Here is a 55,539-nt window from a genome sequence, read left to right on the forward strand (position 1 = left end):
GTCCGGATGTGCCATTGGCCGTCAACCGTCCGCATCTTGTTCGGGCGGCTGCACGCTGGTTCCTCGATTCTTTCGAGGGAGAAATTCTTTATGCCGTGAAGGCAAACCCTTCACCGTGGGTGCTGGAAGCCTTGTGGCGTGAAGGCGTACGTCATTTTGACGTCGCTTCGGTCAATGAGTGCAAGCTGGTGCGGGACATGTTCCCAACTGCGACCTTGGCATTCATGCATCCGGTCAAGAACCGCGCAGCGATTGCGCGGGCCTATCATGAGTTTGGCTGCCGCATCTTCGCGCTCGACAGCGTGGAAGAACTGCAAAAAATTCTCGATGAGACCGATGGCGCTAAGGACTTGACCTTTGTTGTGCGCCTGCGCGTCAGCAATGCGGACGCCAGTCTGAAGCTGGAAGCCAAATTTGGTGCCATTGGCGAAGAAGCTGTGTCGCTTCTGCGTCGGGCTCGGGCTGCAACCCAAGAAGATTTGGGTGTGTCGTTCCATGTTGGCAGCCAGTGCATGAATCCCAGCGCTTGGCGCGCCGCACTGCGTGAAGCCTCGCAATTGATCATTCAAGCGGGTGTCACCATCGATGTGGTGGATGTCGGCGGTGGCTTCCCATCCATCTATCCGGGCATGAACCCGCCACCGATGCAGCTTTTCGTGGATGAAATTCACCGCGTGTTCGATGCGATGCCGGTGACGATGAATTGCAAACTGTGGGCCGAACCCGGCCGCGCTTTGGTTGCTGAAGCCACTTCCATCGTGGTCAAAGTCGACCTTCGCAAGGGCGACGCGCTTTATATCAACGACGGCTCCTACGGAAATCTGTTTGACGCAACTCACGTCAATTGGGTTTATCCTGTTTCCTTGATCCGTCCTGACGGTGGCACACAGTCCAAATTGGCGGACTTCCGCTTCTATGGGCCAACATGCGACTCGATGGACGCCGCCAAAGGTCCGTTCCGTTTGCCAGCCGATATTGGCGAAGGTGATTGGATCGAGATTGGGATGTTGGGCGCCTATGGCGTCGCCATGGCCACCCGCTTTAATGGCTATGGTGAGAGTGTGGATGTCATCGCAGAAGATGCGCCGCACGCCTCGATGTTCCCGCTTCCAGAACTGTCCGTTGAGCGGCTCAACCGGTCGGCAAAAGCCTAATACAATCTGCACTTTCGTTTAAAAGAGGCAGGCCCTGTGACTGGGGCCTGCCTTTTGCTTGGCGGACTGTCGCTTTACTGCACTCCAGCGCCCAGAACCCTTTGCCGAAGCTTATGACTTGGACTATGTCACATCTACCGCAGTCGGTATGAGGATACGCGTCGCATGGTACAGCTTACACTTCCAGCCAATTCTCGGGTGACCAAGGGCAAGCATTATCCTGCCCCTGCCGGCGCTAAGAAAGTGCGGACGTTTAAGATTTATCGCTACGACCCGGAGACGGGCCAGAATCCGCGCTGGGACACCTATGACGTCGCCGTCGATCAATGCGGCCCGATGGTGCTGGACGCGCTGATCCATATCAAAAGCACGATGGATGCGACCTTGACCTTCCGCCGCTCGTGCCGCGAAGGTGTGTGCGGGTCGTGTGCGATGAACATTGGCGGGCGCAACACCTTGGCCTGCACCAAGGGCCATGACGAAATTCCAGGCGACACCTTGTCGGTCAGCCCGCTGCCACATATGCCGGTGATCAAGGACTTGGTGCCGGACCTTACCAATTTCTATGCTCAATATGCTTCCATCGAGCCATATATGCAGACGACGACGCCTGCGCCTGAGAAGGAATGGAAGCAAAGCCCAGAAGACCGTGAAAAGATGGACGGTCTGTACGAGTGCATCTTGTGCGCCTGTTGCTCCACCTCTTGCCCTTCCTATTGGTGGAATGGCGACCGCTATTTGGGCCCCGCGGTTTTGCTGCAAGCCTATCGTTGGCTGATCGACAGCCGCGACGAGGAAAAGGGCAAGCGTCTCGATAATCTGGAAGACCCATTCCGGCTCTATCGGTGCCATACGATCATGAACTGCGCCCAAGTCTGTCCAAAGGGCCTCAATCCCGCCAAGGCGATTGGCGAGATCAAGACCATGATGGTCGAGCGCGCGCTTTAAGCGCAAATTCCAAACCCAATCGGTTGAATGACGAGATCGGCGCTCATTATGGGCGTTGAACCCTTGCCTGCGTCAAGCGGACGCGCGGCACGCCGTCGCGCGGCAAAGTGACAAATCGAATTTGGCAGAGCAAAGGCTCATAAGTCTCAGCGTTCTCAAAGCCTAGTTTGAGGCAATTTTCCTGAGGGGACGCAGATGAAAAGACTTCTAGTAACCGCTATCGCCGCCATGGCTCTGACCGGCGGCACAGCCTTCGCGCAAGACGCTTTCCAAACCCCTAAAGCCGGCACCATCAAGCTAGACGTGCGCCTGACCGGCATTGTTCCGGATGAAAGCGGCGCGATCTTGACCGCTGCCGGCGCATCCACCGGCTTGAATGTGAAGGTCAATGACTCCTTTGTCCCGACCATTGGCATCGAATATTACGTCAACCCTGCCGTTTCGTTGGAGCTTATTGCTGGCTCTGGCAATCATAAAGTGAAGGCTGTTGGCGGTGCGACCAATGTTGAGGTCTCTGAGCTTTGGCATGTGCCGCCTACTTTGACGGCCAAATACCATTTTGCCCCAGAGGCGCGTGTCTCGCCATACATTGGTGCGGGCTTCACCTACATTTGGTTTGCTTCCCAAGACGGCAAGAATGGCTTCAATGTCGATCTGAAAGACGACTTTGGCTATGCCCTTCAGGTCGGGGCCGATATTGCGACGAAGGGACCTTGGTCGGTCAATGTAGACTTGAAGCACATTGCCTTTGAGACTGACGCCACCATCAATTTCGGAGCTTTGAAGTCCAAGGTGACGCTTGATCCTTGGGTGGCTTCGGTCGGGATCGGCTATAAATTCTAGCTTCCAAACGAAAAGGGCATCACGCTGAGTGATGCCCTTTATCGTGCGTTTTTATCAACGGGCTTAAAGCCGGATCGCGCTTTCGATCTTATGGGCCAAATGCGCATATTGAGGATAGTCTTCACATAGGATCTGCAGGAAGACGTCCCACGGTGGGATGTTGCTCATATAGACGGGGCCTTCGAGGCCCGCATAAGCGCCACCGCCAATTTCAGCAGAGAGGCCGCCACCTGGCCCCGTGTATAGGCCACCGCCTGGCCCGGTATAGAGACCGCCGCCGGGTTCCCGGCTAAGGCCGCCACCACGCCCGTTTGAAAGCCCGCCACCAGGACCTTTATAAAGGCCACCGCCTGGACCATCATAAAGCCCGCCGCCGGGTTCTTTAGAGCGACCGCCACCTGGACCCGTGTAGAGCCCGCCGCCGGGGGCTGTGCTGCGTCCGCCGCCTGCTCCGACAGATTGATTACGTGGCCACATCGTCTCTTCTCCAATCAATATTGATCGCAATATTAGCGCCGAATGTTTAACTTTGACTAACTTTGAAACAAAAAAATAAAGGCCGGAGGAGCTCCGGCCTTTGGTATGCTTATATTCTAGTTAAAGCCGACCTTTGGAACCGCACTCACCGTGCTGCGCTCATTCCGGTCCAGCTCAAAATAGGTCCGCTCTGGGAAGTTAAACATGCCCGCGACGATATTGCTGGGGAAGGACTGGATTGCGGTATTATAGGTGGCCACAGCCGCATTAAAGGCACGGCGTGAAGCACCGAGTTTGTCTTCAATATCGGCCAGTTCGCCTTGCAAGGTTTGGAAATTGGCGCTGGCTTTTAGGTCTGGATAATTCTCGGCGACGGCCATCAAATTCCCCAAAGCGCCAGATAGAACTTTTTCCGCTTTTTCCAATTGGTCGGGCGAATTGGCATCCAAAGCACCGGCACGTGCCGCGATAACGGCAGTCAGCGTACCGGATTCATGGGTGGCATAGCCTTTGACAGTCTCAACCAGATTTGGCACGAGGTCATGGCGCTGGCGCAGTGCGGCATCAATATCGGCCCAGCCTTGGTTGCAATTCTGGCGCGCGGCTACGAGATTATTATACATGCCGGCAACCAAAAAGATCAAAATGACCGGGATACCCACCCAGATAAACAATTCCATTGCCTCTACTCCCAACAGTCCGGCGCAAGCGCCTGTTACCACTCACATGAAGATTTTAGCGCCAAGCATGGCCCCACACACGTGCTTCCATGCCAGAGGAAAGCCTATAAATCGTTAAACTGGGCTCCGATCGGTTGAACTAACCCGAATTCTTGGTTGCTTTCTGTTTACTTGGCCGCGTTAGAACTAGGGCCCATGAGACATCAAGCCCTTTTTGACCACGTCATGTCCAACGGCCTGCGCGATTGGCTCGATAGCCAAGCCGCTGCACGCGAAGAGGCCAAGCGTCGCAACCTCCAGATTTTGATGGTCGGGATGGGTATTGCGGCGGCTGCGGCCATCGCCGTCATGTCGTTCATGCCGGATCAAGCCGAATACGGCTTTGTCGTCGGCGCCGTCATCGGTGCGATTGCTTGGTGGATTGCGAACTTGCCTGTGCAAGCCATGTCCAAACAAATCAAAGTGCGGGCGAATGAAGAATTGGGCGCAGCGCTGGGGCTTCGCTATCAGTTAGACGGGGTCCCCGGCGCCGATTTTGAACTTGCCACCCGCATGGGCCTTTTACCTTCCAGCCCCGATCAAGCCGACTATAGCGACTTTTGGGATGGCACGTTCGGCGCCTCAGAAGGCACGCTGCACGAAGCCCATCTGCAAGAATATCAAGGTGAGGGCAAGAACCGCCGCCTCGTTACCGTGTTTCAAGGCGTCATTATGGGCTACCAATTTGCGCGGCCCTTTACGTCGACGACTTTGGTGCGCCAAGATATGGGCCTGTTCAATGGCTTGGTTAACTTGGGCGCTCGCATGACAGGCCTGAAGCTAGAGCCTGTCAAAATGGTGCACCCTGATTTTGAACGCCGCTTTGAAGTGCTGTCCACCGATCAAGTCGAAGCGCGCTATCTCCTCCACCCCGCGTTTTGCGAGCGCCTGATGGAAATGGAAGCGGCTTTCAATGGCCACAACATGCGTCTGGCCTTTGCGCAGGGCCGGGTCGTGGTGGTGATCGAAACCCGTGATATGTTTGAAAGTGGCGGGATCGATGCCGAAGGCGATGACGCCCGCTTCTCCACCACAATCGACCAACTCGGTAGCCTTATCGACCTTACCCAAGCGCTAAATGAACGGGCGCGCTGAGGGGGCCTCATCCACAAAGACCCCGCGTCGCTTGGCGTGCATCCCCATAGGCATGCCCCGTTTCGACCGAGGTCGTGGCAACTTGAATGATCTCAGAATCTCGTTGCCACAAGCAGTGCCCAAGCAAAGGCTCTGATCACTCCCAACTTGCTGGGCAAATTTAAGTCAAGGTGAGCCTTTTGTTGAACCCTGTTACGGTCCAGTCCCGACAATTTTGGTGCGACCCAGTCTGACCATCTCCTTTGGTTGGAGGCGTGCGCCACGTGGGCACTTTATCACACGATCACGAAGCGCGTGAGAAAATTCTTTCTGAAACAAATATTTATAGCGGCATAAACCCTCTGCGGCTCGATATCGGAGGTTGAAGAGACCGATTACTGAAGTGAAAAATTAAGTCTTTATTAGAGTTAACAACGTATCGATCCGACACCTCGGAGGTTTTTCTATGCATAGAGTATTATTGGCTGCGTCTGCGGCAATCACCCTGTGTTTCAGTGCTGGCTCGGCCTTGGCGCAAGACGCGGGGGGGCTTTATGGCGGTGTCGTGATTGGCACGCATAATGATACGGACGTGACTGTTAACACGGTTGGCACGACCGCATTTCGTAATCTTGGACCAACGATTGTGCCCAACCAGCTCAAGCCAACGATCGACGGCGTCACTTACGGTGTCATTATGGGCAATAGTTTCCGAGGCGAAGGCCCTATTATGTGGGGCTGGGAAATTGATCTCGTCGGCGGCGGCGATAGCCAAACTGCGTCATTTTCCGGCGCACCGATTGCAGGCATTGCGCCAACTGGCCTCACCACCTCGGCGAGCAAGGAATATGGCATACGTGCCTCCTTGCGCGGCAGGCTTGGCGCATCGTTCAACGATCGTATCTTTGTCTATGGCACAGGTGGCCTGGCAATCGCGCAGGTGGAAACCAAAGCCTCGGTTGCCGTCAATGGCGCGCCGACATTGCTTTGGGCTGGAAGCAACAGCGAGAATCTGACGGGCTGGGCCATTGGTGTTGGCGCTGAATTGCGGATCTTGGAAGGGGCAACCTTGCGCGGCGAGTATATTTATACCGATCTCGGCAAGGGCACGGTAACAGCCGTTGGAAACGCCGCAGTTCGCCAAAACTTGGCGCTGACTGGCATCGATTATGCTGCCCGCACGGACTATAAGGGCGGGGAAGTGCGCGCCGGGCTTTTGTTCAATTACTAAGCCTCCTGTTTCGCGATCATCCGCCCCGACATGCTCGGGCCACAGCTTCAAGGCCCGCTCAGGCGGGCCGTGACCTTCTAGCTATTCAGTAAATTGCCAAGTTGGTTCAACTGCTCTGGCAAGGCGAGGGCAGAGCTTTCGAGCGCTTCTTCAAGCGCCTCAGCTGTCGGGTAACGTTCGTGGAAGCTCACTTGTGTGCTGTCCCCGAGTTCGCCAAAGGTCACGGTGGTTATCGCGCCTGCTTCGCCCTCATCATTGGTCCACACGATGCGCTGGTTCTCCACCACATCGAGATATTTGCCATAAAAGGCGAAGAGCTCACCGTCGCCCATCGCAAATTCTAGGCGATATTTCCCCCCTGTGTGCACCGCCATGTCGCACGCCACCAGACGGATGCCGTGGGAGGATTGGGGCACCCACCAGCGCTGGAAGACCGCTGGTTGGCTCCACGCTTGATAGACCGCTTGGAGCTTGGCATTGAACATCCGGCTGATCGTCAACTCTCGGTCGCCGCGACGTTCTACGCGCATGTAACCTTCGCCCGCAGCCTCGATTTCCTTGTCCATCGCACCCCCCTCGCATCTCTCCTGAGCGCTCATTCGCAAGGCTACAGCCGAACGAGGCGTAAAGATATATCCTTGCCTTGAAACCTGTCGCTAAGCAGGGTTAGAGTGGCCCATGACCTTGCCGACAGATTATCTGACTTATCCTAAGCGTGGCTATGGCCAAGACATTGACCGCTATAGCTGGCGGCAGGGCGATCAGCGGACGCCAATCAGCTGGCCCGGCGGCAAGACAGTGGCCGCCTTGATCGTGATCCCGCTGGAATTTTTCATGCTGAACCCCTCGGGCAAGCCGTTCAAGCATCCAGGTGCCATGGTGACGCCCTATCCAGACCTGCGCCACTATACCAGCCGCGACTATGGTAATCGGGTGGGCGTGTTCCGCTTGCTCAAGGCGCTAAAGGCGGCGAACCTGAAGGCCACCTTTGCCGTCAATGCCGTCCTTCTGGAGAAGAAAAGGCCCTTGATTGAGGCGATTTTGGCCGATGGACACGAGATTGCCGCCCATGGCTGGGATACAGACTCAATCCATTGGGGCGGGATCGAACCCGAAATTGAGGCCGCTTATGTCGCCCGCACGCGCGAGGCTTTTCAGGCGGCAGGCCTTGCCCCGCGCACCTGGCTATCGCCCGCCCGACAGCAAAGCGAGAAGACGCCGGATCTGATCAAGGCGGCAGGCTTTGACATTTGCCTCGATTGGGAAAGCGATAGCGTGCCGTGGCCGATGGCAACCGCGTCGGGGGCTTTAAACTGCGTGCCACTAGCGAACGAATTGGATGACCGCAAACTTTTGATCGACCAGCGCCAGAGCGAGGCCGAATGGCGCAACCAAATCTTGGCGGCTCGCGATCTATTGGTCGAGGAGGGTCCGCGTTATGGCGGCCAAGTCCTGTCCTTTACCTTGACGCCTTACGTCTCGGGCTTGCCATTCCGCCTGTGGGCAGTGCGCGAGATATTTGCCGCACTCGCATCCGATGATCAGCTGTGGAGTGCAACCGCGCAGGAGATTGCTGATGCCGCAGGCTGAGCCCTTCACGTGGGAGAGTATGCGGGCGCTGGCCCTCTCGCTCAACCTGCCCAATGTGGAAGATGCCGTCTCTTGGGGACAGCCTAATTTGAAGGCGCATGGCAAAATGTGGGTGTGGTGGAGCCCGCAGGAAAATGCGCCGGTATTCAAGACCACCTTTGAAGAGCGAGAGTTCCTGATCGAAGTTGATCCAGAAACCTTCTTCTTCACGCCCCATTACAAAAGCTGGCCCTTGATCCTCGCCCGCCCTGATAAGGTCGATCCCGATTGGGTTGTCGCCAACCTCAAGCGCGTCTGGCGCGAACAAGCCAAAAAGACCTTCCTCAAAAAATGGGATGCTGAACAAGCGGGAAGCCCCAAAACATGAACCGCCGTGACGTCCTTTTGACCGCCCTTGCCGCTGGAGCCAGCTTAGCCATGACCGATGCCACCGCCCAAACCTCGCCCACGCGCTACTCGGCCTTGGCGTTGCAAACCCGTTGCGATGCCGTCAATCAAGACAGCATCAAGGAAGCCGCCCGCGCCCGCATGAATGCGACCATGGCGCGTGTCTCCAGCCAGATTGGCGCGGCGAAGGGCTTTCTCAAAGGCTTTAATGGCTATGATCTGAAGCTGGTTGTCCTGCCCGAATACTGGCTGACAAGCTTCCCCTTGGGCGAAACGCGCGAGCAGTGGCAAGCCAAGGCCGCAATCGACATGCAAGGGGCAGAAGCAGACGCCATTGCCGCCATCGCTCAGAAGCACGGACTTTATCTGTGCTCCAACCATTATGAGAACGACCCCCATTTCCCCGATCTCTATTTTCAAGCCAATGTCGTGTATGGGCCGACGGGCCAAGTCGTGTTGCGCTATCGCCGGATGATTTCGCTCTATACGCCCAGCCCTTATGACGTCTGGGACAAATATCTCGACGCTTACGGCCTCGACGCGGTTTTCCCTGTAGCGGCGACCGAAATCGGCACCTTGGGCACGATAGCTTCGGAAGAAATCCTCTATCCCGAGATCGCGCGCATGGCGGTGTTTAAGGGCGCGGAAATCTTGCTCCACCCTACCAGTGAAGTCGGCAGCCCGAATTTGACGCCCAAGCACATTTCCAAAATGGCCCGAGCAGTGGAGAACATCGCCTATGTCGTCAGCGCCAATTCAGCCGGCATATACGGCACGCCGGTAGCAGCCAATTCCACCGATGGCATGTCGATTGTGCTCGATTGGTATGGGCGCACCTTGGCCGAAGCCGGCACGGGCGAGACTTTTAACGCCAATGCCGTCCTCGATATCGCGGCTTTGCGCGAGACGCGGAAGAAAACCGGCATGACCAACACGCTATCGCGCTTGCCGATGGATGCGTTTGAAAAGACCTATGCCGATACCCGCTTGGCCCCCGCCAATAAAACGCCAGACGGCAAGATGATTGAACGCGCTGAGGTTTTGGCCCGACAACGTGCCGTGATCGAAGACATGGCCGCCCGTGGGATTTTGCGCTGATCCAACACGCTGCAAGTTGCAGGTGTAAACAATGTATTTAACTCTGGAATTCTGCGCCCCACGCGCCCATACTCATGGGTAATAAAGTGGGAGTATACAGTCATGGGTAATATCCGCTCTGAGCGAGGACTTCACGAAATCATTGACCGCGCTCAACTCATCCTCACTAGTTGGCAAGCCTTTGTTGAGGAACACCCGGAAACACAGCTCCACCCGCTTTTGCTATCTATCTCCGACGAAGTGACTGATTTGATGGCCGCCTTTTATCTGGAGGCATCTGAGATGGCGGTAGATCACTCTCCAGTGTCTGGCCTTGCAACCGACATGAAAATGGTCAAAAAGGACCAACTGATGTGAAGACCTACGAGTTGAGCGAAATCTACGGCTCTACCCGGCTCCTTCCCATCCATGCGGGCGTAGTTCAGAGGTAGAACGTCAGCTTCCCAAGCTGAATGTCGTGGGTTCGATTCCCATCGCCCGCTCCAATTACTACAATAAAAACAGAATATTGTAGGTGTTCAGGCTCCGATCCCGTTTTCAGATAAATGGGGGCTCGGGGCACAGATTTCTGAAGCAGGGTTCAATTCTGATTCTCACCTTGGCAAGTGGGCCTGTGCCTCGGCCCTAGGACGTGCGAGGCGCAGGCTCAAGCGCTCACCTTGTCCTGTTTGTCATAAGACAGGGTCGGAACTTCCAGATGGCGGCCGGGGAAATGCCTCACGCCCGCCATTGGCGTAGTCATTCATGGCAATACCCGACGGAGTGGATCGCAAAACAAAACATTTCTGTGCGACCCACTGGAGGTCTTAGCGCAAGGAATAGCTAGTCAGTTTCACCGGACTAAGGTTGTAGCTGTTCACGACTAATTTTGCGTCTGGCGTGATGGCAATCCATCCCGGTGTTGGGGCCGTCCACACCGTTTGACGAGTACCTGTCAGATCAATCGCGTAAATGCCCGACGTCGTGCTGAGGAAGAGCAAATTCTCAGTTACAATAATGTTGCCGAAAAATTGCTGGCCCGCAGGTAAGGGCCAAGCCCAAAGTATTTTCCCTGTTGCTTCTTCAATTGCTGAAAGCTGCCCAAATTCATTACTCCAGGCATAGATAACACCCTTGGCTGCAGCTGGGTGGCCGTCGTATCTTTCGGTAGTCCGCCATCTGTGAACACCCGTTTGGATGTTAAAATTCACGAGTGGAAATGAGACATTGTAAGTACCTTGCCCATTGCCCGAAAACGCAATCACATTATTGTCCGAACTAATCATTGGCGTGCCGCCATAGGAATAGCCATTCCATGTCCAAAATGGATCAGGAATGCTTTTAACCAGCGCACCCGTCGTACGGTCAAAAACATCTAAGTTTCCAGAGTAATAATAGATGTATTTGCTATCAACGGCTGGCGTTTGACCGTCCCATGATTTCGCGCCTGAACCATTGACTTCAAACATGGTCTTGCCAGCTTTGAGGTCAAAGCCATAGACGACGTTTCCAAAGTAACCCGAGGCAATATAGGCGCTGTCACCGCTTGGAGTTGGTTGGGCAAAGGTAGACCATTGAGATGCAAATACAAAATTGCGCGCAAACTGCCCAGTTGATGCATTTAGGACGGTCATTTGGTTGTTGGTTGATGACGTCTGCATTGTGCTGAAAATCAGTTGATTGCCGACGATTGCCGGGCCGCTAGCACTGTGAATATTTCCAAAATTATAGCGCCAGAGCTGAGCCCCGCTATTGCCATTAAAGGCAAGAGAACTGGTTGAGCCGTCGTTGTTACGTACCGTCGTAAACACGCTACCGGCTTGCGCGGCTATCGGTTCAATTGAAACGGCGGTCGGCGAAATATATTCCCACGATTTTGAAAACTTAGTTGGGTCCAGAGTTAGGCGAACAAATCCATTGTGCGCCGCATTTCTTTGGCGCGTCGTCCAATTGGAAAGGCTAACCTCGATTGTATGCTCAAAACTCGTGGTTGATCCGGGATATACCGTGGTGCAGCCCGCTTCTTTGCAAAGCCTGAATTGCACTGTGGATTTGTGTTGTTTGACGGCCAAGCCGTCTTTTGTCTTAAGGGTCGCGCTAAACGTCTTTCCCGACTGGGTGATCGCGCCTTCAATTTGGAGAAGATTGTTATCAAGGGCTAATACTGGGACAATTGGATCCGTAGAGTCGCCCGTATAGGTCGCATCAATCTTAAATGTTCCGACAGTCGACTCCTCGGACACATTTAATGTGCTAGCACTGGGGACTAAAGTAACGCCCAAGGTTGGTATCGGAGGGGGTGCCGGTACAACCGGCACAGGAACTCCACCGCCACCGCCACCGCCACAACTAATAAGAAACAGGCATGACACGATAATAAATTTGGATCTCATAGTACTCGCCTCAACACATCTCGATAGACTTAAATTAAATGTTCTATTGGCAGTAGTCTTACTTTTGATAGGTGACTTGTCAATGCACCGATTGCGGACTTCTCTGCTACCGATCGTTGGGCCGCTTTGGCTCCTTTTTCCCACCAGAAACCTCAAGGTCTAATGGCGCGCTGCGCGCCCTAGGGCGCAGTCTTGAGAGACTGCAGCATCACTCAACCGCCAACGTTTAACACCAATATATCGGGTCAAGTGACCCAGCGTCGAAAGATTCCAAAGAACGCCGTGCGCAGATTGAGGTTGTTCTAAGTTAAATGGTTGAATGACAGCACAGCGTCGTGCTTTCTCTGTCGCGAGCGCTTACCACATTTGACTAAGTTCAACTGGATTTATTTTTCCAAATCGAAACCTTTATGTGTGCATACTTTTTTTGAAGTGTAGTGTGCCGTACTTGCGAGTTAACTCGTGTGCGCGCTTTAGGATTTGAAGGTGATTGCGTGCGCGATACAGACCAAGCGTCATCTAGTAGCCTCACCACGTCCGCATCCATGCCCCATCGCGTGTTGAATCGCCTGCTGGATCGGGCTGAACAGAGTAGCACGCCTAGTTTGCATGCGGTCTTGCTCTTCATTGTCGTCCTTAGTAGCTGTCTCGTTTCAATGGCCCTAGGGTTTTTATTCATCGGGCTCTTTGATGTTACGCGTCAAATTGGGATTATCGCGCTGATCGGGTTGGTGGGCACTGCCGTCCCGCTACTGGTTGGGTTTCCATCGATCCTGTTTGCCTCTGCCTTAATCGAAAAAACACGCGGCATGCGCTCGGCACTGAATGATGCCAAAATTGCAGCTGAGCTTGCAAACCAAGCAAAAACCGACTTTCTCGCGAATATCAGCCATGAAATTCGAACCCCGCTCAATGGTGTGGTTGGCATTGCAAAGGCCATGTCCATGCTCCCCATGCCTGATAAGCAACGGGAAATGACAAACCTCATTCACGCTTCTGGCGAGACTCTTCAAAGGCTGATCGATGATTTGCTGGATGTCTCCAAGATCGAGGCCGGAAAACTCGACGTACAACATTTGGCCTTCGACCTTGCGAGCGAAGTTGAGGCAGCGGCCTTTTTGATGCGGGAACGCGCCGACGAGAAAGGCCTCAGCTTTGATGTGACAATTGAAGACGGTGCGCGGGGAATCTATGTTGGGGATGCAATGCGTCTTCGCCAGATTGTCTCAAATCTTTGCTCAAACGCCGTTAAGTTCACCCATACAGGCAAAGTCTCCGTCAAGGTCATGCCGATTGCGGCATCTGGAGACTTGCCGAATATTCGCATTGAAGTGACAGACACCGGGATCGGGTTCGATCAATTGGCGCATGGGCGATTATTTGCCCGATTTGAGCAGGTGGATGGTTCGATCACCCGTCAGTTTGGTGGCACGGGTCTGGGCTTAGCCATTTGTCAGGCGTTGGCGCACATGATGGGCGGCACGATTGAGGCTCGTTCTGAGCCCGGGTGCGGTAGCACCTTCACGGTGGACCTTGCGATACCGCGCAGTGACCAGGCCGCTGGCGCGCCCGTTATCATGGGGACAGCTGCAAGCTCGACTCCTAATCTAAACCATCTGATTGGCGCATCCATTCTTGTCGCCGAAGACCATCCCGTTAACCGCCGCGTTGTGGCCATGCTGCTTGAGCCGCTACAGGCCCAGATCACCTTTGCCGAAAACGGGCTCGAAGCTGTTCGCGCGTTTGAGACCCAAGCCTTTGACGCCATTCTGATGGATGTTCATATGCCCGAAATGGACGGGCTTAGCGCAATACGCGCGATCCGCGCGCTGGAGCAAAAAACCCAAGCTCAAAAAACGCCGATTGCGGTGCTCAGCGCAAATGCCATGGCGCGAGATCTGCAGGCCTCCCTCGAAGCGGGCGCTGACCATCACATCGCAAAGCCCGTGACGCCAGACACATTGTTCAACGGCCTATCACGCATTCTCGCCCCGCAGGATCAGCCAGAAGGCGAACTGAAAAAGCGCGTGGGCTGAGGCGTACACGTGATTAATGCGCGTCGCACTTAGGGCTTTTTCTGTCAGGAATGCGCCAACTCCACTGCGATTGTTGCTAGCCGATTTCGCTTTAAGCCGTCTTTGCCGCAGGCGATGACTTTGCAAAAGGGCCGTTTGGGTTTGACGCCCCAGCTTGCCCGTGGTGCATTCCATTGATGAAATGCCCTCTTCCGGCGCGGAGCACTTTACTGATTTGGTGCAACTTGCCGTGAATCAACTTGAGGCTCCAAGTGAGTGCGTCTTATTCTACGGGCAGAATTGACTTTTCGAGTGCCGCGCTTCGTCATCGCTTCGAGTTGGTCTACAATTATTTGGGGGTGGCTTGAGGTTAGGAATCGGCCGCCTCCCTTCACATTTATGACTGTACTTTGCGGCAGAATTGTTGACCAATGCGCCTTAACATCTTCAAGGGAGTTATGATTGTCATCATCGCCTTGCATGATGACCCAATCGATTACTTCAATTTTTGGAAAGGCAAAGTCTCCTCGTGAGATAACGCCTTGTTCGTAAATCCCGCCAAGGAAATTGCCGGTCGAAAAAGGCCTAACAGCCCGAAATCTATCGTAGATGAATTGTGGGTTATCGCAAAGCGCTTCATCAACAGATGCACCCTTTACAATTGCACGGGTTAGCATTTCGACGCGCTCCAAACTTATCTGTGAGCATACAATTCGAAAGAACAGTTCGATTAGAGAATCAATTTGAAAGACATCCTTCATGGTGCCCATGATCCCCGTTCGCTTTCTGCTAACTTTGGTGGGGAGCGTCGGTGATACGAGAACCACCGCGCCAACGCGTTGAGGTGCGGAGGCTTTAAGTATCCGAACAAAATCACTGCCTGCGCGGGCGATAACCGCGAACTTTTCAATGCGCAGCTTATCCATTACGTGCAACGTATCTTGAACTGCTTGCTCAAAAGGGTTGTCAGGAGTTGAGCTACCGAGGCTCGTGGCTCCAAAGCCGGGGCGGTCGATCGAAATCGGCCTCCAACCGCGCTTTTGAAGGGCAACTAACAACTCACTTGGAACCGCCCGGCAAGACCAGTTGCTATGGACAACCAAGATCGGTTTAGCTGATGCGGGTCCATAATCGCTCCAGCCAATCAGTTCATTCGTACTTGGCCGAACCGCAAATCGAGCCGGCTCAATTGCGCGATCAAGAAAGCCAGGAGCACCATCTGTTGTTCGGGCAAATGCACGCAATGCCTGCACCTCAACCATAATGCGGGACAGTTCTGCAGCACTTTCGATCTGTAGATTTGTGTAAATCAATTCAAGCTCTTTTTTGACCAGTGGAACGCTAATGTTCATTGCAGACGCGGCTTCGTGCCTTGTCGCACCGCTAACCACCAGCAACGCAAGTTGAGCCTGACGTTGGGTAATTTGAAGCATTTCAGAAAAGAGTGTTGGACTCTTTGCATCGTCTGGGAAGACACCGAAGGATGCCTCCACAATTGTCCGGACTAACGCTGGTGTGTTGGGCTGCCCGAGACGCCGCGCGGCTTGGACTAGCGTAGCCCGAGCGGTTCCATAGGCGATGTTCAGACTTTCTGCTGCCGCTCTAATACTTCCGGTCGTAATTGTTGAAATCAAAACTCGCTGTTCCAAGTCGGAGAGCCCAAAGCCACTGGCGGTGTTTTTGAGTGGCCCTTCGTCTCGCGCTCCCCCAGCAATAATTACGACCCTTGCGACTGGGTTCGCTCGGATAAAGTCGCGAATAACTTGAGGGATATTCCAAGCCAAAGCATTTTCAGTGGGCGTCCAAAGCAAATGCATGAGCCGCGATCCGTCGAAGACGAAAGACTTAAGGCGTCCATCGTTACTTGATGCGATCGCACAAGCTTCGAGTTCGCTAAAGTGCGTCACATTTGGCACCCAAGGCGGTGCCGGCGACAAAAGCCGATTGTCGTCAAAATCGAAAAGCAAAAAAGCGAGCGCTTTGGCTTGAAACAGGGCTGCGTAGGAGGGTCTAGTGGGGTGCTCCTTTAGTGCTGTGCGCTCAAATGCTTCGGAATCCGAAAGAAGCTCAAAAGTCGCCCGCTCGGGCATTTCGACTAAACTTTGAAATAATTTTGTAAATTTAGGGGCCTTCATTTGATGTGACCATTCTAGAAGTTATAATGATATTATTTCTTACTTTTAAGTATGTGGCTATGGTTTGTGGACTCATTGACAAAACAGCACCCTACAAATGGCTATGGTGAAGCTTTATTTCCTATGTGTAAGATTTAGACAGGCCTGAATTGCCGGCCAACGAACAGTGCGTACTTGATTCAACAGGGGGTTTTATGAATTTCACAAATCTAGTCATTGCCGCACTCGCAATGTCGTTAGTTGCAGGAACCGCAAGTGCGGAGACGCTGAAAGAACGGATCGCAATTGGCGTCAACGGCGGGACAACAGGTGTCGGTGTCCAAGGCCAGTTTAAGCTCAATCCAAAGATCACACTTAGGGGGGGCTTTGATTCCCTTAAGTTTGACGCAGATGTGGATGGTGACGGAATCGTCTACACCGGCGAGCTTGATTTCTCGACGACTGGCTTATTTGCCGATTTCCATCCGCGGGAAGGTTCTTTCTTTCTGTCTGGCGGCGTCTATTTGGGTGCCAGAGAATTGAAGGTTTCCGGTCGGCCTGCAGCTGGAACAAGTGTCGAAGTTGGCGACGAGTTCTTCACGGCTGCCGAAATTGGCACTTTAAGTAGTAAGCTCGACTTTGGCAGCACAGCGCCATTCGTTGGCTTGGGTTGGGACACTACCTTCACCACTAAAGGCCGCTTCGGATTAAGGCTTCTCGCAGGTGCTGCATTTGGTTCTGGTGCAGATGCAACAGTGGTGCGAACGGGTGGAACGACTTTGACTGCGGCAACTCAAGCGAGGCTCGATCAAGAACTGCTCGATGAGGCAAAAGAGATTGAAGACACAGTCGACGGTTACAATGTCTTCCCAGTAATTCAACTTGGGCTCACGTATAAATTCTGACCGAAAAGAGCCATTTGTTGTGATCTATTTGAGGTGCCCGCGCTGTCCAATGTTGAAATGCGAGACATGCTTGTTGTGGCCGAGCACGGCGCGCCTCGCGCAGGGTGCACTCCATTAGGAGTGCACCAACGGCACCGGCCTTTCAAAACCTCGCGCCTTTAGCAGAGTGAGGGTGAGGCGAGGGTCCCTGGGAGTTGCCCCTTTCCTTCGGCGTTGCGCAGCATTCGCAACAGCGTGAGCCAATGCGCGACCAAAGCCTGTCCCAGAGTTCTTCCACCGAATTGAGTCTTAAGTCTCACGTGAGCCTTACCATGACCCAGACGCATGCTGCCTCTGTGTTTCACCGAGCGGCATAGCGCATTGCTAATTTGGCCTTTCTGCCTTTATGACTGACCTGAGCAGTTCGCCACAGAGTTCGACGTAAAGGACGCACCGATATGACCAAGCTGAACATCCTTAAAGGTCGGCCAGAGCCGTCGGTTCAAACGGTGTTTGCGGCGGATGTGATTGCGCCGCCTGCGGTCATGCTGGACGAAAGCCCACCTGAGGGGCTGAGCACCGACGATATTTCGATTGAGCGCTACTTCTCAAAAGATTGGCACAATCAAGAGATTGAGAAAGTTTGGCGCAAGACGTGGCAATTGGCCTGCCGCGTCGAGGAATTGCCCAATGTTGGCGACCATCTCGTCTATGAAATCGTGCATGATAGCCTGATTGTGGTGCGCACCGCGGCGAACGAAATCCGTGCCTATATCAATGCCTGTTTACATCGCGGCACCTTGCTGCGCACCACGGGTGGTTGTGTTCAGCAGTTTCGCTGCCCGTTCCACGGCTTTACCTGGGACTTGCAAGGCAAGCTGACGCATATCCCGCAGGACTGGGATTTTGAGCATGTAGACCGGTCAAAGATGACCCTGCCTGAAGCTAAAGTCGGCTTATGGGGTGGCTTTGTGTTCGTGAATTTCGACCCCGAGTGTGAGCCACTGGAAACCTATCTGGAAATTCTGCCTGAGCATTTCAAAGCCTTTGCGCTGGAGGATCGCTATAAAGCGACCCATGTCGCCAAAGTGCTGCCGTGTAATTGGAAACTGGGGATGGAAGCTTTTATCGAGAGCTATCATGTGCCCTACGCGCATCCCCAAGTGACCGCCTATTATGGCGACTCCAACACCCAATATGACATCTGGCCCGGCGTTCGCCATGTGAGCCGCATGTTGGCGGTTCAAGGCGTGCCAAGCCCCGACGCCCAAAACGTCACGCCACAAAAAACCGTCGATCACATTCGTCGCGATGTCCCTTTCTATGGCGGCAAGCCCATTGAATTGGAGGAGGGGGAGCCCGCTCGCGCCAAGCTGGCGCAGCGTGCGCGGGAGAAGATTGGCCGCGCATCGGGGCGCGACATGGCAAATCTATCGGATTCTGAAGCGCTCGATCTGATCGAATATTTGCTCTTCCCTAATATGGTGCCTTGGGGCGGACAGGCGCTGCCGATCTGCTATCGCTTCCGGCCCTATGGCGATGACCCAGAGCGCTGCATCATGGAGATCATGCTTTTGTTCTCCAAGGCCGAAGACGGTACCCACCCTCCGCCTGCACAAATCCAATGGCTCAGTGAAGACCAAAAATGGGCGGACGCTGAAGGCTTGGGCTCAGCCGCCATGGTGGCCGACCAAGACACCAATAATCTAATGCGGATTCAAAAGGGCCTTCGGACAACCCGCAAGCCCGGCATTACGCTTGCCCGCTATCAAGAAAGCCGCATCCGCCACTTTCATAATACGCTGGATGATTACATGTCGAAGTGAGCGGAGTTCGCATACAGAGCAGATCTCAGCGCTTACGTCCTGTTATGGGTGATATCTGCTGCCCCACTTCTAAGCGAATATCGACGGGCCCTTTTGAGACGTCCCCTGGGATCAAGGCTGCCGTTACTGATCTCTCATCGGGTCCAATCGTTAGCTCAAGACTATGGGTCCATAAGGGTAGCGTCAGGCTATTAACTCCCGTTTCACGAGGGAAGTCGAACCTCAAAATAGACTGAGAATTTTTGCCATTGTTTGCAATGAATTCCAGATCAATCGCATTCCGTTTGATCGCTCTAAGTTTGATGGAAACTTCAAAGGTCGGCGACACCGGGCTAGGGTCGGGAATGAGTTTCACACCGGAAGACTTCAGAAGCACTGTGGCCAAAAAATCGCGCATGTCCGCAGCAAAATCATAGCCGAATGTAGCTTGGACGATGATGGGTGCCTCAGCCGGCAAGCCCTCTGGCGGGAATGTTAGGCAATAAGCAGTATCTTGGCGTGTACCCCAAACAGTTTTGGCCATCTTGCCGCCACACCATGCAAAGGAGCGCGTGCGCGTCAACAAAGGACCGGGCTCAAAAAACTCCACGCGATAGAGCCGGGTTCCAGCAGGGGCGTCAATCGTCCCAGACTCCGCATTGCCTCGCAGCTCCCCGGATAAGACCCCGGTCTCCCACCAAGTTGCGGGGCCAGAGGCGATCATTTCCCCGCTTGCAATTTTGCCTGGGTTTGGGGTGAACTTGTCTGGATGAAGTTGCAGACCCTGAATAACGAAACGGCGCGGCCTCAGGGATTCAGGGATGTCTGACGCCGTTTCAGGCGCGCGCGATTCTATCCCTTTGTCGGCCTCTTGGGGTGCGAGGTCGGGTTCAAGGGTATCTACCGACACCACGCTGACCGTCTGCCCATCTGAGCGCAGTACAATTCTTGTTTGGCCAAAGTTGACTGCCCCCACGCCATCCTTGACGGGTATCATTTGCAAGCCAGGCTGAAACGAACGGCTAAACTTTCCTTGTGGGTTCTGCAGGCGCATTCCCAACATGATTGCGTCCGGCGGAAGGTTGTTGACGACAAAAACATAGGACAATTCGCTGTCCACGCGGGGAACAGGCTTTATCTCGGGACGGTCAAACACGAGGCTTGGGTCGGATTCTGGTGCCGAAGATCCCACAAATTGGGTTGGAAGAATGTTTCGTTCAGTAGACTCATAATCCCAGGGTTGATTGGGCCAAACGAACAGGGCGCGCCCGTCCCGGGTAAAGACGATACAGAGGCTTTCTTGAACAGGTGCAGGTTTCTTCGGATTGCGGTCACCCAGCCCACACCAGGCTTCAATTCGGTCCTGGCCTGAACGATTAGAAAACTGAAATCGATGAACGAGCGTCCCTGCGCGCATGCGTCCATCGGTGGTCTGAACTTGCGCCACCAAGCGCCCGGAACGGGCATAGCTTAAGGGGACGGATAACAGCGTGCCTTTCGATGCGATAGCACCGGATTCGGTCTTAACAGGACCACCGCTCATAACGCCAAATGCTGGATTTGTGCTTAGGAAAGTCTTTTCCGGCATGCCCTCCTGCGCCAATGCAGCTTGCGACATGCACGACATCAAAATCGCAGCAAGAATTTGAAAGAGAACCATAATATTTTGGCGCAAAATCTTTATCCTCAAATTTATCAGTTCATGCCACTCGATTCAGACTAATTTTGATGGAGTATTTTTGCAATCCCACATAGCTCCGAGCCCTTTAGCCGTGGCAAGGGTGCGTGATTGGACGCATTAGGGTATAAGCAGTCCCTGGGGACAATCATTCTAAGACGTGCTGCGCGACCGGCCATCTGCAGTTCAAATACGGCAGTCTTACGTACTCATATAACTAACGTGAGATTGATCAAAATTCTCACGGGTAATGATCTGGTGTCCTAAAATTTTGACCTAAATTCCGAATTAAAGCATTATAATAAGTACACGATTACCACTTAATCAGTAGTGTGGTTAATTATTCAATAATGGTTAACAACTTTTTGTGAAGATATCAGCATCTAAGAAATGAGGATGCTGTTGTGGATAACCTAACTCTTCGGGCCAAATTTTCGATCATGATTGCCGGTGCGGGTCTGTGTATTGCCGCCGTTTCTGCCGCATCCTTCTTTTCTCTTGAGAAGTACAAAGAGTCTCAAGATCAGGTTCAGCAGATTGGTGAGGCGGGGCGAATTTTTGCCGAAGCCGACATGATGCATGATGCGTTGAACTCGGACGTTCTGCGCGCCACTTTGATCGGGCGCGGTCTGCTGACAGGTACGCAGGACGAAATCAAAGCTGGAATTGCGGAACACGGTGATACGTTTAAGACCGCCATGGCAGACATTCAAAAGCTGAATGTACCTGAGAACGTTCGCACGCTCGTAAAACAAGCAGAGCCTGACCTCAATGCCTATATTTCGCTGGCAGGGACTGTCAGCGAACTGGCAACCCAAGACCCTGACGCCGCCGGCCCAAAAATGGCTGAGTTCACGGCCGCTTTCGAAAAGCTTGAAGATTCCAACGGTCAAGTCAGTGAAGCGATCGAAAAGAACGTGACGGCGCTTGATGATGCGGCGAAAGCAGAATTGACCTTCCAATTGATGTTGTTGGGCTTCGTGGCCTTGGGGACTTTGGGTGCGCTCGCTGCCTTGAGCTTCATGGTCCTCCGCACCATTGAGCGACCCTTGGACGAAGCGGCCAAGGCCATGGACCAGATTGGCCAAGGCGATTTGAATGTCGAGCTGGTCTCCAAGACGCAGGATTCTGTCGGCCGCATTTTGAGTGCGATCAATGATTATCGCCTCGTCGCCGGGGAAGCCAAAGCCTCGGAGCGGCAACGTGTGAGTGATGCGGCTCAAGCACAGGAAGATCGGCAAATTTCCTTGCATCAAGTTGCGGATTCTTTTGAGACGTCGGTAGCTGAAATGATTCAATTGGTCGTGGCTGCGGCCAGCCAGCTGCAACAATCGGCTTCCACATTGACGACGACGGCAAATGAAAATGCCGAGCATACAGGATCGGTATCGCGCACGACGTTTGACAGCGCCCAGAATATTCAGCGCGCTGCCGAGGCCGCCGAAGAATTGTCCACCAATGCGCAATTGATCTCTGAGCAGGTCATGGAAGCCCAAAGCGTGGCAGAGCAAGCCCAAACCCAAGCCATTTCAACCACTGAGTCCGTCTCGCAATTGCGTGAAGCAGCACAGCGCATTGGTGAGGTGATCCAATTAATCAACGACATCGCCAACCAAACCAATCTTCTCGCCTTGAATGCGACGATTGAGGCAGCGCGTGCAGGTGCGGCCGGTAAAGGCTTTGCCGTGGTGGCGTCTGAAGTGAAGTCGCTGGCGGAACAAACCTCGCGCGCTACCGATGAGATCGCCGCCCAGATTTCGGGCATTCAGCAGGCAACATCGGGTGCGGCGATCGCAATTGAAGCGGTGGCCAAAACCATTGGCAATGTAGCGGTTATGTCCAATTTGATCTCGCAATCGGTTGAAGCGCAGACCGAAGCGATTGATGAAATCCGCAATACCACAAGCCAAGTCGCAGTCGGTTCTGATAGCGTGGCGCATTCGATCTCGGCTTTGGCTGGGGGCACAGACACGACCCGCGCAGCAGCTGGCGACACCCATATGGCGGCTGACGAATTGCAGCGGCATGCAACGAAGCTGCAGGATGATGTGGCGCGCTTCCTGTCGACCCTACGGGCGGCATAAGCGCAACCTAGCCGCTATAGCAGGCACAAATTGAAACTCGCTCCCTGGCATGCCCAGAGAGCGGGTTTTGTTTTGGGGAAGTGCGGATCGCGTGTTAAGCCCGCTTGGCTGCCACCACGGCACCGAGGCCTTCCAACAGGCTTTGGCTCATCGCTTCTTGGGTTGGCTCTAGAGATGCTAGCAATTGAATGGTCTTGCCATGCACACTGATGGCTTCCCAGTCCCACTTCCCCGCACTCATGATCTCATGGACCTCGCACAGGGATTGAGCCGCGCGTGAGACCCAGTCGGCTTTGACAAAGCTGGCGCTAGAAATGATCTGGGATGAAATTTCATAAATGCCGCGAATGCTTGCGGGATCTTTGCCTTGCATCAGATCAGTGAGCTCTTCGATCTGGTTGCGCATCACCACCTCGAACTCATCCTTCATCAAGTCGATGTTGAATTGGCTACGGCCAGCCAGTTCATCGACAGGCAGTTTCCCGACCTTCGCCAATTTGCGTTTTAAGGAGTTGTGATTTGGTTTGGTCGTCATAGGAGGTTTACCCGAACTGGCTTCAGCATGTCGTCTATCTTACTTTGATCAAGATTCTGCCCGGCAATCTCACTGACTGTCGCATCAAGATCGGTCGCGCGGCGTCCTTTTTCGATGCCTGCCGGCAGGCCTGTTGCCCGCACCCGGCGATCCGGCCCGCGGAAGGTAGGCGTATTGACCAAGTCGCGCATATCCTTGGCGAGCCATAAAATGCGTTGCAGCAAGATGCCAGGGGCCACAGGCTTTGCCACCACAAAACTTGCCCCCGCATCGCGATATTGGCCGATCTGAACCTGACTGGCGTGACCGGCTACGGCGAGGATCGGTGTCTCGGACTTCTCGCCCTCAAACTCGGTCCGGAGCCGCCGCGTGATTGCGATGCCATCCATCTCAGCGGTCGAGCAGTCGAGGATGATCAAGTCGATTGGATTGCTCTTGTGGAGATCAAAGGCTTCCTCGAGCGTGCGTGCCTTATGGCGTTTGGCCATGCCAAAGCCTGAAGTCACCGCCGACAGCATGTCCATCGTATGGGGGCCATCGGTCAGCAAAAGCGCATTTAAGCCTGTTTGGGTTGGGGTTGAGGATTTGCTACTCACGCCATCACGCCCCTTCTTAGAATAATTCTGGGTCTACCAGCTTGATGGTCCGGTGGGCGAAACCTTCCGGATTGCCTGGCGGCATATCTGCTAGCCGATGGACCATTTGGGCCAAAGGTAGGGCTGCGACCGCTTGCTCGAACGAGGTTCCTTGCGACAGGTTCGCCAGCAAAGTCGTCAAGCCATCAAGCGATTGCAGAATATGGTCGAGCTTTTGAGCTTCCATCATGCCGGCCGGGCCGAGGCTGGCCGCACCGGCGCTGACTAAGTCCTCCAAGGAGGCGGTCTCAGCCCGAATGGTCGCCAGTTCCTGCGCCAGTTTCGACAAGATTGGGGCGGGCAGGGCTGTCATCAAAACAACTCCACATCGCCAATAGACGTTTCCAAGATCGGCTTTGGTGGTGGTGGCGGCGGCATGTCTTGGCTGACAAATTTCTGGAAGGCGCGGCCAGTGGTTGGCCAAAACTCTACTCGGCGTGCGCTTGTCCCCTCGGTGCTGCCACCCAGAACGGGTATGCCTTCATCCATGAGGAATTTCTTTGCAAAGGCAGCATTCGTGGCACCAACATCGCGCAGGCCTTGGAACATTTTCCCACCACCAAAAACCTTGGCTTCCAGTCGCGACTTGATTGCGCCTAAGGACATCAGATCATTGATCAAAAGCTCTGCCAGATAGGCCCCATAGCGGCCATGCGCTTGCACTGAATCAGGGTTTTCGGGCAAAAGGAAATGGTTCATGCCCCCTACTTTGGCGGCAGGGTCATATAGGCAAATGGCTACGCAACTGCCCAGAATAGCGGTCAGGCACACCTCTGGGTCACCGCTGGCGAAATGTTCGCCTTGGTTCACATGGATGCGCTTGGCAAATCTGGAAACGTCTGCGTTGAAGCTCATGTCAGCTTTCCAAAAACACTCTCAAGCTTCGCTTTGAGCTGGGCAGTGGTGAAGGGCTTCACCAGAAAATTGTTGACGCCAAATTGCACTGCGCGCTGAACCAGCTCCGCATCCGCACGGCCGGTCAGCATGATGAAGGCTGTATTGGCGACAGGCGGATGGGCGCGAATGGCGCGCAGGAAAGCCAAGCCATCAATCTTGGGCATGTTGTAATCGGAAATCACCAAATGGGCAGGCTTGCCAATGAGTTCCCGCAGACCCGCTTCGCCATCGGCGGCTTCGCGAATGTCCTTGACCCCAATTTGGTTCAGACACGTCTTGACTAAGATCCGCATGGACTGCTGGTCGTCGACAACCAAAACGTTCAGTGAGCTGGCGGCTGGCATGGTCGGGTTCCCTAGGTAAGATTTTTTTGGATGGAACAGGTTGATAGAATAGCTTCAGCGATCCGGCGCAGCGGAACTTGCCGCTCCACCGCACCAAGTTCGAACGCAGCTTTTGGCATGCCATACACGATGCAACTGGCTTCATCCTGCCCAATGGTTGCCGCGCCGGCTCGGCGCATAGCGAGCAAGCCCTCAGCGCCATCGCGCCCCATACCGGTAAGGATCACACCCGTTGTCGGTCGGTTCAGGGCCGCAACGGAGTGGAACAGGGCATCCACGGAAGGCTTGTGCCCGTTGATCAAATCGCCTTCCACCAGCCGGCAGCGCGGCATCAGAGAGTTGGTGACTTCCAAATGGAGATGACTGCCAGGAGCCAGATAGGCGTGCCCTGGCGTTAGCGGGGCACCGTCTTCAGCCTCGGTCACGCGGATCGCAGACGCTTTATCCAAACGTGCGGCAAACTTTGTGGTGAATCCTGCCGGCATATGCTGGGTGATCACGATGGGTGGCGCGGTTTCTGGCAGAAGCGGGATAATCGACAAAAGGGCTTCCACCCCGCCGGTGGACGAGCCGATTGCAATCACATGGCCGGACTTGGCGCGGAAGCTTGCGTCTGGCGTGGCCGTTTCACGCTGGGTCGGCGCACGCACATTGGCTTGCGCGGCCGCTTTCACTTTGCCGATCAAGTCGGGGAAGCCGGTGCTGAGGCTGATCGCCCCTGTCGGCTTGCCCACAACATCGACAGCACCCAGTTCCAACGCTGCCAAAGCGACTTCGGTGCCGGCTTGCGTCAGGGTTGAGACCATGACGACCGGCATGGGCCGCAGCCGCATGATTTTTTCTAGAAACTCCAGCCCATTCATATTGGGCATTTCGACATCCAGCGTGATCACATCCGGCGATAGCGCCTTGATCATCGCGCGCGCCTCATGGGGTTCTTCAGCGGCCCCTACGACTTCGATTTCAGGATCTGCGTTGAGAACCGCTGAAATCAATTGTCGCATGGTTGCGGAATCATCGACGACGAGAACTTTAATTGTCATGCGCGCCTCCGCCGGTAGGTGGTTAGGCCGGTCGCTTCAAAATAGCGTTCCGCAGGCCCGGACACGCGCTCAGAATGGCCAATAAACAAATGACCCCCTTCGTGCAGGCATTGCGCAAAGCGGGCCCAAATCCGCTCTTGCGTCGGTTCGTCAAAATAGATTGCCACATTGCGGCAGAAGATGGCGTCAAACTTGTGCTTCATCGGCCAAGCGCCCAACAGATTGAGCACGTTAAAGCGGGTCAGCTCACGTAAGGACGCGCGCGCTGCGAGATGGCCGTCATAGCTGGCCTCAAAGAAGCGCTGACGAGATTGGGGTGGAACTGGGTCCAAAAGCTCGCTGCGATAGGTACCATCGCGGCCTTCTGCGACCATGTTGGGGTCGATATCAGTCGCAAGGATGCGGACGTCAAAGCTGGCCGCATCGGGCATAGCCGTCAGCACCGTCATCGCCATCGAATAGGGCTCTTGTCCGTTTGAACAGGCAGCAGACCAAAGCCGCACCCGCTCCCCAGACCGAGCTTTTTGTGCGAGGTCTGACAGAAACAAATCGTGCAGGGTGTCGAAGTGATGGGGCTCGCGGTAGAAGCGGGTGACGTTCGTCGTCAAAGCCGCGAGCATAGCCTGCAACTCATCCGCTCCATCGGCACTGTCAATCATCGCGCAATATTCAGCAAAGCTGCTCAAGCCTAGGATGCGCAGGCGCTTTGCCAGCCGGGAATAGGCCAGCGCGACTTTCCCGTCGCTCAGCACGATACCCGACATCTCTTTCAAGGTTGCGGCGATTTGCGCGAAATCGTCCGCGGTCATGACATAGTCGCCGCTTACCAAGCTCCGTTTGGCTTGCCGGGCAGCGTTCATGCGGCTTCGACTTCAACTTCAGGAAGCACCAGATTGACGTCCAAAAGGCTCAACAGCCTTTGACCAACTGGAATGATCCCTATGATCAAGGCCTTCATTTCGTCCATCGCAACCGAAGGCGCTGGCTGGATCTCATTGGCTTTCACCATGATGATTTCCGATACTGAATCGACCAGAAGGCCGACTGAGCGATTGGCGATATGCACCACCATGATGACATTACGACCGCTCGGCTCGCACATGCCCAGCCCAAGGCGGGCAGACAGGTCCAAGATCGGCAAAATCGTGCCGCGCAAGTTGATCACGCCCTTCATATAACCCGGGGTTTTGGGCAGAGGGGTGGCCGCAGTCCAGCCGCGGATTTCGCGGATGGCCATAATGTCCACACAGAATTCCTGGCCGCCTGCCATGAAGGCCATCAATTCTTGTTGCGCATCTTCAGGGGTGTTGAGGGGGTCGGACATGTCGTTAACTCGCTATCTTGAATTCAGATTGGTTGGCTTGCTGGCGGCCAAGAACCACCAGCGCATCAATATCGAGAATGAGGGCGACCCGTCCGTCGCCAAGGATGGTGGCAGCAGAGATGCCGTCCACTTTCCGGTAGTTGGTCTCAAGGCTTTTGATCACGACTTGCCGCTGGCCTTGGATATCATCGACCCAGAGGGCTACTTGCGAGCCGCCTTCGTTTTCAACCACAATCGCAATGCCATCACGGCCCGTGATCTCAGGCGAATCGGGTTTGGAGAAGCCCAATACCCGTCCGGTATCGATCAAAGGCAAGAAGCGGTCGCGGAACCGGATCACCCAATCGCGCGCCCCAATCCGGTGTAGGTCACCTTCTTTCGGCGTGAAGCTCTCAATGATGGACGATAGCGGCGATAGCAGCGTCTGTCCGCCAGCGCGCACCACCATGCCGTCGAGCACGGCCAAAGTCAGCGGTAGGCTCATGGTGAAAACAGAACCCTTGCCTGGGGTGGACGCAATCGAAATCCGGCCACCCAATTGCTGGATCGAGCGACGAACCACATCCATACCGACACCGCGACCAGAAATATCCGACACGGTATCAGCCGTGGAAAAGCCCGGTAAAAAGATCAGATTGTCGGTCTCTTCATTGCTGAGATTGGCATCGGCAGCAATCAGGCCACGGTCGACAGCTATTTTGCGCACGCGCTCGCGATTGATGCCGCGGCCATCGTCGCTAACCTCAATGACGATCCGGCCGGAGCGATGCAACGCCGCGAGTCTGATGATGCCTTCTTTGGGCTTCCCAGCGGCAGCGCGCCCTTCCACATCTTCAAGGCCATGATCAATCGCATTGCGGATCATATGGGTGATGGGCTCGGCTAGGCGGTCCACAACGGTTTTATCAACCTCAGTCGACTCGCCTTCGGTGATGAGGCGGACGCTTTTGCCGGTCATGTCCGCGACTTCGCGCACGAGGCGGGGCATGCGCTGAAACACCGATTTCACAGGTTGGGCGCGGATCGCCATCACACTGTCTTGGATTTCGCGCGATAATTGCTCTAGGTCTTCGAGGCCGACTTTGACGGTCGAAGACGCGGCGATGCCACATTCGGCAACGCTTTGCGCCAGCATCGCTTGTTGGATCACCAATTCGCCGACGACGTTGATCAATTTGTCGATCCGGTCGAGATCAACCCGAATAGAGGCTTGGCCACCAGCAGCAGCAGTTGGAGCGTTGCCCGCTGGGGCGGCGGCTTTGGCCGAATTTGTAGCAGGAGCTGACGTTGCTGGGGCCGGTGCAGCAGCGACTGGCGCAGGCGCGATTGGGGCGGTAGCCATGGCCAGCAGCGCTTGAATATCGACTTCGTCAGCAGCGGGGGCGGCCGGCGCCGGGGCAGTGGCAGCCGCTAACAGCGCTGCGATATCCACCTCATCTGCCGAACTGTCCGTTACATCCGCCAAGGGATCCGATTTAGGCAGAATAACGAGGTCGCATTCGCCTTCAACAAATTCAAAAATCTCGGTGATGGCTTCCATCTCTACCGGCGCGTCAAGAACAATGCTCCAGCTCAGGCAAGCCGCAGGCTCAGCCAATTCCGCTAAGCTCGCCAGTTCGGAAGTGTCCAATGTAACCTGGCAAGGTCCAAGGCGGGCCAATTCGCGCAACAGCAAAGCGGGCTCATTGCCGGTCTCATAAAGTCTTTTATGGGGCTTGAAACTGATTACCCAAGCTTCGGGGGGCAGTGCTTCGGGCGCTTCAGCGTCATCGCCGAAGTCAAACATGACTGGCTTGAAGTCGAACTCGGCTTCAATTGGGTCTTCAACAGGATTGGGCTCGGGGGCGGTGGCTGCCACCACGGGTCCGCCGTCATCCATCAGTGCGCGAAGTTCATTGGCAACCGTTTGCGAGCGCTCTTCGTCCATCGACGGGATCAGGCCACGCGCATAGCTGACGTGATCGGCCAAAACGTCGGATGCATGCAACATGGCGCGAATGGCGATGTCGTCGCAGGTTTTCCGGCCCGAGCGCAGCTCATCCATATAGGTCTCGAACACATGGGCGAAGCGGACCAATTCCTCGAGACCAAAAGCGCCGGCGCCGCCTTTGATTGAGTGAATGGCTCTAAACGCGGCATTGATCGTTTCCCCATCGCCATCGCCAAAAGTCAGCGCGGTGACGCTGGCCTCAAGGTCCGTGAGCAATTCCTCGCACTCAAGGAAGAAGGTTTGCTTGATGGCTTCAAATGGATCGTCTGCAGACATGCTAGCTTATCCTGAAACGCGGCGAACAACATCCACCAGTTTAACGGGGTCAAACGGCTTCACGATCCAGCCAGTGGCACCGGCTTCTTTGGCGCGTGCCTTCTTTTCGGCAGAGCTTTCCGTCGTCAGCACTAAAACAGGCAGGCCGCGATGCGCCGGATTGGCGCGAACACCTTCGATGAAGCCAAAGCCATCCAGGCGCGGCATATTGATATCGGTGATGACGACATCGGCTCCTTCGCGTTCCAGCGTCTCCAGCCCATCAATGCCGTCCTCGGCTTGCACGACTTCATAGCCGGCATCGCTAAGCGCCAGCATCAGCATGTCACGCATGGTGCGGCTATCATCGACCGTCAGGATCTTCTTTGTCATTGCGGGTCTCCTTGCGGACTAAGCTGGTGGAGTGGTGCCCCAAATGCCGACCATTGGGCGGCGAAGGCATCACTTGGATTTTCGATAGCAAATGGGGTCTCGTGCTTGGCCCAAACCTCATGAGCGGCGAGCAGAATCTGGAGGCACTGACCGCCAAGGGATTCAACTTGGCTGCCATCAAGCGTCAGTGGTTGCCCGTCAAAGCCCATCAGAGCTTCGTGCAGAGCAGGGGCTGCGCGCGTATCCAAACTAGCGGGAAGCATGAAAGAGTTCATGTGATGTCACCCAATCTCAATCAAAACTCTTCCCAGTCCTCAGCTTCGGGTTGGGCAGCTGGCTTCGCCGCTGCGCCGCCGCGGCCCATAGGTTTAATGGCTGCGATGGTTCTGCGGGTGGCGGGCGAAACATGGCTGGACGCTTGTGGGCGAATTGGCTGCGCCGCGCGTGCGGTTCTGGCTGGCATGCCGAGGTTGAAGCTCGACAGCGAGGCTTCCAACGAATCCCCTTCACGGTTGAGGGCGTGGCAAGCTGCCGTGGTTTCTTCCACCATGGCCGCGTTTTGCTGGGTTACTTGATCCATATGGTTCACCGCCGAGTTCACTTGGCCAAGGGCGGTTGCTTGCTCTTGTGCCGAGGCTGCGATCTCTGAGATCAGCGCATCAATCTCACCGACGCGGGCCACGATACGGGTCAAGGATTCACCGCTGCGACCCACTAAGGTCACGCCTGAGCTAACTTGCGCAGAGCTGTAGGAGATCAGGGTTTTGATCTCTTTCGCAGCATCGGCAGAGCGTTGAGCCAGCGCGCGGACTTCAGAGGCCACGACGGCAAAGCCACGTCCTGCATCCCCAGCACGGGCTGCTTCCACCCCGGCATTCAGGGCCAAGAGGTTGGTTTGGAAGGCGATTTCATCGATCACGCCGATGATTTGGCTGATTTTCTGAGCGGATTCCTCAATCGCTGTCATGGCAGCGACGGCGTCGCTTACCACAGCACCTGTAACTTCGGCTTCACCGCGTGTGTCGCGAACAACGGTTGAGGCCTGACGCGCACCGGTTGCGGTTTTGTTGACTGTGGCCGTCACCTCATCAAGGGCAGCAGCGGTTTCTTCAAGGCTTGCGGCTTGTTGTTCGGTGCGGCGCGACAAATCATCAGCGGCATTGGCGATTTCAGTTGCGCCCCCGCGGATGGAGGTTGCGTTCGCTGCCACGAAAGTCAGGGCTTCCTGCAGCGTGCTGACGGCTTGGTTATAGTCTTCGCGAATTTGCTTGAATTCCTCTGGGAATTCTTCGCTGATTGTCGAGGTCAAATCGCCATCGCTCAAGCGGCCAAGTGCGCTACCCAAAGCGGCGACGATTTCGGCTTGTTGTTGGGCGCGCGCGCGGTTGACGTTTTCGTCACGCTGACGCAATTGCGCTGCGGCTTGTTGACGATTGGCCTCTTCCTCGGCTTCCGCCTTGGCCTTGTTCGCGAGCATGTCTTGCAATTCAACAACGGAGCCCGCGATTGCGCCAATTTCGTCCGCACGGTCGACTTCGGTCAGCTCGACATCGGATTTGCCCTTGGCGAGGTCTGACAAGGCGGACTGCAAAGACGCCAAAGGTACGATGATGCTTCTGACTGCAAACCAGATCAGGCCAGCAGAGAAGATCAAGCCAAGGACAAGAATTGCCATCATGATCGAGATGGCGACATTACCCGTCAGCGTGGACTTTTGCACGGCAGTGGCACTAAAGGCCGCAATTTCATCGCCGAGGCCTTCCATTTTTTCTTCAACGACCGAGAATTGGTCGCTAAACTGCTTCAACAGCTCAGGGGAGGGCCGCTCGCCAGTCGCTGTGATTTTCTGGATCGCCTGTGCACGTTCGGCATAGGTTACAAGCTCGGGTTCAAGCACGGTGACCAGTTCAATCAGTTTGGGGTCTGGCGACAGCGCTTTGGATTGTTCAATCGACTCCGAGAAGGATTTGGTGTGTTCGGCGAGATCAGCTTCAGCCACTTTGGGGTCAATCCCGTAAGTGGGGTCGGCAGCCAGCATCGAGTTCAGGACATCGCCGCGAATGGCGTCATGCATCATATCGGCCTGCATGTGCATCTTGGACATTTTGGAGGCTTGATCCACCAATTTCTTAGAACTGATGAGTGCATTGGCGGACCAGATGCCCGCGCCGGCACAGACGACGATCATCAAGGAAACGGCGGCACCGCCCGCCCAGACCTTTTGCTTAATCGTTTTCATATCACTCTACTCCTGATTTTGACTTGTGCGGCCGGAACCGAGTTCATTTTCAATGGCTTATCTCTAGAAAGCGACGGAGAGGCGAACACTGGAGACCACTGCGTCTTCCGCTGCTCTTATCCCGCCGGGGTTAGGGGCGTAGTGGAGGCTGCCTTGCAGCGTGACCGCAGAGCCCAATTGGTCCGCGAGAGCGACTTCGACGCCAGATTCTGCATCCAATGGGTCATCGCCAGCTAAGCGTGCCGTGTCTTTGAATAGGTCAGAAACATAGGCCCGACGAACGCCCAATGAGAATTGGCTGTTGGGGCGGCCAGAAATGATTTGGTCGACTAAAATCCCTGCTGTGACCGAACCTTGGAAGTCTGAAGTCTCACCGTCGGAATAACCGGCGCGCACAAAGCCCGTGACTGCCCGACCGGAGTCTGTCTCCATCAAGGGCTGCTCTACCAGGCCATAAATGCCCCAAGGATGGATCGAACCGGCGGGTCCGCTGGACTTATAGGCAGGGGCCTTGTCGGTATAGCGCCAAGCACCGACAGCCAGCAGACCTTTGCTGGTCAGACCTGCTTCGGCAATGGTGAGCGCACCCTCATTGAAATTGTTTGGCGAGCCGGGATCGCCCCAATTATGGGCGCGCGCACCAAACACACCCAAACGCAAATAGCTCTCGTCGGTCGGATTGATTGTGCCGACCACGGCTAAGGCGGTTGATGGGAAGATAGCAGGTCCATTACTACCCGTTGCCGCGAGTTCCGTGCCAATCCCGTATGGAGGGCCGACCAAGAGGCCGGACGCGTCGGTGGCATAAAAATGTGCATTGAGATCGATATAGCCAAAAGAGACGGCACCCTTGTCGCCAAACTTCTTTTCAAAGGCAAATTCATAGACTTTGAAGCGGCCATCGGCGACTTCGAGGTTGGAAACCCCTTCCAAGGTGCCGATGGCATCATTCGGGCGGTCACCCGAATTGCCCAACACATTCATATAAAAAGTGGTTCCGCTCAGGCCGAAGGCCTTCTCGAGATCCCAGGTCAGCATCACATTGACGTTGTCGAGATAATAGGACTTGCCGTCTGCAGCACCCTTGTGGGCGGTGATCATTTCGCCGGTATATTCTGCCTCGATTGACAAACCGCTGGGCTCTAAAGCGCCACGCAAACTATCAAGAGGTTTCTTGCCTTCGGCAAACACCGGGGTTCCGATTTGAAGCAAAGCCATTAGACTCCCGATGGCCACTGCTTTTGTCTGTAGCGTCATTGTCTTCTTCCCCGCTTCTCTGGCGACTAATTGGTCTTCGAGAGGTTCCACTTTGTTTCTTGTTTTTGGACGGTTTGGTGGATTGGTTGGCATCACTGTCGGAAGGCGATTGGATGCTAGCTCGAAGGCGCTCTTTTTGTTCTCAAACTTCCTAAAAGTGCCCCGTTAAGAGCGTTCAGTATCTGCCCTTAGGGTAACCGTAAAATGCTTAATAAATGGATATTACTCACAAGTGCTTGCTAATACTGGCCTAGTTATCAAAGTCTGTCGCATACCTAGAAATCACAAAATCTATCCAATTCAACGTGATGATCGCTGCAGCAAAACTGCAAATTGACCTGTGGTTACCTGAAGAATATGCACCTCGTGCAGGGGAGTTGATTCGTCACTTTAGAGCGGGGCAGCATCAGCTGAGAAATTTTATATAGATTGAATTTATTGAATTTATTTCTTCAATCAATTTGTCTTTCTCAAAACCAGCTCTATATCGCCCTCGTGCTGTTCAATCAGTCGAACAGCCACGGAGAAAATAATAATGTTAACTGTTGGCGATACCCTCCCTGAATTCACCGTGACCGGCGTGAAGCCTGGTTTCAAAGCTCATGAAGAAAATGGCGAAAGCGCTTTCTTCGAAATCACTCAGAACAGCTTCGAAGGTAAGTGGAAGCTGATCTATTTTTACCCAAAGGACTTCACCTTTGTTTGCCCAACTGAAATCGTTGGCTTTGACAAATTGGTGGGCGAATTTGCGGACCGCGATTGCGTTGTCTTGGGCGGTTCGACCGACAATGAGTTCTGCAAGTTGGCATGGCGCCGTGAGCACCCAGATTTGGGCAATATGAAGCAATATGCTTTTGCCGATACCAAGGGTGACTTGGTGGATGGCTTGGGCGTGCGCGAGAAGGGTGCAGGCGTTGCCCTGCGCGCGACCTTCTTGGTTGACCCAAACAATGTGATCCAGCACGCATCGGTCAATAATTTGAACGTCGGCCGCAACCCAGACGAAATTCTGCGCTTGCTCGACGGTTTCCAAACCGACGAATTGTGCCCATGCAACCGCCCAGCCGGCGGCGCCGTGCTTTAAACCAGATTTGGCGTGCGTCGGATGATGGGACGAGCCCGTTGTTCCGACGCACCCTATTTCTCTACCTCCCCAAGGATTTCCCCATGACGCTTGAACAATTGCGCGAACTCATTCCCGATTATGCGAAAGACATCCGCTTGAATCTTGGCTCGCTGGCCAATGAAACGACCCTAACTGACCAGCAAAAATGGGGTGCCTTCTTGGCCTCCGCTGTTGCAATCGGTCAGCCCCAAGTCGTCAAAGCCTTTGAAACAGAAGCCGCTGCGCGCTTGACGCCACAGGCCATCGACGCGGCGCACGCTGCGGCTGCCATCATGGCGATGAACAATGTCTATTATCGCTCGCTGCACCTTCTCAGCAATCACGAGTATCAAACCTTGCGGGCTGGCTTGCGCATGAATGTGCTGGCCAACCCAGGCGTTGAGAAAGTTGACTTTGAATTGTGGAGCTTGGCAGTCTCGGCAATCAATGGCTGCGGCATGTGCCTCGACAGCCACGAAGTTGAGTTGAAGAAGCACGCGGTTCCCGCCCTCAACATCCAAGCTGCACTGCGCATTGCTTCGGTTGTTGCAGCAGCCAGTGCGGTTCTGCGCTCCATTCCCTAAGTGCTATCATCCCATCTCCGCATATAAGGGCGCGCGAGCAGTTGGCTCGCGCGCTTTTCTATTAAAAATCAAAGCTGATCTGTTGGTTTGGCTTCTCGGCCTTTTTGCGCGCATGTACCTTAGCCTCAGTAACTTGCTTGATCCCCGACTTTCGACTGCCATGCTGTTCTTGGATGATATGGGCCAAGTCCCTGTGCCCATCGCCCTTGCGGACGCGGTGAATCTCAGCCCGCGCAAAGGCACCTGCCGCCACATGATCGACTAACGGGGCGGGATAGGACGGGGTCACATCCTGTGCGCTGGTCTTCCAAGGTTCATGGATCAAGGCCGTCGGTAGATGGGCCAATTCTGGTACCCAGCGCCGGATGAATGTGCCAACAGGGTCCTGATCAAGTGATTGTTTGACCGGATTATAGATGCGTGGCGTGTTGATCCCTGTGGTGCCGGATTGCATCTGCGCTTGGCTATAATGAATGCCCGGCTCAAAATCCGTGAACTGACGAGCGAGCAAGGTCGCAGGCAAGCGCCAGTCAAGCCAAAGGTGGTAGCTCGCAAAGCTCATCACCATGGCGCGCATGCGGAAGTTCAACCAGCCAGTTGCATCCAACGATCGCATGCAGGCATCGACAAAGGGAAAGCCCGTCCGCCCTGCAATCCAAGCTTTCGCCAAGGCCACGTCTTCGGGGCGCGCTGGCCGCAGGCCATCATAGGCCCGGTGCATGTTTTGGATTTGGATTTCAGGCTCATCCTCCAGCTTCTGAATGAAGTGGCAGTGCCAGTGTAAGCGCGCCAAAAAGGATGAAATAGACGCGGCATAAACCTTATCATCGGCTGCAAGATGACGTGCTTGGGCACGGCTAGCTGCTTGATAGGCCTCCCGCATCGAGATTGTCCCGAACGCCAAATGCGGAGAGAGGCGCGAACAAGCTTCAGCGCCTTCAGCAGGGTTCGACATGGCCTTTCGGTAGTTTCGGCCGCGCACGGCTAGAAAGCTTTTGAGGAGGTCGACTGCCTCACGGCGTCCGCCCTTTTGTCGATCCGGGCAGGGGTCAGGGGAGATGCCAAGCGCCTGCGCCTCTGGCAAAAAGATACTGGGCAAATTGGCAAAGCGGATGGTTTCAGGTGCCTCAATGGGTGGGCTCGCCATCATCTGATCCCAGCGCTTAGACCAGCCATTGCGGCTAGTAGGGCCACGCCAGACGGCATGCTGGCGATACTCAATAATAGGAATACCCGTGCGCTTGGCCCAAGCGCGCACGGCCTTGTCGCGCTGATAGGTCCAGAGGAGGCCCGTCTCTTCATGCGCGTGGATCGCAGAAATGCCGTGGCTAGCGTGAAGGCGGGCCAGCACGTCGCAGGCCTCCCCCATTTCCACTGCCAGACCAGCCCCGCGGCCTTTCAGCGCGTCATCTAAATCCGACAGGCACTCTGTGAGAAAATCAAAGTGGCGGCCAGACAATTCAGGCTGAGCCCACAATTCTGGCTCTAAGATATAAAGCGGCAGGACAGAATTGCCGCTCTGATGGGCGGCTAGCAAAGGCGCATGGTCATGCACCCGCAGGTCACGCTTGAACCAGACGACCTCGATCATGCGCGGTCCAAATCACGCACCAGATTAGGCAATTTCTCTTTTAGCTTAAAGAAGCCGCCGGTGGCTAAGGGCCAAGTCCGGCTGTCCCAAGATCGACGTACTTGGACGAGCCGGATTCCCTGATCCGCCAAAGCTCGCTTAAGGTCTGTCACATGCCAAGCAATGGGGCCAACGGGCGCATAGGGTGTCGCAATCTCTTTCACGTCCAAACCCACAGCCCAATTCAGCACCTCATCTAACGACGCCATTAAAGGGGCTTCCACACCAAAGGCTTGTTCGAGGCGGTTACAGGCATCTTGCTCGGCCCGACGTGTAAATTTGTTCTTCGCGCCGTCCGCTGGCCCAATCTCGGCCACATGCAACAAGCCAGCACCCACCACTTTGGCTGAGAGCGGTAGAGATTCTGGATGCAGATCCTCGCCATGCACCAATAGGCCGATGCGCTCTTCAAACAAGATTTCACGCTCGGGCAGGGCACCGGGGCCGGTCTGTAAAAAGGGCTCATCTAAAGGCAGCGCATTTTCGGCCAATTGGCCAGCAGGGTTAAAGCGGCCCAGGGTGTGGGTCTCAATATTGCTGGCGCGCGCCAGATAATGCTTGCCCTTGGTATGCAGGCCCGCCACCCAACGCCACGACAACGTGTTGGACGCGACATCGGCGTCGAGCAAATGCTTGAAGAAGAAGTCAGCCCCCAATTGCCACGGCAATTCCAGCGTAAAAATCCAAATGCTGGCAAACCACATGCGTGCATGATTGTGGAGCCAGCCCAAAGTCGTCAGCTCGCGCACCCACGCATCAAAGCAGGCAATGCCCGTCTCGCCCGCTTTGGCACGCGCCAGCCTTTGGGCAAGCGCTGGGTCTTCGGCGACGGTCTGTTTCAAGGCGAGGCGGTCTTGGTTGAAGCGCGTCAAAACCTGTGGCCGCATCTCCAGCCAGCCTTTCCAATAGCTGCGCCAATAGACTTCCTGGATGAATTTCTCTGCCTTCACAAAGCCATGGCACGCCATCACGCGGCTGACGACTTCTTCTTCGGTGATTAAGCGGCGCGCGAGCCAAGGCGACAAGGCCGACACGTTTGATCGGTCATCAGGCCCTAAATCTGTATTGCGCGCGCGGGTATAGGCTGCCCCTGCTGCGGGCAAAAACGCCTCCAGCCGCGCCAAGCCAGCCGCCCGTGTGCCCGTCCAATCAACGCGGCTTAAGGCTTGCGGGGTGGGGTCAAAGGGTAAAGAGGACATGGGATTGGATACGCAGTGGGCGGATGGGTGGATTACGGGGAGGGTGAGTTAGGGTGTGGGGTTGCCTCAGTGGGGGCTAACTTCAGGTTCGGCTTGACCACTGTGTCTTATAGGGCTGCAATGGGTTTCGTCCGTAGCGTCGGTACATGCATTGATCAAACAAATAGGACTTGAAGGATTTTCCGATGAATTTGAGGGGATGGCGCGGTATCCAAGAAATCCGAGATGCACTTCATGCAGAAGGCTTCCAAGTTGATCGCGTTTACGCGGAGTTGAACGCTGCGATTTGCGAGGCGCAGTTTTCGCCTGCTGAATTCTTGGCCGAGCAAGACAATGTCGCCTACTCGCATCTTAGCGGTGTCCGTGTCGATGGGAAAATGGAATGGGAGCCAGAGCCACCTCGTCCGATATTAACGCTTCGAGATAGCTTTTTTGCTGCTCTGTCCCAAGCTGATCGAAACAGATTGATAGAGGGACCAATATTGGAACGCAGGATAGCCGAATTACAGTTTCTTCCGTCAAACTGCGCGGAATATGTGATGAGCAATGCTGAAATCCGTGAGTTTGCACTTAAGGTAGCGAAATCCTACGGATTTAAGAAAATCAAGGCGCGATTTGGGACTATTGCGCCAGTAATTGCAAAGGAAGACGCTGAAACTGGGGTGAAAGTGTTTTTTGGTTTAGACGGAGACTCAAGGGCGGGCCGCTTTGGGCTGGTTCGCCGTTTGAACTTTGACATGCGATTGTACGTCACCGACGGCCCATTGGACAGTCGAAAAGAGATAGAACCAGCACTCTTTGGTGGAATGGGTTACTATCGAGATTTAAATGGCTTGCTCGACCCAAGCTATGGTTATGATGCCCAAGACATGGAGCAAATGAAATTTTGGTCGGAAATCATCAAAATTGGAATTGTTGCCTTGGTTCGCTTTCTAGATTTATTCCATGCTAGCATCGTTAAGTTTCGGAAGGAGAAGCATGGGCTAGTTTGAGTATGCTCACGCCAAAGAACGGACCTGACGATGAAAGACTTTATCCTCTTGATGCATGCCGACACGACCAGCCCAGAGCGCGATGCGGATTGGGAGGCCTATATTGGTCGCTTGATCGAGACGGGCAGCTTTCAAGGCGGCAGCTCCATTGGGCAAGGGCAGGCGTTTCGAAAGCAAGGCGACGCAGCCCCACTCACGCGCCAGCTCACGGGCTATATCAAGATCCAAGCAGAAAACTTAGAGGTCGCCCGCGCCGCCTTAGCCGGCAATCCGACTTTTGAATCTGGCGGGACGGTCGAGATACGGGAATTGGTGGTTTCTTAAAGGAACCGTCTGACAGCGTTTTAACCCGCTTCGATCACCTTAAAGTGATCACTGTTGAAAATATTTGACCGCTTCTGACCTTATGGTAGTGCGGAATTATGATGAATTTTACTAAACTTGTTACCGCGCTCTCGATTTTTTCGAGCCTTTTGATCCCCGCAATGTCATACGCTGCACAGCCTGTTGCACAAGTAACTGCACCGGCCGCAAGTCCGGCTGCTGCGCCCGCCGCCAGCATCGCTTCTATCCCAGCTGGCACGCCGATGGATATCGAGATCACCGAACTGCTTTCAACCAAGACCAGCAAGGTTGGTGACAAGTTCGCATTAAAGCTCGCCCAGCCCCTCAAAATTGGCGACACAATTGTGGTCCCCGCTGGCACACCTGGGACAGGTGAAGTGATCGATGTCGGTAAGCCAGGCATTGGTGGTAAGCCGGGTAAGCTTGTTATTGCGGGGCGTTTCTTGACGCTAGACGGAACCACAATCGGCATTCGCGGCCTACAATTGCGGCCCATAGGCGGCGAAGATAGAACCAATGTCGTGCTAGCGACCAGCTTTGTCCCCTATATCGGCATGGCGAGCTTTCTGATTTCAGGCGGGCATGTTGAGATTCCGGCAGGTGCTTGGGCAACCGCAAAGCTTGCCGCGCCTTTTGTTCCGGCAGCCCCCGCCACGGCACCGTGAATGCTGCTAGGCCTAATCGGCCTCGCATTTCCCTTTCCTCATCATAGCTTTTGGAGATTTGCGCTATGAAAACTGCAACGACGAACAAGCCTCAATTTGATATTCGGGGGCTTATCGCCACCGTCAGTTTAATCGCATTCTCGATGGCCGGTTCATCCGCCTTAGCTCAAACGGCAGCGACAACACCACCTGCTGATCCTGCACCAGCCGCGGCCCCACCAGCAGCAGACGCGCCGCCAGCGGCACCCGCCACCGAACCAACGCCGCCTCCTGCCGAAGCGACACCTGCGGCAGCACCAGAAGCGCCTGCGCCTGCACCAGCTGCCGTCGCCTTCCCGGGCCCTAACCCAATCATGGCTCCCCCCGAAGGCAAGGGCCAAGTGGTCTTTTTCCGCCAATCAAAACTGACCGGTGCGGCACTGAGCTTCTCCATCCGCGAAGGCGATACTGGCATTGGGAAACTGCAAAACGGCAGCTATTTCGTGCATGTGGTTGATCCCGGTCCGCGCGAATTCAACATTCAATCGGAAGTGACCGATACCCTGCGCTTGGAAGTGGAACCCGGCGAAACCTATTTCGTGGTTCAGTCCATCACCATGGGCATCATGATTGGTCGTCCAATCCTGACGCCATCCGATGCGCTGACCTTCCAAAACAAAAAAATGAAGGTCACGACCGCAGTCGCGACGGATCGCAAGCCGAAGAAATAAATTCCTTCATTGGCTGACTTTAAGCTGGTCTTACTTGGGGCACATTCCGATACCGGGATGCGCCCTTTGTCTTTCTGGTAAACGATCTGGTGCAACATACTGCTGCATCTCGCCTCTCCCAGTCGGGCAAACCCCCTTTTTACACCCCGCTCAAACCCCGATTCCACAAGGGTCATCGCCTGACCGGCAGGTGGCGGCTGGGCCGCATTCATAAAATTGTCGCTTGCATTCTAGGCCGACATCGTGTCTGTGCGCCGTGGGCCACCCGCTCCCACCGGCGGGCGCTCATCTGAAAGGATGGGAGTAACATGAACGCGAATACCCCTAAGCCGCACATGCGGCCCGCTGACCCTCGGTTTTCTTCGGGTCCCACCAAAAAACGCCCCAATTGGAGTCTCGACGCTTTGTCGGGTGCTGTCCTCGGTCGTTCTCACCGTTCCAAACCCGGTAAAGCCCGCCTGAAACTCGCGATCGATCTGACGCGCGAAGTGCTGCAGGTGCCAGACGGCTATCGCATCGGCATTGTCGCAGGCTCGGACACGGGCGCTGTTGAAATGGCCATGTGGTCCATGCTGGGGCCAAAGCCTGTGGCGACCTTGGCTTGGGAAAGCTTTGGCGAGGATTGGGTCACCGATGCCGTCAAGCAATTGAAATTAGACCCTGTGGTGATCAAGGCTGACTATGGTCAATTGCCTGATCTCGCCGCAGTCCCTGCCAAAACCCATGATGTGATCTTCACTTGGAATGGCACCACCTCTGGCACCCGCGTGCCCAACGCCGACTGGATCCCAGCCGACCGCGAAGGCATCACCATTTGTGATGCAACGTCGGCGGCCTTTGCCCAAGCTTTGGATTGGGACAAGCTCGATGTCGTGACTTTCTCTTGGCAGAAAGTTCTGGGCGGCGAAGGTGCGCATGGCATGCTGATCCTTGGGCCCCGCGCCGTGGAACGCCTCGAAAGCTATAATCCTGCGTGGCCCATGCCGAAATTGTTCCGTATGACCAAGGGCGGGAAATTGGTGGAAGGCATTTTTGAGGGTGAGACCATCAACACCCCATCGATGCTGGCCACGGAAGACTATATTGACGCGCTCAACTGGGCGAAAAGCGTCGGTGGTTTGGCTGGCCTGCATGGCCGTGCGGACGCCAATTTGGGCGCGATTGCCGAATGGGTCGACAAGACCGCTTGGGTCGATTTTTTGGCTGCGACGCCTGAAAGCCGCTCCAACACTTCTGTGTGCTTGAAAGTCGTTGATCCCCGCGTCACGGGCCTATCGGACGAAGGCCAAGCCGATTTTGCTAAGAAGCTTGCGGGCCTCTTGGATAAAGAAGGCGTTGCCTTGGATGCCGCGGCCTATCGTGCGGCCCCTCCGGGTCTGCGCCTCTGGTGTGGGGCGACTATCGATACAGACGATGTGATTGCCTTGACCCCATGGCTCGATTGGGCGTTTGAGACGCTCGTCGCAGACCTTTAAGCTTCAAGCTTTTCCTGATTTCCTCCTCTCCCGCCACCCGGGGGAGGGGGCTCCTCCCCCCATCATTTTGTTTTGCCTGTCGCTGAGGATCGTCAATCGACCCGCGATATTTGCACCTAAGGACCAAACCCATGACCGAACCACGCGTTTTGATCTCGGATAAGATCAGCCAAGCCGCTATTGATATTTTCAAGAACCGCAATGTCGCCGTCGATTATAAGCCCGGCATGACCAAGGATGAGCTGATCGCTTGCATTGGCGATTATGATGGCTTGGCCATCCGCTCGGCCACCAAAGTCGATGCCGACGTTTTGGCCGCCGCAACCAAGCTGAAAGTCATTGGCCGCGCCGGCATTGGGGTCGACAATGTCGACATTCCAGCAGCAACTGCTCGCGGCGTCATCGTCATGAACACGCCGTTTGGCAATGCGATCACCACGGCAGAACATGCCATTGCCATGTTGTTCGCCGCCTCGCGCCAAATCGGCGCAGCCGACGCCTCCACCCAAGCCGGCAAGTGGGAAAAGAACCGGTTCAACGGGGTCGAGCTTTACGCCAAGACCTTGGGTGTGATCGGCTGCGGCAATATCGGCTCCATCGTCGCTGACCGTGCCTTGGGCCTGAAGATGAAAGTCGTCGCCTATGACCCATTCCTCAGCCACGAGCGTGCGGTTGAGATTGGTGTGGAAAAGGTTGAGTTGGACGAGTTGTTGGCGCGCGCAGACGCCATCACCATGCACGTACCTTTGACGCCAACGACCCGCAATGTTTTGTCGGCTGAAAACCTCGCCAAAACGAAAAAGGGCGTGATCATCGTCAATTGCGCACGCGGTGGCTTGGTCGACGAAGCAGCCTTGGCTGAGCATCTGAAGACGGGCCGTGTGGGGGCTGCTGCCTTTGACGTGTTCGCCGAAGAGCCTGCAACCAGCAACGTGCTGTTCGGTTGCCCGAACTTCACCGCCACGCCGCACTTGGGGGCTTCCACCACCGAAGCACAAGAAAATGTCGCGCTGCAAGTAGCCGAACAAATCGCGGACTATGTTCTGACGGGTGCTGTCACCAATGCGCTCAACACCGCATCAGTCACCGCCGAAGAAGCACCAAAGCTGAAACCCTTTATCGCGCTGTGCGAAAAGCTCGGTGCCTTTGCTGGTCAAATCGTCGATGACGGTTTGGAAGCCATTGAAGTCGAGTATGAGGGCGAAGTCACAGGCCTCAATATCAAGCCATTGACCGCCTCGCTGCTGGCCGGAATCTTGAAGCCGCTCCTGGCCGATATCAATATGGTCAGTGCACCGACGATCCTGAAAGATCGTGGTACACCGTTCAGCGAATCCAAGCGCGACCTCTCGCCCACCTATGACAGCTTGATCCGGGTGAAGGTGCAAACCGGCGGCAAATGGCGTACGGTTGCAGGGGCAGTTATCGGCGGACAGCCCCGCATCACCGAAGTCAAAGGCATGGCGTTTGAAGCCGCCTTCCATACCCGCATGTTGTTCATCAATAACTCCGACACCCCGGGCTTTATTGGCGCTTTGGGCACCATGCTTGGCACTGCGGGCATCAATATCGCCACCTTCAATCTGGGTCGTGTGGCCGAAGGCGAAGATGCCATTGCTTTGGTTGGTATCGACCAATCGGTGCCAGCCGCGCTTCAAGCAGAGCTCAAAGCCCTGCCACAAGTGCGCTATGTGAAAGTGCTTGAGTTCGTTTGATCGGCCAAAAATTGGGCACCAACCGCGCTTGGCTGGTGCCCAATTAACCTGAAATCGTCGCGTGATCGTCATGGTACGGACACGGGACTGTCGCCAAATCGCTTTATCGCCCCGAAGCTACGCAACCGGGGTGTTGGCAAATGAGTAAAGCAAGCGCATGGAAGAGGTCATTGGAGGTTACCATGGCCCTTACCCGTCGAGCTGCCCTGACATCGGGCGCATTTGTTGCTGCTGCGTGCACCGCTTCTGCCGCGGCTGCTGAACAAGCCCTGTTTGCCCACGGCGTTGCCAGTGGCGATCCATTGACCACCCAAGTGATCATCTGGACGCGGGTCAGCCCTAGCATTCCGGGCAGTGACGTGACGGTGACGTGGAAAGTCGCCACAGATTCAGCACTGACCCATGTCATCAAGCGCGGCAGCGTCAAAACAGGCCCCAGCCGCGACCACACGGTGAAGGTTGATGTCACGGGTCTGAAGCCCGGCACCATCTATTATTACGGCTTCTCCGTCGGGACCGAAACTTCCACCATTGGCCGTACCCAGACGGCCCCGGCAACAGGTGGTGAGCGATTGAATATCGCGCTCGTGTCTTGCTCCAACTTCCCCGCTGGCTGGTTTAACGCCTATCAAGCCATTGCGCGACGTGGCGATGTCGATTTGGTCCTGCATGTCGGCGATTACATCTATGAATATGGCCCCGGTGAATATGCCACTGAATGGGGTAAGACGGTCGGGCGGGTCCCGCAGCCGCCAAAAGAAATTACGACATTGGCCGATTACCGCCAGCGCTATGCCCAATATCGCACCGATCCCGACCTTCAGGCCGCTCATGCTTGCGCGCCTTGGATGGTAACGTGGGACGATCATGAGACGTCGAATGACGCCTATAAGGACGGGGCAGAAAATCATAATCCGGCAACGGAAGGTCCTTGGAACCTGCGCAAGGCTGCTGCCCTTCAGGCCTATTATGAGTGGATGCCCTTGCGCAATCCGGCTCCCGGGAAGTCGTTTGAAGCCATCAATCGTACCTTTGAGTGGGGCGATCTGGCGACCATCGTGATGCTGGAAACCCGCGTCATGGCGCGCACCTTCCAATTGGATTATGAAACGGATCTTGAACTTGGCCTATTTGATGTCACCTCTGGCCAGCCTGTCAAAATCACCGATCCAGCGCGCCTTTCAAGCTTAGACTCGCGCAATCTGCCGCAAGGCGTGATGGCGCTGCCCGATGTGGCAGGCTTTAAAGCCAAAAAGCTAAATGATCCCAACCGTGAAATGTTGGGTGCGAGCCAACAGGCTTGGCTGGCAGAAGCGCTGACGAAGTCCGTAAAGGCCGGCAAGAAGTGGCAGGTCTTGGGCAATCAGGTGATTATGGGTCGCGTCACCTCGCCCAATTTCAACGCAGGGCTTCCGCCAAAGGTTCTCGAAGCGGTTGCCAAAGCGCGCCCACAGACCAAGGCCTTTTTTGAGCTCTCGCAATTTGACGTGCCCTTCAATCTCGACGCGTGGGATGGTTATCCTGCAGCGCGCGAGCGTCTCTATGCCTCTGCCAAGGAGGCTGGCGCGCGCCTGATCGTCTGTACGGGCGATACACACGCCGCTTGGGCCAATACGTTGAAAGATGCCGGGGGCGAAGTTCGCGGTGTGGAGTTTGGCGGTACATCTGTGACAAGCCCAAGCATCGCAGACACCTTTGCCAATTTCGGCTTAGAAGGGGCTGCCCTAAACGAGTTGATCACCCGCGCCAATCCCGAAGTCGAATGGCATGACGAGACCAAGCGCGGCTATACCTTGGTGAGCATCACGCCAGACAGCGTGCGCGGCGATTTCATGGAATTGGATACGGTGAAGTCCAAGACCTTCCTCGTCACCAAGGCCACCAGTTGGGAAACCACCTATGGGCCGAAGCCGATGGGGCTGGTCGCGGTCTGAAGGGCTGCGCGCGTAAATAAAGGCAACCTCTTGTCAGGGCGTTCAAACAGGCCCTAGATGGGGGCATGAGCTTTGAATCTTCCACCCATCCATTGCCGCGCCGAGCGCCCAAGATCTGGTTTGAGCGGCGTGAATTTGATGTAATCCTTAACCTCTATGGGCGCGGCCAAATGGCGGGTGAATGGCGCGACTATGCCATTGATGATGGTCCTGATGCTGTGACCTTCTCAATCTTTCGCCGGGCTAGCGAGAACCCGCTGTGCCGGATTGAGAAGCGCCCGGCTTTGGCCTCCAAACAAGGCCAGTGGAGTGTGTTGGGCTCCGCTGGCCAAGTCTTGAAGCGCGGCCATGAACTGGCCGCGACATTGGATGTGTTGGAGCGCAAACTACTGAAAGTCGTGCGCACCTAAAGTTTGCAGGGACTCTAGCGCTTCCGCCGTGCCGTCCAAGCCATCAGGAAATTGCGGCCATCTGACAGGGTTTGCCCCTGAATGATTGCGTTGGCGCGCAAGCGGCCGGAATGCCAGTAAGCCCCAGACAAATCGGCGGTGCGGCCGGCAAACACGATCTCATTTCCCTTAATCGTATATCGGCCATTTTGGATCTCGCTGCCATAGAACGTGCCTTTGAAAGTCCCGGCTGTGACTTCTGTGACGACAAATTCGGTCTTGCTCGGCTCTGCATTTGGGTCGCTATAGAGCGAGACATCCCATGTGCCGATGAGAGCGGACGGGGTTGGGGCCACGTCGACCTTTTCGTCCATCTCATTGACATTAATGCTGACGCATCCGCCCAATGCACTTGCCAGCACCAGCGCTGCTGCCGCACCCAATTTGAGTTTCATCTTGATTTCCCCAGTTTCAGATCGTCCCACCCAAGTCCTGCCAGAAGCCTCTGTGGCGGGCCAGTTAAATGCTGGTAAGGTTCTGGTGGGGGCTAAATCCGCTTCCAAAATATCGTCGTGGGGGCAAGTTCGCCATCGGGCGTCAAAGCATAATCTGGCAAGGGCGGCAGGGGGCTATAGCCCGCTTTTCGATACAGGTGTTCAGCGGCAGAGCCTGTCTGGGTGTCCAGCATCAAGAGAGACTTGCCAGCAAGCCGTGCCCGATCTTCGGCCGCCTCCAATAAGCGCATACCAAGGCCCAATTGGCGCACCCGTGTGTGCACGATCATTTTCGAGATTTCGCCCCGATGAGGCTGGTTCTGCGGCATATCTAGGACGACTTGCACCGTGCCCAAGATCGCGCCTTCAATCTCGGCGACCAACAAGGCCTTATCGCCCGCTTGGACCGCTTTGGACACGCTTTCCCAATAGGTCCTCGCCCGTGCTTCGTCCAAGGGCTTTAGAAAGCCTAATGACGCGCCACCCTCAACCGCATCGATCAGAAGCGCACACAAATCCGCCAACTGGTGTGGGTCTGGCGCCTCGGTCACCGCCCTGATTTGCATCAAGAAAAACCTCTCCCACCCGTGGCGAGGCCGCGAGACTTGATATCGGCCAAGGTCTGATCCCAATAATGCTCGTGATAATGACCCGCGATCTCCACGGCGGTGGTGAACCACACCTCATCCTTGTGCGAGGTGATATAGCTCAAGGCCCGCTCAAACGCTTTGATCCGGTGGCTTTGGCTGACCAGATAGGCATGCAGCGGGATGCACATCACGGTGCCGCTGTCGCCGCCTTCCTCCAGCAATTGGTCGAAATGGCGCATCAAGACGTCTGCATAACGCTCCGCACTCATGGCGAGCGCGCCATAGGTGATGACGTCATTGACCTCGAGCGAATAGGGCATGCTCATCAGCTTGCCCGTTTTGGTTTTGATCGGCTGGGGTTGGTCGTCTTGGAAGAGATCGCAGGTATACCAGAAGTCATATTCGGCAATGAGGTCGAGCGTGCGCTCGGTATGGGTCAGGGCAGGGGCCAAATAGCCGCGAATGCGTTGCCCCGTAGCGGCCTGAACGGTGGCGATGGAATCCTCCAACACCGCGCGCTCTTGGGCCTCATCCATCTCATAGGAATAGCGCGTGTTATAAATGCCGTGCGAGAAAAACTCCCACTTACGTTCCACGCACGCCTCAATGATTTCTGGGCAATGCTGACACATAGCGACATTGAGTGAGATGGAGCCGCGCAACTCATGCCGGTCCAGCATCTCCATCAGCCGTTGATGACCGACCCGATTGCCCCAATCGCGCTGCGAATAGCCCACGACATCGGGCGAAGGCTTTGGCCAGCCCGGCCGCTTTGGGTTCACCGGCGGCATGAATTCATAGTATTCAATATTGGGCGCGATCCAGAAGGCCAGCTTCTTCTTCTCGGGCCAGATGATTTTCGGCCGGTTTAAATAGGGCCAGTCGTCGTAAAGATTGGGATCGGCGTGCATCGCACAAGTTTGCGCGACCTGTTGGGGGAAGGCAAGGGCAAACCAGCCTCCTTTGTTCAGCTATTGAGGTGGAGTAGCCCCTTCAGTCCCTCCGGGACAGCTTCCCCATAAATGGGGAAGCGTTTCCGGCCTGCCGCTTCCCCATTTATGGGGAAGCTCCGCCGAAGGCGGTGAAGGGGTTATCATTCAGGGATGACAGCCAGTCCAACACGCCCCTATACTCCGCCTAGAACAAATTCTTGGGAGACTAAAGCATGCCCCAATCAAGTCAGAATTCGCGCCGTACGGTTTTAGGGGCTTTGGCGGCCAGTGCGGCGGTGCCGTTTCTGCCAAGCGCCAGCTATGCCAAGGGGCAGACGGGGGCCGATGCCCACTTTGCCAAGATTGCTGCGGACTGGCTCGACCAATCGATGCGGCTAAGTCCTGTTTCGGCGACTTGGACTGGCGATCACCGCTTTGACCATTTGCTGAATGACTATACGCCCAAAGGCCGTGCCGCCTCTTTGAGTTTCGCCAAGGCGACATTGGCGCGTGTGAAGGCGCTGTCGAAATCAAGCCTGTCGCGCGCCAATCAGGTTGATCATGCGCTGTTGGCCAATGCGCTGGAAGCGCAAATCTGGACGAGCGAGACGTTGGAAGATTGGGCGTGGAACCCGCTGGTTTGGCAAGATGCGGCGGGTAGCGCGCTTTATACGTTGATGGCGCGTGATTTTGCGCCACTGCCTCAGCGCTTAAACCATGTGACCGCGCGCCTGAAACTTTTGCCGGGTTTTTTGGCGACGGCGCGCGCCAATCTTGTCCCCGCGCGCGTGCCGACCCCCCATGCTGTGACCTATGCCGCGCAAAATCAGGGTTTGAAGTCTATCATCACCGATATGATTGAGCCTGCGAAGGGCGCGCTTAAAGGCGTAGAGCTTGACGCGCTCAATGCGGCAATCAGGGATTTCCTCACCGCTGTCGATACGCACCAAAGCTGGATCGATCAGACTTTGGTGCCGGCTGCTAAAGCAGACTTCCGTGCGGGTGCCGCCCGCTTTGACAAGCAATTGGCCTATACGCTTCTATCGCCCTTATCGCGGCAAGAGATACGTCGTCGGGCAGAGCAAGCGGTGCGCGACGTGCGCTCTGATATGTATGCCGTTTCGGTGCAAGCCCTGACCGGGCGGCCTGATGCCCCGCCTTTGCCCCAAAACCCCAGCCCAGCAGAACAGCAAAAGGCCATTCGTGCCGCCCTTGATCTGGCCGCAGCAGATCGACCTGCGCGGAACAAATTGGTGGAAGTAGCCACCGAAGCCACCGAAATTGCGCGCAAATTTGTGGCGCAAAAGGATTTGATCACTTTGCCGAATGGACCTGTCCGCATCATCCTGATGCCGGAATTCCAGCGCGGCTTCTCAGTTGCTTATTGCGATAGTCCGGGCCCGCTGGAAAAGCACTTGGATACTTTCTATGCCGTCTCGCCGATCCCCGACGACTGGACCGAAGAACAAGCCATCTCGTTTACCCGCGAATATAATCGTCGGGGCATTCAAGACATTGCGGTCCACGAAGCCATGCCCGGCCATTATGTCCAGATTTTCCACGCCAATTCCTACCCCTCCGTCCTGCGCGCCGTTTTAAGCTCGGGCAGCTTTGTGGAAGGCTGGGCGGTCTATGCCGAGACGGTGATGGTCGAAGAAGGCTTTATGGCCGATGATCCGCTTTATCGCTTGACCCAATTGAAAGTGCTGTTGCGCACCATCACTAATGCGATCATCGACCAAGGCATTCATGTCGATGGCTGGAGTGAAGCCCAAGTCATGACTTTCCTGACCGAAACGGCTTTTCAAGAAGAACGCGAAGCCGCCGGCAAATGGCGGCGCGCGCAATTATCCGTCACCCAGCTATCCACCTATTTCGTCGGATTCTCGGAGCATATGGAAGCCCGCGCCGCCGCCAAGGCCAAGCAAGGCGCGGCCTTTAAGCTTAAGGCTTATCATGATGGGATATTGGGCTTCGGCTCACCGCCTGTGCGCTATGCCCGCGCTTTGTTGTTGGATGAGGCGATTGGGTGAGGGGCCCGTCTAGGAGTTGAACTTTGGGAGTTGATAAAGTGTCAGTTTCATACAAATACTTGCCCAAACTCCAATTTGAGCCCTACTTACCGATTACGAAGGGGCAAATTTTGGAAGTGCAGGCCTCTTTAGTTTTGGGGGCACCGAGTTCTTTTTTTCGCTTAGATGACGCTCCAGAGTATATGCAACAAACTTTGGAGAGCACCATCTATCAGCTACATGCGGGTGTTGATTTGGTGTTCCGGAAAGAACGTCATGCTCAAGCGAGAGAGCAAATGCATGAGATCATCCGAAAGGCCTATTACACTTTCAAGGACGGTTCCGTACATGATGGTCGTTCGCTGGGCTTTGAACTTGAAGACTTGATAAGAGACACCAAGCAGTAAGAAGATCTGTGCTGTTTGAGGCCCTTCTAACTCAGAACGCCTTTGCCGCAGGCTGTGCCTTGGCAAAGGCTAAAGTCGATTGTCAGCGCGCAAGATGGGGCGTCAAGGGGTAAAATCGACTTCGTCGACGCGCGAAGCGCGCCCCTTGACCCCCCAGCTTTCGCAACAAGAATGGTCCGACGGCTCTGATGCGAGCACAGCGAGGCGTAGAGCCGTTCCAAGTGTTCCTTATGCAAAGGGGAGAGAACTTAGTCTCGGTGGACCCTCACCCCCGCCCAGCAAACCAGGCGTCAATCTCCGCGACGCCCACCACATCGGCATATTTCAACAACAAGTCCGTCAAATTGGCGAAGTGATAGCTTTCGTGCTTATCGGCCACACATTCTTCCACCACGATGGAGCGATAGCCGTGGCTGAGGCTATCCACCGCCGTGGCACGCACGCAGCCCGATGTTGAGCCGCCGGTGATCACCAGCGTGTCGACCTTATGCCAGACGAGATAGCTTGCAAGTTGGGTCTCAAAAAAAGCCGATGGCATCCGCTTGGTATAGGTAAGGTCGACATTATGATCGATTTCGCAGCGGGGGTCGAACTGGTGGCGCTCGCTCTCATATTTGATGTTTTGCAAGCTGTCGGGCGTATTGGTGCGCGTGCCCCAAACGCCTGCATCGCCTGCGTCAGGCTTATAGGCCACACGGGTCCAGATGACGGGCATGCCAGCGGCCCGCGCCAAGGCGCTGATGCGATTGGTATGCTCAATCTGACGCGGATCGGTCACGTAAGAGGTGTTGGGGAATAAATCAGGCCGCGTATAGGCCTGTTGGAAGTCGATATTGACGATGGCGAGCTTGGCACCAATGCCAAATTTGGCTCGATTTGGATTGGCCTTAACCCGCGCATACATTTGCCGCGCGGTCAGGTCTTCACACACCATAGTTGGTTCAAACGAGAGTGGGGGCTGGGCCATGGAATGCTCCTAAGGTTTAAGTCAGACGTTTTTGACCGCGCGGGCGACAGAAGGCTGTGGAAAGCCTGCATCGCCAAAGGTCGCGGCAATGGCTTTGTGCGTGTCATACACCACCTGCCAATAATGATCATTATGGCAGAAGGGGCGGACCAAAAGCTTGGGGCCAGATTCTGTAAATTCAATGATCTCAATCACTGGTGCCGGGTTTGCGATCACGTTGGGAATGGCTGCCACCGACTTGAGCAGCAAAGCCATTGCGTCATCGGGGCTGACGCTGGCGGCCAATTGCACGCGCAAATCTACCGCCCGATAGGGATTGGCTGAGTAATTCTGAATAATGGCGGTGGAGACCGCATTATTGCCAATGATGGTGCGTACATTTTCTAGCGTATTGAGCGTCGTCGCAAACATGCCGATCTCGGTAACCGTGCCTGTGACCCCAGCTGCTGTAATGAAGTCGCCTACTTTGAATGGCTTAAACAGGATCAGGAAAACACCTGCCGCGAAATTGGCCAATAGTCCCGACCAAGCCGCCCCAACGGCTAGGCCTGCCGCCGCCACCAAGGCTGCCAAGCTGGTTGTCTCAATGCCAAAGACATTGAGGATCGCGATGACCAGAAAGATGTTGAGGCCAATGGTGACGATGGAGCCGATCCATGTCTTGATCGTGCGATCCATCGCATTGTGAAGTAAGGCGCGCGTAATGGCCCGACCGATCAAGCCAATCACCCAGCGGCCAATGAACCAAAGGGCAATTGCGCCCATTGCTTTCAAACCGAGATTGACGGCGGTTTCCATGCCCGTCTTGACGAGTGTGGGCAAAATATCGGTTTCAATCTGGGTCATGAGGGGAGGGTCCTAGCCAAATCGCCATCTTGGATGAAATCCTAGGCCAATTTCGGGGTTTTGGCTGGAGGGTCAAGCGAGCGCGACAGAGATCTGCCGCGCCCACCCGGAATTGCTACTTCTTGGAGCCGAAAAGACCGCCCAAAGCATTCTTGGCCATGTCGGTCAAGTCGTTGACGGGATTGCCATCGCCGTCCTTGTCGAGGCTGGCGACCATGCCCGACAGGGGGGTGTCTTTCAGCTTGCCTAGCATGTCGCCAACAAAAGTTTGCGCCGCTCCTGTCAATTCGGCAGCCTTTGCGCTGAGGCTGGTGGAGAGGCCTGCGGCCACACCTTGCACTTGCTCCAGCGGCAGGCCGGTTTTTTCTGCGATGATCTGGGCAGAACCCATGATATCGCCACCGCTTTCCTTGGCATGGGCCAACAGGTCAGCCGCTAGGCTTTGGGCGCGTTCGGCTTCAAGGCCGACTTTGTCGCCGAGGGTTTTGAGGAAATCGGCACCGCCGACTTTGGTGAGTAATTCTTGAACATTAAACGACATTTGGCTTCTCCTCAAAGTGAAAGCGCCGTTAGTTTACGGGCAAAACCGCCTTAAGGCCATGGCACGACGGCTTGATGACACAGGCAAAACTTCCACCAAATGCCACCTTACTTGTGGGCATCCACATAAGCTTTGAGGACTTGCTGCATTTTCTTGATATGTCCCTTGCCACCACTTTGCGCGACGAAGAAGTCATAGACCTCTGCTTGCAGGCGTAAATGCACGGATTTCCGACCCTGCGGTTCAACCAAGACGGCATCCGCCCAGAAGTCGGGGCCGAGGGAGGGGCCAATGGGTGCGTCTTCGCGTGTTCGGGTTTCGCCACGATCACGTTTGGCTCGTGCCGCTTCCAGAGACATACGCACGAAAGAGTTCACGCTCATCCGCTCCACCTTTCCAAGCGCTTATTAGGCGCAATGAATTGCCGCGTTGGGTATGGACGACGACAAAACAATCATCGTCTACTAAGCCAATCGATCGAACGCGTACTTCACCATAATCGCGTCGCCGATCGACAGCAGATAGGACATCATTCTCAAAGATTAGAATAGCATCGACGAAATCTACGCCATGCTTGTTCAGATTCAGTCGGTATTTCTCGTCATCCCACTCAAATTCCATCGGCGTAACCGTAAGTGCCGGTCTTCTCGCCAAGGTGACAAATTGACCCCCGTGTGGCCGCACAATTGGTTACGCTGACCCATCAGCATGGCCTTTGGCTGATGGGATACAGACTAAACGCCGTCAAAATAATCCATACACATTTTGTGTACACAAATCAAGTCAAATCTCACCCCGCGCCGCCAACGGTTAGGCCGCCGATGCGCAAGGTGGGTTGGCCGACGCCGACGGGGACGGATTGGCCGGCCTTGCCGCAAGTGCCGACACCATTATCCAGCGCCGCATCATTGCCAATCATCGAGATTTTGGTGAGCGAGGTTGGGCCGTCACCAATCAGGCTGGCACCTTTGACGGGCGCAATAATCTTCCCATTCTCAACCAGATAGGCCTCAGTACATTGGAAGACGAACTTGCCAGAGGTGATGTCGACCGAGCCACCACCAAAATTGGTGGCATAAATGCCGCGCTTGAGGCTGGCGACAATCTCAGCCGGGTCCATCGAGCCGGATTCCATCGTCGTATTGGTCATGCGCGGCATGGGGCTGTGGGCATAGCTTTCGCGGCGGCCATTGCCGGTGGGCGCAACGCCCATCAGGCGTGCATTCATCCGATCTTGCAGATAGCCGACCAGAATGCCGTCTTCGATCAGAACGGTGCGCTGGGTTGGTGTGCCTTCGTCATCAATGGTTAAAGAACCTCGGCGGTTGGCCAAAGTGCCATCATCGACAACGGTGACGCCGGGCGAGGCGACGCGCTGGCCAATCATGCCAGCAAAAGCCGAGGTGCCCTTGCGGTTAAAATCGCCTTCAAGCCCATGACCTACCGCTTCATGCAAGAGGATACCGGGCCACCCAGGGCCTAAAACCACATCCATTTCGCCAGCGGGGGCGGGGATCGCGTCCAGATTGACCAAGGCGACGCGTAGCGCTTCATCGGCGAGAGCTTTGAGATGTCCCTCTTCGATCCATTGCGCATAATCGGCTCGGCCACCGGCACCCGCTGAGCCATTTTCGCGCCGACCATCTTTTTCAGCGGTGACAGAGACATTGACGCGCACCAAAGGCCGGGTGTCGGTGCGCACGTCACCATCGAGGCGCACAATGGCGATTTCTTTGCGGGAAGCGGCCAGCGACACAGAAACTTGAACAACTCGTGAGTCCTTGGCCCGCACATAGGCGTCAATCTCGGCCAAGGTCGCGATTTTGGCTTCAAAGCTGGGCGCAGAAAGCGGATCGCTGTCGCTGTAGAGCTTTGCATTGGTGCGGGCCGGGGCTTCTGCCAGCGTGCCAGAATGGCCGCGTTTGGCGATGCTAGCGGCGGCCGCAGCCCGCTTAAGCGAGGCGTTGGATAATTCGTTCGCATGGGCGTAACCAGCGGCTTCACCAGCAACCACCCGCAAACCAAAACCCTCATCTGAATCATAAGATGCTGATTTTAAACGACCATCATCCCACAAAAAGCTTTCGCCACGGGCGCGCTCCAGGAATAATTCCCCATCATCGGCATGGTGAAGAGCTTCTTTCAAGACCGCTTCCGAGCCAGCAGCTAGGGCCAATTCCGAAAGGGGGGCTAGGGTTTGCTCAATCGTCTGCTCAGTCATGGGTATTCCTTCCAACACGACTTAAGACTTAAGCAGTGTTGGCGGCAATGCAAACGAGGGATACAGCCAACCCGACTGCCTCGTCGGGCATCGCGTTTATCGCAATTCCTTTTGTCTTGAGCCGAATTTAGCAATTTTCCGCGTTTAAGCTGGGCGAATGAAACCAAAGCGAGCGGCTCGCCTACCGTAAAGGCACCTCAGGGCTTACTGAAAAGCATGGTGTTTCCAATGTGTCGCCCCACTTTCCCCCCGCCGCCTAGGCGTGTTATGGCCTTGTTTGATTAGGGCGACTCTTTGTTGCCCTGCGACAATTTGTACACATCGACGCGCGTGACAAATGGTCTCAGAGAGCTATTTCGGTTCGATGAGGCCACGTCATGTGGTTTGACGTGGTTAAGGGG

General features: G+C 55.3%; 55 protein-coding genes and 1 tRNA gene. 26 read left to right on the forward strand and 30 right to left on the reverse strand.

All coding sequences use genetic code 11. The annotated features are described in order from the left end of the window. From ACOVRA_RS04095 to ACOVRA_RS04105, 3 genes are all read left to right on the forward strand, one after another. Positions 1-1,154: type III PLP-dependent enzyme (locus ACOVRA_RS04095; protein ID WP_421719186.1), on the forward strand; the 1,154-nt coding region annotated here is incomplete at its 5' end. 165 nt (positions 1,155-1,319) lie between these two features. After that, entirely contained in the window at positions 1,320-2,102 is a 783-nt protein-coding gene (locus ACOVRA_RS04100; protein WP_290816676.1) for a succinate dehydrogenase iron-sulfur subunit, read from the forward strand. 195 nt (positions 2,103-2,297) lie between these two features. Beyond that, positions 2,298-2,945, forward strand: a complete 648-nt coding sequence (locus ACOVRA_RS04105; RefSeq protein WP_421719187.1) for an OmpW/AlkL family protein — start codon at positions 2,298-2,300, stop codon at positions 2,943-2,945. Between the two features lie 63 nt (positions 2,946-3,008). On the opposite strand, the gene ACOVRA_RS04110 is transcribed toward ACOVRA_RS04105, so the two are convergent. Further along, the gene (locus ACOVRA_RS04110) at positions 3,009-3,422 is read right to left on the reverse strand and encodes a hypothetical protein (protein WP_290807542.1); all 414 of its coding nucleotides are present in this window, start codon (positions 3,420-3,422) and stop codon (positions 3,009-3,011) included. Positions 3,423-3,538: 116 nt separating this feature from the next. Further along, positions 3,539-4,102 carry a LemA family protein gene (locus tag ACOVRA_RS04115; protein ID WP_421719188.1) on the reverse strand — a complete coding sequence of 188 codons (564 nt, stop codon included), beginning with the start codon at positions 4,100-4,102 and terminating at the stop codon, positions 3,539-3,541. A gap of 195 nt (positions 4,103-4,297) precedes the next feature. On the opposite strand from ACOVRA_RS04115, the gene ACOVRA_RS04120 reads away from it, so the two are divergent. Together ACOVRA_RS04120 and ACOVRA_RS04125 are read left to right on the forward strand one after the other, a co-directional pair. Then, positions 4,298-5,236 carry a DUF3137 domain-containing protein gene (locus ACOVRA_RS04120; RefSeq protein WP_421719189.1) on the forward strand — a complete coding sequence of 313 codons (939 nt, stop codon included), beginning with the start codon at positions 4,298-4,300 and terminating at the stop codon, positions 5,234-5,236. 445 nt (positions 5,237-5,681) lie between these two features. Next, positions 5,682-6,446 (forward strand): outer membrane protein, encoded by a 765-nt coding sequence (locus ACOVRA_RS04125; protein ID WP_421719190.1) that lies wholly within the window; start codon positions 5,682-5,684, stop codon positions 6,444-6,446. Between the two features lie 77 nt (positions 6,447-6,523). Here the strand turns inward: ACOVRA_RS04125 and ACOVRA_RS04130 are convergent, their stop codons facing one another. Further along, positions 6,524-7,012 (reverse strand): SRPBCC domain-containing protein, encoded by a 489-nt coding sequence (locus tag ACOVRA_RS04130; RefSeq protein WP_421719191.1) that lies wholly within the window; start codon positions 7,010-7,012, stop codon positions 6,524-6,526. Positions 7,013-7,124: 112 nt separating this feature from the next. Here ACOVRA_RS04130 and ACOVRA_RS04135 point away from each other — a divergent pair, with 112 nt between their 5' ends. The 5 genes from ACOVRA_RS04135 to ACOVRA_RS04155 all read left to right on the forward strand — a co-directional run bounded on the left by ACOVRA_RS04135 (position 7,125) and on the right by ACOVRA_RS04155 (position 10,006). Beyond that, a complete protein-coding gene (locus ACOVRA_RS04135; protein ID WP_421719192.1) occupies positions 7,125-8,036 on the forward strand; it encodes a polysaccharide deacetylase family protein in 912 nt (303 codons plus the stop codon). Next, a complete protein-coding gene (locus tag ACOVRA_RS04140) occupies positions 8,023-8,403 on the forward strand; it encodes an MmcQ/YjbR family DNA-binding protein (RefSeq protein ID WP_421719193.1) in 381 nt (126 codons plus the stop codon). The genes ACOVRA_RS04135 and ACOVRA_RS04140 overlap by 14 nt, the downstream gene beginning before the upstream one ends. Next, positions 8,400-9,521, forward strand: a complete 1,122-nt coding sequence (locus ACOVRA_RS04145; protein ID WP_421719194.1) for a nitrilase-related carbon-nitrogen hydrolase — start codon at positions 8,400-8,402, stop codon at positions 9,519-9,521. Before ACOVRA_RS04140 ends, ACOVRA_RS04145 begins: the two co-directional genes overlap by 4 nt. 102 nt (positions 9,522-9,623) lie before the next feature. Next, positions 9,624-9,878: a hypothetical protein gene (locus ACOVRA_RS04150; protein WP_421719195.1), complete on the forward strand. Its 255-nt coding sequence runs from the start codon at positions 9,624-9,626 to the stop codon at positions 9,876-9,878. 53 nt (positions 9,879-9,931) lie between these two features. Beyond that, a tRNA-Gly gene (locus ACOVRA_RS04155) sits at positions 9,932-10,006 on the forward strand. Positions 10,007-10,327: 321 nt separating this feature from the next. Here ACOVRA_RS04155 and ACOVRA_RS04160 read toward each other — a convergent pair. Beyond that, complete coding sequence (locus tag ACOVRA_RS04160) at positions 10,328-11,893, reverse strand: PQQ-binding-like beta-propeller repeat protein (protein ID WP_421719196.1); 1,566 nt, start codon at positions 11,891-11,893, stop codon at positions 10,328-10,330. Positions 11,894-12,387: 494 nt separating this feature from the next. Between ACOVRA_RS04160 and ACOVRA_RS04165 the strand changes: the two genes are divergently transcribed. After that, positions 12,388-13,929 (forward strand): ATP-binding protein, encoded by a 1,542-nt coding sequence (locus ACOVRA_RS04165; RefSeq protein WP_421719197.1) that lies wholly within the window; start codon positions 12,388-12,390, stop codon positions 13,927-13,929. 206 nt (positions 13,930-14,135) lie between these two features. Here ACOVRA_RS04165 and ACOVRA_RS04170 read toward each other — a convergent pair whose 3' ends face one another. After that, on the reverse strand, positions 14,136-16,043 hold the full coding sequence (locus ACOVRA_RS04170) for an alpha/beta fold hydrolase (protein WP_421719198.1): 1,908 nt from the start codon (positions 16,041-16,043) through the stop codon (positions 14,136-14,138). 149 nt (positions 16,044-16,192) lie between these two features. Between ACOVRA_RS04170 and ACOVRA_RS04175 the strand changes: the two genes are divergently transcribed. Beyond that, positions 16,193-16,927: a hypothetical protein gene (locus ACOVRA_RS04175; RefSeq protein ID WP_421719199.1), complete on the forward strand. Its 735-nt coding sequence runs from the start codon at positions 16,193-16,195 to the stop codon at positions 16,925-16,927. Between the two features lie 437 nt (positions 16,928-17,364). Beyond that, complete coding sequence (locus tag ACOVRA_RS04180) at positions 17,365-18,732, forward strand: aromatic ring-hydroxylating oxygenase subunit alpha (RefSeq protein WP_421719200.1); 1,368 nt, start codon at positions 17,365-17,367, stop codon at positions 18,730-18,732. Positions 18,733-18,757: 25 nt separating this feature from the next. On the opposite strand, the gene ACOVRA_RS04185 is transcribed toward ACOVRA_RS04180, so the two are convergent. Continuing rightward, positions 18,758-20,329: a hypothetical protein gene (locus ACOVRA_RS04185; RefSeq protein ID WP_421719201.1), complete on the reverse strand. Its 1,572-nt coding sequence runs from the start codon at positions 20,327-20,329 to the stop codon at positions 18,758-18,760. 464 nt (positions 20,330-20,793) lie between these two features. Between ACOVRA_RS04185 and ACOVRA_RS04190 the strand changes: the two genes are divergently transcribed. Beyond that, on the forward strand, positions 20,794-22,473 hold the full coding sequence (locus ACOVRA_RS04190; protein ID WP_421719202.1) for a methyl-accepting chemotaxis protein: 1,680 nt from the start codon (positions 20,794-20,796) through the stop codon (positions 22,471-22,473). A 94-nt stretch (positions 22,474-22,567) separates the two neighbouring features. On the opposite strand, the gene ACOVRA_RS04195 is transcribed toward ACOVRA_RS04190, so the two are convergent. From ACOVRA_RS04195 to ACOVRA_RS04255, 13 genes are all read right to left on the reverse strand, one after another. Then, positions 22,568-23,008, reverse strand: coding sequence for a hypothetical protein (locus ACOVRA_RS04195; protein ID WP_421719203.1), 441 nt, complete (start codon positions 23,006-23,008; stop codon positions 22,568-22,570). After that, positions 23,005-23,604, reverse strand: a complete 600-nt coding sequence (locus ACOVRA_RS04200) for a response regulator (protein WP_290806147.1) — start codon at positions 23,602-23,604, stop codon at positions 23,005-23,007. Before ACOVRA_RS04200 ends, ACOVRA_RS04195 begins: the two co-directional genes overlap by 4 nt. A 16-nt stretch (positions 23,605-23,620) precedes the next feature. Beyond that, positions 23,621-23,956: a hypothetical protein gene (locus ACOVRA_RS04205; protein WP_421719204.1), complete on the reverse strand. Its 336-nt coding sequence runs from the start codon at positions 23,954-23,956 to the stop codon at positions 23,621-23,623. After that, a complete protein-coding gene (locus tag ACOVRA_RS04210; RefSeq protein ID WP_421719205.1) occupies positions 23,956-24,498 on the reverse strand; it encodes a chemotaxis protein CheD in 543 nt (180 codons plus the stop codon). Before ACOVRA_RS04210 ends, ACOVRA_RS04205 begins: the two co-directional genes overlap by 1 nt. Continuing rightward, on the reverse strand, positions 24,495-24,884 hold the full coding sequence (locus ACOVRA_RS04215; RefSeq protein WP_290806155.1) for a response regulator: 390 nt from the start codon (positions 24,882-24,884) through the stop codon (positions 24,495-24,497). The genes ACOVRA_RS04210 and ACOVRA_RS04215 overlap by 4 nt, the downstream gene beginning before the upstream one ends. Before the next feature lie 11 nt (positions 24,885-24,895). Continuing rightward, on the reverse strand, positions 24,896-25,927 hold the full coding sequence (locus ACOVRA_RS04220) for a protein-glutamate methylesterase/protein-glutamine glutaminase (protein ID WP_421719206.1): 1,032 nt from the start codon (positions 25,925-25,927) through the stop codon (positions 24,896-24,898). Then, positions 25,924-26,787 (reverse strand): CheR family methyltransferase, encoded by an 864-nt coding sequence (locus tag ACOVRA_RS04225; RefSeq protein ID WP_421719207.1) that lies wholly within the window; start codon positions 26,785-26,787, stop codon positions 25,924-25,926. The genes ACOVRA_RS04220 and ACOVRA_RS04225 overlap by 4 nt, the downstream gene beginning before the upstream one ends. Further along, complete coding sequence (locus tag ACOVRA_RS04230; protein ID WP_421719208.1) at positions 26,784-27,251, reverse strand: chemotaxis protein CheW; 468 nt, start codon at positions 27,249-27,251, stop codon at positions 26,784-26,786. The genes ACOVRA_RS04225 and ACOVRA_RS04230 overlap by 4 nt, the downstream gene beginning before the upstream one ends. A 4-nt stretch (positions 27,252-27,255) precedes the next feature. Beyond that, a complete protein-coding gene (locus ACOVRA_RS04235) occupies positions 27,256-29,517 on the reverse strand; it encodes a chemotaxis protein CheA (protein ID WP_421719209.1) in 2,262 nt (753 codons plus the stop codon). A 6-nt stretch (positions 29,518-29,523) separates the two neighbouring features. Further along, entirely contained in the window at positions 29,524-29,889 is a 366-nt protein-coding gene (locus ACOVRA_RS04240) for a response regulator (protein WP_290800773.1), read from the reverse strand. Next, on the reverse strand, positions 29,886-30,164 hold the full coding sequence (locus tag ACOVRA_RS04245; RefSeq protein ID WP_421719210.1) for an STAS domain-containing protein: 279 nt from the start codon (positions 30,162-30,164) through the stop codon (positions 29,886-29,888). The genes ACOVRA_RS04240 and ACOVRA_RS04245 overlap by 4 nt, the downstream gene beginning before the upstream one ends. A 20-nt stretch (positions 30,165-30,184) precedes the next feature. Next, entirely contained in the window at positions 30,185-32,128 is a 1,944-nt protein-coding gene (locus tag ACOVRA_RS04250; protein WP_421719211.1) for a methyl-accepting chemotaxis protein, read from the reverse strand. Between the two features lie 63 nt (positions 32,129-32,191). Further along, the gene (locus ACOVRA_RS04255; protein ID WP_421719212.1) at positions 32,192-33,346 is read right to left on the reverse strand and encodes a carbohydrate porin; all 1,155 of its coding nucleotides are present in this window, start codon (positions 33,344-33,346) and stop codon (positions 32,192-32,194) included. A 574-nt stretch (positions 33,347-33,920) separates the two neighbouring features. On the opposite strand from ACOVRA_RS04255, the gene ACOVRA_RS04260 reads away from it, so the two are divergent. Both ACOVRA_RS04260 and ACOVRA_RS04265 read left to right on the forward strand, forming a co-directional pair. Beyond that, a complete protein-coding gene (locus ACOVRA_RS04260) occupies positions 33,921-34,469 on the forward strand; it encodes a peroxiredoxin (RefSeq protein ID WP_421719213.1) in 549 nt (182 codons plus the stop codon). Between the two features lie 83 nt (positions 34,470-34,552). Continuing rightward, the gene (locus ACOVRA_RS04265) at positions 34,553-35,074 is read left to right on the forward strand and encodes a carboxymuconolactone decarboxylase family protein (RefSeq protein WP_421719214.1); all 522 of its coding nucleotides are present in this window, start codon (positions 34,553-34,555) and stop codon (positions 35,072-35,074) included. 61 nt (positions 35,075-35,135) lie between these two features. Here the strand turns inward: ACOVRA_RS04265 and ACOVRA_RS04270 are convergent, their stop codons facing one another. Both ACOVRA_RS04270 and ACOVRA_RS04275 read right to left on the reverse strand, forming a co-directional pair. Beyond that, positions 35,136-36,665 (reverse strand): FAD-binding domain-containing protein, encoded by a 1,530-nt coding sequence (locus ACOVRA_RS04270; protein WP_421719215.1) that lies wholly within the window; start codon positions 36,663-36,665, stop codon positions 35,136-35,138. After that, complete coding sequence (locus ACOVRA_RS04275; RefSeq protein ID WP_421719216.1) at positions 36,662-37,903, reverse strand: FAD-binding domain-containing protein; 1,242 nt, start codon at positions 37,901-37,903, stop codon at positions 36,662-36,664. The genes ACOVRA_RS04270 and ACOVRA_RS04275 overlap by 4 nt, the downstream gene beginning before the upstream one ends. Positions 37,904-38,088: 185 nt before the next feature. Here ACOVRA_RS04275 and ACOVRA_RS04280 point away from each other — a divergent pair, with 185 nt between their 5' ends. The 8 genes from ACOVRA_RS04280 to ACOVRA_RS04315 all read left to right on the forward strand — a co-directional run bounded on the left by ACOVRA_RS04280 (position 38,089) and on the right by ACOVRA_RS04315 (position 46,149). Further along, positions 38,089-38,895, forward strand: coding sequence for a hypothetical protein (locus ACOVRA_RS04280; RefSeq protein ID WP_421719217.1), 807 nt, complete (start codon positions 38,089-38,091; stop codon positions 38,893-38,895). A gap of 30 nt (positions 38,896-38,925) precedes the next feature. Further along, on the forward strand, positions 38,926-39,219 hold the full coding sequence (locus ACOVRA_RS04285) for a hypothetical protein (RefSeq protein WP_421719218.1): 294 nt from the start codon (positions 38,926-38,928) through the stop codon (positions 39,217-39,219). A 161-nt stretch (positions 39,220-39,380) separates the two neighbouring features. Next, positions 39,381-39,905: a hypothetical protein gene (locus ACOVRA_RS04290; RefSeq protein WP_421719219.1), complete on the forward strand. Its 525-nt coding sequence runs from the start codon at positions 39,381-39,383 to the stop codon at positions 39,903-39,905. 65 nt (positions 39,906-39,970) lie between these two features. Beyond that, positions 39,971-40,615, forward strand: a complete 645-nt coding sequence (locus ACOVRA_RS04295) for a DUF2846 domain-containing protein (protein WP_421719220.1) — start codon at positions 39,971-39,973, stop codon at positions 40,613-40,615. Between the two features lie 308 nt (positions 40,616-40,923). Continuing rightward, positions 40,924-42,090, forward strand: coding sequence for a phosphoserine transaminase (locus ACOVRA_RS04300; RefSeq protein WP_421719221.1), 1,167 nt, complete (start codon positions 40,924-40,926; stop codon positions 42,088-42,090). 131 nt (positions 42,091-42,221) lie between these two features. Beyond that, on the forward strand, positions 42,222-43,805 hold the full coding sequence (gene serA / locus ACOVRA_RS04305) for a phosphoglycerate dehydrogenase (RefSeq protein ID WP_421719222.1): 1,584 nt from the start codon (positions 42,222-42,224) through the stop codon (positions 43,803-43,805). A gap of 182 nt (positions 43,806-43,987) precedes the next feature. Beyond that, a complete protein-coding gene (locus tag ACOVRA_RS04310) occupies positions 43,988-45,739 on the forward strand; it encodes an alkaline phosphatase D family protein (protein WP_421719223.1) in 1,752 nt (583 codons plus the stop codon). Positions 45,740-45,804: 65 nt separating this feature from the next. Further along, positions 45,805-46,149, forward strand: a complete 345-nt coding sequence (locus ACOVRA_RS04315) for a DUF2794 domain-containing protein (protein ID WP_421719224.1) — start codon at positions 45,805-45,807, stop codon at positions 46,147-46,149. Positions 46,150-46,163: 14 nt separating this feature from the next. Here the strand turns inward: ACOVRA_RS04315 and ACOVRA_RS04320 are convergent, their stop codons facing one another. The 3 genes from ACOVRA_RS04320 to ACOVRA_RS04330 form a co-directional block, all read right to left on the reverse strand. Then, positions 46,164-46,583, reverse strand: a complete 420-nt coding sequence (locus tag ACOVRA_RS04320; RefSeq protein ID WP_421719225.1) for a hypothetical protein — start codon at positions 46,581-46,583, stop codon at positions 46,164-46,166. 92 nt (positions 46,584-46,675) lie between these two features. Further along, positions 46,676-47,188: a GNAT family N-acetyltransferase gene (locus ACOVRA_RS04325; RefSeq protein ID WP_421719226.1), complete on the reverse strand. Its 513-nt coding sequence runs from the start codon at positions 47,186-47,188 to the stop codon at positions 46,676-46,678. Next, positions 47,188-48,123, reverse strand: coding sequence for a polysaccharide deacetylase family protein (locus tag ACOVRA_RS04330; protein ID WP_421719227.1), 936 nt, complete (start codon positions 48,121-48,123; stop codon positions 47,188-47,190). Before ACOVRA_RS04330 ends, ACOVRA_RS04325 begins: the two co-directional genes overlap by 1 nt. A gap of 254 nt (positions 48,124-48,377) precedes the next feature. On the opposite strand from ACOVRA_RS04330, the gene ACOVRA_RS04335 reads away from it, so the two are divergent. Both ACOVRA_RS04335 and ACOVRA_RS04340 read left to right on the forward strand, forming a co-directional pair. After that, on the forward strand, positions 48,378-50,177 hold the full coding sequence (locus tag ACOVRA_RS04335) for a DUF885 domain-containing protein (RefSeq protein ID WP_421719228.1): 1,800 nt from the start codon (positions 48,378-48,380) through the stop codon (positions 50,175-50,177). Positions 50,178-50,200: 23 nt separating this feature from the next. Beyond that, a complete protein-coding gene (locus tag ACOVRA_RS04340; RefSeq protein WP_421719229.1) occupies positions 50,201-50,563 on the forward strand; it encodes a hypothetical protein in 363 nt (120 codons plus the stop codon). A 265-nt stretch (positions 50,564-50,828) separates the two neighbouring features. Here the strand turns inward: ACOVRA_RS04340 and ACOVRA_RS04345 are convergent, their stop codons facing one another. From ACOVRA_RS04345 to tldD, 6 genes are all read right to left on the reverse strand, one after another. Beyond that, positions 50,829-51,530, reverse strand: a complete 702-nt coding sequence (locus ACOVRA_RS04345; RefSeq protein ID WP_421719230.1) for an isochorismatase family protein — start codon at positions 51,528-51,530, stop codon at positions 50,829-50,831. A 21-nt stretch (positions 51,531-51,551) separates the two neighbouring features. Then, entirely contained in the window at positions 51,552-52,376 is an 825-nt protein-coding gene (locus ACOVRA_RS04350) for a mechanosensitive ion channel family protein (protein ID WP_421719231.1), read from the reverse strand. 115 nt (positions 52,377-52,491) lie between these two features. After that, a complete protein-coding gene (locus ACOVRA_RS04355) occupies positions 52,492-52,917 on the reverse strand; it encodes a hypothetical protein (RefSeq protein ID WP_421719232.1) in 426 nt (141 codons plus the stop codon). Positions 52,918-53,024: 107 nt separating this feature from the next. Further along, positions 53,025-53,300 (reverse strand): hypothetical protein, encoded by a 276-nt coding sequence (locus tag ACOVRA_RS04360; protein ID WP_421719233.1) that lies wholly within the window; start codon positions 53,298-53,300, stop codon positions 53,025-53,027. Then, a complete protein-coding gene (locus ACOVRA_RS04365) occupies positions 53,245-53,538 on the reverse strand; it encodes a BrnT family toxin (RefSeq protein WP_421719237.1) in 294 nt (97 codons plus the stop codon). Before ACOVRA_RS04365 ends, ACOVRA_RS04360 begins: the two co-directional genes overlap by 56 nt. Before the next feature lie 169 nt (positions 53,539-53,707). Then, on the reverse strand, positions 53,708-55,138 hold the full coding sequence (gene tldD / locus ACOVRA_RS04370) for a metalloprotease TldD (protein WP_290808350.1): 1,431 nt from the start codon (positions 55,136-55,138) through the stop codon (positions 53,708-53,710). Positions 55,139-55,539 lie beyond the last annotated feature (401 nt).

This window comes from Aquidulcibacter sp. (genome assembly GCF_049239865.1).
In the GTDB taxonomy this organism is placed as follows: Bacteria; Pseudomonadota; Alphaproteobacteria; order Caulobacterales; family Aquidulcibacteraceae; genus Aquidulcibacter.

What these genes read in the sequence shown, in the direction of transcription:
- ACOVRA_RS04100 (WP_290816676.1), top strand. Translation starts at nt 1,320, where the DNA reads ATGGTACAGCTTACACTTCCAGCCAATTCTCGGGTGACCAAGGGCAAG.
- ACOVRA_RS04105 (WP_421719187.1), top strand. Translation starts at nt 2,298, where the DNA reads ATGAAAAGACTTCTAGTAACCGCTATCGCCGCCATGGCTCTGACCGGC.
- ACOVRA_RS04110 (WP_290807542.1), bottom strand. Translation starts at nt 3,422, where the DNA reads ATGTGGCCACGTAATCAATCTGTCGGAGCAGGCGGCGGACGCAGCACA.
- ACOVRA_RS04115 (WP_421719188.1), bottom strand. Translation starts at nt 4,102, where the DNA reads ATGGAATTGTTTATCTGGGTGGGTATCCCGGTCATTTTGATCTTTTTG.
- ACOVRA_RS04120 (WP_421719189.1), top strand. Translation starts at nt 4,298, where the DNA reads ATGAGACATCAAGCCCTTTTTGACCACGTCATGTCCAACGGCCTGCGC.
- ACOVRA_RS04125 (WP_421719190.1), top strand. Translation starts at nt 5,682, where the DNA reads ATGCATAGAGTATTATTGGCTGCGTCTGCGGCAATCACCCTGTGTTTC.
- ACOVRA_RS04130 (WP_421719191.1), bottom strand. Translation starts at nt 7,012, where the DNA reads ATGGACAAGGAAATCGAGGCTGCGGGCGAAGGTTACATGCGCGTAGAA.
- ACOVRA_RS04135 (WP_421719192.1), top strand. Translation starts at nt 7,125, where the DNA reads ATGACCTTGCCGACAGATTATCTGACTTATCCTAAGCGTGGCTATGGC.
- ACOVRA_RS04140 (WP_421719193.1), top strand. Translation starts at nt 8,023, where the DNA reads ATGCCGCAGGCTGAGCCCTTCACGTGGGAGAGTATGCGGGCGCTGGCC.
- ACOVRA_RS04145 (WP_421719194.1), top strand. Translation starts at nt 8,400, where the DNA reads ATGAACCGCCGTGACGTCCTTTTGACCGCCCTTGCCGCTGGAGCCAGC.
- ACOVRA_RS04150 (WP_421719195.1), top strand. Translation starts at nt 9,624, where the DNA reads ATGGGTAATATCCGCTCTGAGCGAGGACTTCACGAAATCATTGACCGC.
- ACOVRA_RS04160 (WP_421719196.1), bottom strand. Translation starts at nt 11,893, where the DNA reads ATGAGATCCAAATTTATTATCGTGTCATGCCTGTTTCTTATTAGTTGT.
- ACOVRA_RS04170 (WP_421719198.1), bottom strand. Translation starts at nt 16,043, where the DNA reads ATGAAGGCCCCTAAATTTACAAAATTATTTCAAAGTTTAGTCGAAATG.
- ACOVRA_RS04180 (WP_421719200.1), top strand. Translation starts at nt 17,365, where the DNA reads ATGACCAAGCTGAACATCCTTAAAGGTCGGCCAGAGCCGTCGGTTCAA.
- ACOVRA_RS04185 (WP_421719201.1), bottom strand. Translation starts at nt 20,329, where the DNA reads ATGTCGCAAGCTGCATTGGCGCAGGAGGGCATGCCGGAAAAGACTTTC.
- ACOVRA_RS04195 (WP_421719203.1), bottom strand. Translation starts at nt 23,008, where the DNA reads ATGACGACCAAACCAAATCACAACTCCTTAAAACGCAAATTGGCGAAG.
- ACOVRA_RS04205 (WP_421719204.1), bottom strand. Translation starts at nt 23,956, where the DNA reads ATGACAGCCCTGCCCGCCCCAATCTTGTCGAAACTGGCGCAGGAACTG.
- ACOVRA_RS04210 (WP_421719205.1), bottom strand. Translation starts at nt 24,498, where the DNA reads ATGAGCTTCAACGCAGACGTTTCCAGATTTGCCAAGCGCATCCATGTG.
- ACOVRA_RS04215 (WP_290806155.1), bottom strand. Translation starts at nt 24,884, where the DNA reads ATGCCAGCCGCCAGCTCACTGAACGTTTTGGTTGTCGACGACCAGCAG.
- ACOVRA_RS04220 (WP_421719206.1), bottom strand. Translation starts at nt 25,927, where the DNA reads ATGACAATTAAAGTTCTCGTCGTCGATGATTCCGCAACCATGCGACAA.
- ACOVRA_RS04225 (WP_421719207.1), bottom strand. Translation starts at nt 26,787, where the DNA reads ATGAACGCTGCCCGGCAAGCCAAACGGAGCTTGGTAAGCGGCGACTAT.
- ACOVRA_RS04230 (WP_421719208.1), bottom strand. Translation starts at nt 27,251, where the DNA reads ATGTCCGACCCCCTCAACACCCCTGAAGATGCGCAACAAGAATTGATG.
- ACOVRA_RS04235 (WP_421719209.1), bottom strand. Translation starts at nt 29,517, where the DNA reads ATGTCTGCAGACGATCCATTTGAAGCCATCAAGCAAACCTTCTTCCTT.
- ACOVRA_RS04240 (WP_290800773.1), bottom strand. Translation starts at nt 29,889, where the DNA reads ATGACAAAGAAGATCCTGACGGTCGATGATAGCCGCACCATGCGTGAC.
- ACOVRA_RS04245 (WP_421719210.1), bottom strand. Translation starts at nt 30,164, where the DNA reads ATGAACTCTTTCATGCTTCCCGCTAGTTTGGATACGCGCGCAGCCCCT.
- ACOVRA_RS04250 (WP_421719211.1), bottom strand. Translation starts at nt 32,128, where the DNA reads ATGAAAACGATTAAGCAAAAGGTCTGGGCGGGCGGTGCCGCCGTTTCC.
- ACOVRA_RS04255 (WP_421719212.1), bottom strand. Translation starts at nt 33,346, where the DNA reads ATGGCTTTGCTTCAAATCGGAACCCCGGTGTTTGCCGAAGGCAAGAAA.
- ACOVRA_RS04260 (WP_421719213.1), top strand. Translation starts at nt 33,921, where the DNA reads ATGTTAACTGTTGGCGATACCCTCCCTGAATTCACCGTGACCGGCGTG.
- ACOVRA_RS04265 (WP_421719214.1), top strand. Translation starts at nt 34,553, where the DNA reads ATGACGCTTGAACAATTGCGCGAACTCATTCCCGATTATGCGAAAGAC.
- ACOVRA_RS04270 (WP_421719215.1), bottom strand. Translation starts at nt 36,665, where the DNA reads ATGATCGAGGTCGTCTGGTTCAAGCGTGACCTGCGGGTGCATGACCAT.
- ACOVRA_RS04275 (WP_421719216.1), bottom strand. Translation starts at nt 37,903, where the DNA reads ATGTCCTCTTTACCCTTTGACCCCACCCCGCAAGCCTTAAGCCGCGTT.
- ACOVRA_RS04280 (WP_421719217.1), top strand. Translation starts at nt 38,089, where the DNA reads ATGAATTTGAGGGGATGGCGCGGTATCCAAGAAATCCGAGATGCACTT.
- ACOVRA_RS04285 (WP_421719218.1), top strand. Translation starts at nt 38,926, where the DNA reads ATGAAAGACTTTATCCTCTTGATGCATGCCGACACGACCAGCCCAGAG.
- ACOVRA_RS04290 (WP_421719219.1), top strand. Translation starts at nt 39,381, where the DNA reads ATGTCATACGCTGCACAGCCTGTTGCACAAGTAACTGCACCGGCCGCA.
- ACOVRA_RS04295 (WP_421719220.1), top strand. Translation starts at nt 39,971, where the DNA reads ATGAAAACTGCAACGACGAACAAGCCTCAATTTGATATTCGGGGGCTT.
- ACOVRA_RS04300 (WP_421719221.1), top strand. Translation starts at nt 40,924, where the DNA reads ATGAACGCGAATACCCCTAAGCCGCACATGCGGCCCGCTGACCCTCGG.
- serA (WP_421719222.1), top strand. Translation starts at nt 42,222, where the DNA reads ATGACCGAACCACGCGTTTTGATCTCGGATAAGATCAGCCAAGCCGCT.
- ACOVRA_RS04310 (WP_421719223.1), top strand. Translation starts at nt 43,988, where the DNA reads ATGGCCCTTACCCGTCGAGCTGCCCTGACATCGGGCGCATTTGTTGCT.
- ACOVRA_RS04315 (WP_421719224.1), top strand. Translation starts at nt 45,805, where the DNA reads ATGAGCTTTGAATCTTCCACCCATCCATTGCCGCGCCGAGCGCCCAAG.
- ACOVRA_RS04320 (WP_421719225.1), bottom strand. Translation starts at nt 46,583, where the DNA reads ATGAAACTCAAATTGGGTGCGGCAGCAGCGCTGGTGCTGGCAAGTGCA.
- ACOVRA_RS04325 (WP_421719226.1), bottom strand. Translation starts at nt 47,188, where the DNA reads ATGCAAATCAGGGCGGTGACCGAGGCGCCAGACCCACACCAGTTGGCG.
- ACOVRA_RS04330 (WP_421719227.1), bottom strand. Translation starts at nt 48,123, where the DNA reads ATGCACGCCGATCCCAATCTTTACGACGACTGGCCCTATTTAAACCGG.
- ACOVRA_RS04335 (WP_421719228.1), top strand. Translation starts at nt 48,378, where the DNA reads ATGCCCCAATCAAGTCAGAATTCGCGCCGTACGGTTTTAGGGGCTTTG.
- ACOVRA_RS04345 (WP_421719230.1), bottom strand. Translation starts at nt 51,530, where the DNA reads ATGGCCCAGCCCCCACTCTCGTTTGAACCAACTATGGTGTGTGAAGAC.
- ACOVRA_RS04350 (WP_421719231.1), bottom strand. Translation starts at nt 52,376, where the DNA reads ATGACCCAGATTGAAACCGATATTTTGCCCACACTCGTCAAGACGGGC.
- ACOVRA_RS04355 (WP_421719232.1), bottom strand. Translation starts at nt 52,917, where the DNA reads ATGTCGTTTAATGTTCAAGAATTACTCACCAAAGTCGGCGGTGCCGAT.
- ACOVRA_RS04360 (WP_421719233.1), bottom strand. Translation starts at nt 53,300, where the DNA reads ATGAGCGTGAACTCTTTCGTGCGTATGTCTCTGGAAGCGGCACGAGCC.
- ACOVRA_RS04365 (WP_421719237.1), bottom strand. Translation starts at nt 53,538, where the DNA reads ATGGAATTTGAGTGGGATGACGAGAAATACCGACTGAATCTGAACAAG.
- tldD (WP_290808350.1), bottom strand. Translation starts at nt 55,138, where the DNA reads ATGACTGAGCAGACGATTGAGCAAACCCTAGCCCCCCTTTCGGAATTG.